General features: G+C 45.1%; 37 protein-coding genes (2 of these 37 only partly in view). 24 read left to right on the top strand and 13 right to left on the bottom strand.

Annotation, left to right across the window (positions count from 1 at the left end):
- Nucleotides 1-238, bottom strand: partial view of a hypothetical protein gene (locus BGP76_RS10260; protein ID WP_119844594.1) — the beginning only. 587 nt of this gene lie to the left of the window's left edge; only the first 238 of its 825 coding nucleotides appear in the window; its start codon is at nt 236-238; the stop codon falls past the left edge of the window.
- Nucleotides 239-323: 85 nt separating this feature from the next.
- Between BGP76_RS10260 and BGP76_RS10255 the strand changes: the two genes are divergently transcribed.
- A complete protein-coding gene (locus BGP76_RS10255; RefSeq protein WP_073124582.1) occupies nt 324-524 on the top strand; it encodes a hypothetical protein in 201 nt (66 codons plus the stop codon).
- A gap of 4 nt (nt 525-528) precedes the next feature.
- Here BGP76_RS10255 and BGP76_RS10250 read toward each other — a convergent pair whose 3' ends face one another.
- Entirely contained in the window at nt 529-936 is a 408-nt protein-coding gene (locus BGP76_RS10250; protein ID WP_158584225.1) for a gamma-glutamylcyclotransferase, read from the bottom strand.
- A 110-nt stretch (nt 937-1,046) separates the two neighbouring features.
- Here BGP76_RS10250 and BGP76_RS10245 point away from each other — a divergent pair, with 110 nt between their 5' ends.
- The 3 genes from BGP76_RS10245 to BGP76_RS10235 all read left to right on the top strand — a co-directional run bounded on the left by BGP76_RS10245 (nt 1,047) and on the right by BGP76_RS10235 (nt 4,030).
- Nucleotides 1,047-1,598, top strand: coding sequence for a hypothetical protein (locus BGP76_RS10245; RefSeq protein WP_119844592.1), 552 nt, complete (start codon nt 1,047-1,049; stop codon nt 1,596-1,598).
- Between the two features lie 114 nt (nt 1,599-1,712).
- Entirely contained in the window at nt 1,713-3,254 is a 1,542-nt protein-coding gene (locus BGP76_RS10240) for an SDR family NAD(P)-dependent oxidoreductase (protein WP_073124577.1), read from the top strand.
- The gene (locus BGP76_RS10235) at nt 3,254-4,030 is read left to right on the top strand and encodes a tRNA pseudouridine(38-40) synthase TruA (protein WP_119844591.1); all 777 of its coding nucleotides are present in this window, start codon (nt 3,254-3,256) and stop codon (nt 4,028-4,030) included. Before BGP76_RS10240 ends, BGP76_RS10235 begins: the two co-directional genes overlap by 1 nt.
- 128 nt (nt 4,031-4,158) lie before the next feature.
- Here BGP76_RS10235 and BGP76_RS10230 read toward each other — a convergent pair whose 3' ends face one another.
- Together BGP76_RS10230 and BGP76_RS10225 are read right to left on the bottom strand one after the other, a co-directional pair.
- Nucleotides 4,159-5,202, bottom strand: coding sequence for a Gfo/Idh/MocA family oxidoreductase (locus BGP76_RS10230; protein WP_119844590.1), 1,044 nt, complete (start codon nt 5,200-5,202; stop codon nt 4,159-4,161).
- A gap of 125 nt (nt 5,203-5,327) precedes the next feature.
- Nucleotides 5,328-9,902 (bottom strand): carbohydrate-binding protein, encoded by a 4,575-nt coding sequence (locus tag BGP76_RS10225; protein ID WP_119844589.1) that lies wholly within the window; start codon nt 9,900-9,902, stop codon nt 5,328-5,330.
- Between the two features lie 1,088 nt (nt 9,903-10,990).
- On the opposite strand from BGP76_RS10225, the gene BGP76_RS10220 reads away from it, so the two are divergent.
- The 14 genes from BGP76_RS10220 to BGP76_RS20535 all read left to right on the top strand — a co-directional run bounded on the left by BGP76_RS10220 (nt 10,991) and on the right by BGP76_RS20535 (nt 39,277).
- Nucleotides 10,991-13,477: a glycoside hydrolase N-terminal domain-containing protein gene (locus BGP76_RS10220; protein ID WP_119844588.1), complete on the top strand. Its 2,487-nt coding sequence runs from the start codon at nt 10,991-10,993 to the stop codon at nt 13,475-13,477.
- Between the two features lie 78 nt (nt 13,478-13,555).
- Entirely contained in the window at nt 13,556-17,587 is a 4,032-nt protein-coding gene (locus tag BGP76_RS10215) for a hybrid sensor histidine kinase/response regulator transcription factor (RefSeq protein WP_158584223.1), read from the top strand.
- 879 nt (nt 17,588-18,466) lie between these two features.
- On the top strand, nt 18,467-21,526 hold the full coding sequence (locus BGP76_RS10210; RefSeq protein ID WP_221407525.1) for a TonB-dependent receptor: 3,060 nt from the start codon (nt 18,467-18,469) through the stop codon (nt 21,524-21,526).
- 11 nt (nt 21,527-21,537) lie between these two features.
- Nucleotides 21,538-23,133: a RagB/SusD family nutrient uptake outer membrane protein gene (locus BGP76_RS10205; RefSeq protein WP_119844586.1), complete on the top strand. Its 1,596-nt coding sequence runs from the start codon at nt 21,538-21,540 to the stop codon at nt 23,131-23,133.
- Nucleotides 23,134-23,159: 26 nt separating this feature from the next.
- On the top strand, nt 23,160-25,106 hold the full coding sequence (locus BGP76_RS10200; protein WP_099599077.1) for a hypothetical protein: 1,947 nt from the start codon (nt 23,160-23,162) through the stop codon (nt 25,104-25,106).
- Nucleotides 25,107-25,221: 115 nt separating this feature from the next.
- Nucleotides 25,222-26,754: a cellulase family glycosylhydrolase gene (locus BGP76_RS10195; RefSeq protein WP_119844972.1), complete on the top strand. Its 1,533-nt coding sequence runs from the start codon at nt 25,222-25,224 to the stop codon at nt 26,752-26,754.
- Nucleotides 26,755-26,888: 134 nt separating this feature from the next.
- The gene (gene galB / locus BGP76_RS10190) at nt 26,889-29,300 is read left to right on the top strand and encodes a beta-galactosidase GalB (protein ID WP_221409874.1); all 2,412 of its coding nucleotides are present in this window, start codon (nt 26,889-26,891) and stop codon (nt 29,298-29,300) included.
- A gap of 34 nt (nt 29,301-29,334) precedes the next feature.
- Complete coding sequence (locus tag BGP76_RS10185; RefSeq protein ID WP_221409873.1) at nt 29,335-32,184, top strand: TIM-barrel domain-containing protein; 2,850 nt, start codon at nt 29,335-29,337, stop codon at nt 32,182-32,184.
- Between the two features lie 188 nt (nt 32,185-32,372).
- Entirely contained in the window at nt 32,373-34,550 is a 2,178-nt protein-coding gene (locus tag BGP76_RS10180; RefSeq protein WP_119844584.1) for a glycoside hydrolase family 3 C-terminal domain-containing protein, read from the top strand.
- Nucleotides 34,551-34,626: 76 nt separating this feature from the next.
- Complete coding sequence (locus tag BGP76_RS10175; protein ID WP_221409872.1) at nt 34,627-36,576, top strand: glycoside hydrolase family 97 protein; 1,950 nt, start codon at nt 34,627-34,629, stop codon at nt 36,574-36,576.
- Between the two features lie 296 nt (nt 36,577-36,872).
- Complete coding sequence (locus BGP76_RS10170; protein ID WP_099599074.1) at nt 36,873-37,562, top strand: response regulator transcription factor; 690 nt, start codon at nt 36,873-36,875, stop codon at nt 37,560-37,562.
- Nucleotides 37,559-38,917 carry a HAMP domain-containing sensor histidine kinase gene (locus tag BGP76_RS10165; RefSeq protein WP_119844583.1) on the top strand — a complete coding sequence of 453 codons (1,359 nt, stop codon included), beginning with the start codon at nt 37,559-37,561 and terminating at the stop codon, nt 38,915-38,917. Before BGP76_RS10170 ends, BGP76_RS10165 begins: the two co-directional genes overlap by 4 nt.
- A gap of 75 nt (nt 38,918-38,992) precedes the next feature.
- Nucleotides 38,993-39,130 carry a hypothetical protein gene (locus tag BGP76_RS20325; RefSeq protein ID WP_158584221.1) on the top strand — a complete coding sequence of 46 codons (138 nt, stop codon included), beginning with the start codon at nt 38,993-38,995 and terminating at the stop codon, nt 39,128-39,130.
- A 12-nt stretch (nt 39,131-39,142) separates the two neighbouring features.
- Nucleotides 39,143-39,277, top strand: coding sequence for a hypothetical protein (locus BGP76_RS20535; protein ID WP_255416112.1), 135 nt, complete (start codon nt 39,143-39,145; stop codon nt 39,275-39,277).
- An 81-nt stretch (nt 39,278-39,358) separates the two neighbouring features.
- Here BGP76_RS20535 and BGP76_RS20530 read toward each other — a convergent pair whose 3' ends face one another.
- From BGP76_RS20530 to BGP76_RS10150, 4 genes are all read right to left on the bottom strand, one after another.
- Nucleotides 39,359-39,481, bottom strand: coding sequence for a hypothetical protein (locus tag BGP76_RS20530; protein WP_255416111.1), 123 nt, complete (start codon nt 39,479-39,481; stop codon nt 39,359-39,361).
- Nucleotides 39,482-39,686: 205 nt separating this feature from the next.
- The gene (locus tag BGP76_RS10160) at nt 39,687-42,185 is read right to left on the bottom strand and encodes a S8 family peptidase (RefSeq protein ID WP_119844582.1); all 2,499 of its coding nucleotides are present in this window, start codon (nt 42,183-42,185) and stop codon (nt 39,687-39,689) included.
- Nucleotides 42,186-42,191: 6 nt separating this feature from the next.
- Entirely contained in the window at nt 42,192-43,169 is a 978-nt protein-coding gene (locus BGP76_RS10155; protein WP_119844581.1) for an AAA family ATPase, read from the bottom strand.
- A gap of 826 nt (nt 43,170-43,995) precedes the next feature.
- Nucleotides 43,996-44,535 (bottom strand): hypothetical protein, encoded by a 540-nt coding sequence (locus tag BGP76_RS10150; protein ID WP_073124547.1) that lies wholly within the window; start codon nt 44,533-44,535, stop codon nt 43,996-43,998.
- Between the two features lie 140 nt (nt 44,536-44,675).
- Here BGP76_RS10150 and BGP76_RS10145 point away from each other — a divergent pair, with 140 nt between their 5' ends.
- Nucleotides 44,676-45,179, top strand: coding sequence for a DUF4494 domain-containing protein (locus BGP76_RS10145; protein WP_073124545.1), 504 nt, complete (start codon nt 44,676-44,678; stop codon nt 45,177-45,179).
- Nucleotides 45,180-45,254: 75 nt separating this feature from the next.
- Here the strand turns inward: BGP76_RS10145 and BGP76_RS10140 are convergent, their stop codons facing one another.
- Genes BGP76_RS10140 through BGP76_RS10125 form a run of 4 tightly spaced genes read right to left on the bottom strand, consistent with a single transcriptional unit; the run spans nt 45,255 to nt 49,218 of the window.
- Entirely contained in the window at nt 45,255-46,178 is a 924-nt protein-coding gene (locus BGP76_RS10140; RefSeq protein WP_119844580.1) for a rhomboid family intramembrane serine protease, read from the bottom strand.
- 14 nt (nt 46,179-46,192) lie between these two features.
- A complete protein-coding gene (locus BGP76_RS10135; protein WP_119844579.1) occupies nt 46,193-46,984 on the bottom strand; it encodes a rhomboid family intramembrane serine protease in 792 nt (263 codons plus the stop codon).
- Complete coding sequence (gene mutL / locus BGP76_RS10130) at nt 46,985-48,859, bottom strand: DNA mismatch repair endonuclease MutL (protein WP_119844578.1); 1,875 nt, start codon at nt 48,857-48,859, stop codon at nt 46,985-46,987.
- On the bottom strand, nt 48,859-49,218 hold the full coding sequence (locus BGP76_RS10125; protein WP_119844577.1) for a hypothetical protein: 360 nt from the start codon (nt 49,216-49,218) through the stop codon (nt 48,859-48,861). The genes mutL and BGP76_RS10125 overlap by 1 nt, the downstream gene beginning before the upstream one ends.
- A gap of 174 nt (nt 49,219-49,392) precedes the next feature.
- On the opposite strand from BGP76_RS10125, the gene BGP76_RS10120 reads away from it, so the two are divergent.
- From BGP76_RS10120 to BGP76_RS10100, 5 genes are all read left to right on the top strand, one after another.
- Entirely contained in the window at nt 49,393-52,092 is a 2,700-nt protein-coding gene (locus BGP76_RS10120; protein ID WP_158584219.1) for a serine hydrolase, read from the top strand.
- A gap of 71 nt (nt 52,093-52,163) precedes the next feature.
- Nucleotides 52,164-53,309 (top strand): N-acetyl-alpha-D-glucosaminyl L-malate synthase BshA, encoded by a 1,146-nt coding sequence (bshA, locus tag BGP76_RS10115; RefSeq protein ID WP_119844575.1) that lies wholly within the window; start codon nt 52,164-52,166, stop codon nt 53,307-53,309.
- A gap of 81 nt (nt 53,310-53,390) precedes the next feature.
- Nucleotides 53,391-53,996, top strand: a complete 606-nt coding sequence (locus tag BGP76_RS10110; RefSeq protein ID WP_073124533.1) for a sterol desaturase family protein — start codon at nt 53,391-53,393, stop codon at nt 53,994-53,996.
- 328 nt (nt 53,997-54,324) lie between these two features.
- Nucleotides 54,325-55,428 (top strand): VWA domain-containing protein, encoded by a 1,104-nt coding sequence (locus BGP76_RS10105; RefSeq protein WP_073124531.1) that lies wholly within the window; start codon nt 54,325-54,327, stop codon nt 55,426-55,428.
- The gene (locus BGP76_RS10100) at nt 55,422-56,936 is read left to right on the top strand and encodes a magnesium chelatase (protein ID WP_119844574.1); all 1,515 of its coding nucleotides are present in this window, start codon (nt 55,422-55,424) and stop codon (nt 56,934-56,936) included. Before BGP76_RS10105 ends, BGP76_RS10100 begins: the two co-directional genes overlap by 7 nt.
- A gap of 141 nt (nt 56,937-57,077) precedes the next feature.
- On the opposite strand, the gene sucD is transcribed toward BGP76_RS10100, so the two are convergent.
- Nucleotides 57,078-57,671, bottom strand: partial view of a succinate--CoA ligase subunit alpha gene (gene sucD, locus BGP76_RS10095; RefSeq protein WP_073124527.1) — the 3' portion only. The gene runs 279 nt beyond the window's last position; only the last 594 of its 873 coding nucleotides appear in the window; its start codon lies off the right edge, out of view; its stop codon occupies nt 57,078-57,080.

Here is a 57,671-nt window from a genome sequence, read left to right as displayed (position 1 = left end):
CGATGGTGGATAGTTCTGACAGGCCATATTGGTTTCTATAGGTGCCGAAGACAGATAGGTTTTTGACTTCAGCTAGAGCACCTATGTTATTGAAGAGTGCCCATTCGTCAGTGATCGTGACACTAGCACCTGCTAGCGAAGTAGAACGTGCACCTATAGAGTAGTCCCCATTTTGAGCCAGAGTAGACACAGATAGGCATAGCAAGAGTAGCAGGATGAGGGGTTGGTTGGTTTTCATCAATATCTAATTTAGACTATATTCTCTTCTATTTCAAGGCTTAAAGTTTAGATATTTCACAATCTTTGCCGAGAATTACGAGTATATGAGCATAGCACTGAGTAACCTACGTACCCACAAATCTTACGTCTTGACTAATTATGGAGAGAAATTTGAGTTCTCGGTACAGGAGATTATGCCGTATGATGAATTTTTGCTCAAGGATGTCAATACCCTCGAAACTTACTACATGTCAGAGCTTATAGGTAGAGGGAAAGGGAAGGATTTTAGTATCTGGGAGCGGTAGGTTTTTAACCTGAGAATCTGCCACTAACGATCCACTCCTCTTCTAATACGGGTCGTAGATAGATATATGCCCAACAGTCTATCAATCCATGTGTTGTATAGATTGGAATTGAAACCCGTTCATAGTCGTTTTCTTGTGTAGGAGGGTGAGTTATCCCCTCATATTCATCCAGAGATCGTAGCACGTGAGCAATTTGGTTGGTTAGTTCATAGACTTGCCCATACACTTTATGTGATTGATCTATGGAGCGCTTAAGTCCTGGGTAAAAGTCTATTTTATAAATTTTTCCTTGAGCATAGCCTTCTGACACAAAACGTGAATTGCTTCGGAGTAGTGTGGCATAGGGGTTGTCATAAGTTTGCATCAATGTGCCGTAGACGAATAGGTAACAGGGGGAGCTAGGCTGAGTCATAGCGGTAAGCATTATAGTCTAGTATCAAAATTAATCAGGATTTTCGGATTTGATTAATTTGATTATTTTAGCTGTTTAGGAGTAGAAAAACCAATCAAAAAATAGAAACAATGGAGGTACGAGGATCGGTCTTGATTAGTATAGACGAATTCATGAAAAGTGAACATGTGAGTCAATACGATGCATGGAAAAAAAACCTTTCAAAGAATACGCTGCAACTACTGGATAAAGTAGGTCCGCAAAAGTGGTGTCCAGTGGAGGATGGGGTGATAGATCCAACGGTGCAGCTGTGCAAACTGTGTTATGATGATCCTAAAAAAGGAGCGTGGGAATCTGGACGATATAGCGCTAAAGTCTCACTTTCGGGTGTGTATAAAATATTTGTACTGGTGAGTACGCCTGCTTTTATGCTTAAGCGATCGAGTCGCGTGATGACGACTTTTTATAATCCCACTAACATTGAAGTGAAGAATACCACGGACAAATCTATGCTGTTGCACTTGACCGAACTGCCTGTCAACAACGAACTGCTTGAATACCGCATAGGTGGATGGATGGAAAAGGCACTGGAGATCTGTGGTTGTAAAAATCTACAATTTAATATCACGAGCTCATTGTCCAAAGGAGACAAATTCACGGCCTACGATATCAGTTGGGATTGATCGCAATTGCTCTTGTTGAAAATATAGACTTGAGAGGGAAGTTAGTTTTGTAGATACATTACATTTTATTTATCCCTGAACTCCCACTAGTTTTGCGCTCGGAAAAATAAAACTATGGCTGAGTCAGACAAGGAAATAGATAAGGAAGAGCTGGAGCGTTCGATCAAGATGCTCGAGACATTGAGTGAGCGAGGAGAGCTACTGGATGCCTTGCCAGAGGCGTTGCGCGTAGATTTGCTCAAAGCTGCAGGCAAACTGTCCCGCCCTGATCGCAACGAATATCGTCTGAGAAAGAAACAAGCCAAGAAAGAAAAGCGCAAGCAGGTCGTAACCAACGACCGAAAAGCCAGGGCTCTATCAGGCATTCGCTCTGCACGGGAGACGCCAGTGTTTGAGGCGCCCAAACAACTGCTCTTGCAGAATATCCCTGCGACAGATGATCGGGTCTTGTCCTCTCCGCGCAATTGCTACGTCTGCAAGAAGGAATATACCAAGCTCCACCATTTCTATGATGCGATGTGTGAGGAGTGTGGGGATCTCAACTACATGAAGCGCTTCCAACGTGCCGATATGACAGGGCAGGTGGTGCTGATCACGGGATCACGTCTGAAAATCGGTTACCATATCTGTTTGATGATGTTGCGTTCTGGCGCTACGGTGATCGCGACGACTCGCTTTCCTGTGGATTCGGCCAACCGATTTGCTAGGGAAGAGGACTACCACGACTGGAAGGAGAGGCTGCATATCCACGGGCTGGACTTGCGTCATATTCCTAGTGTAGAATTGTTCGCGAGCTACGTCGAGCAGAATTTTGACCGATTGGATGTCATCATCAACAATGCCGCGCAGACGGTACGACGACCGCCAGGGTTCTATAGCCATATGATGGAGAAGGAATTGCTGCCCTACGAACAACAGTCTAAAGAAGCCCAAGTGCTACTCAAAGATCATCATGCCTGCGTGCGGGATTTGACGGATTATGGCAAGGCGTTGGAAAACAACGATGGTGCCATGCCAGTGACTTGGCATGGACAGGAGCCCGGTGTAGGGATCCGTGCCTCAGCAAAGTTGTCACAGATACCGTACCGTTTTGACAATTCGCTCGAAGCAGCAGAGATATTCCCAGAAGGGGAACTGGATGCTGACCTCCAACAGGTCGATCTTCGCAAGACCAATAGCTGGCGCTTGCGACTAGGAGAGGTACAGACCGCCGAGATGCTCGAAGTACAGCTCGTCAATTCGGTAGCGCCTTTCGTACTGATCAATAACCTCATTGGCCTGATGCGCAAAGACTACACTGGACAAAAGCACATCATCAATGTCTCGGCGATGGAGGGTAAGTTTCATCGATTCAAGAAAGAAGATAGACACCCGCATACCAACATGGCCAAGGCAGCACTCAACATGATGACACATACGTCGGCGAGTGATTTTGCGAAAGATGGTATCTATATGAATGCTGTGGATACGGGTTGGGTGACCGATGAGGATCCTGTCGAGCTGGCGAAGAAGAAAGAAGAACTGCATGACTTTCAACCACCGCTAGATATCGTCGATGGTGCAGCACGTGTGGTGGATCCCTTGCTCGACGGTATCAACTCTGGCAAGCACTGGTGTGGCAAGTTTCTCAAGGATTATTTTCCGATTGACTGGTGATGCAGGGCCAACGCTATTACTACTTGATCGAACTCCAATATCTGGGGTTTCGCTACCATGGCTTCCAAAAGCAACCCAACGTCAAAACGGTGCAGTTGGTGCTAGAGAGGACGCTCAACTATGTCCTTGGACACAAAGATCACAAAGTCCTACCCTCTGGACGTACCGACGCGATGGTGTCTGCCAACCAGGCCTATATAGAGCTGTTCGTCAAGGAACAACTCGACGAGCAAGTATTTCTCAAAGACTTCAATCATAATCTGCCGTCTGATGTACGCGCGATGAGTATCGAACAGGTCGATGCGAAGTTCAATGTGATCCTCAATCCGAAAATCAAGGAGTACCTGTACTTGTTTTCCTTTGGAGAAAAGAACCACCCTTTTGCCGCGCCTTATATCTGTCACATCAATGATCACCTAGATATTGAGCAGATGAAAAAGGGGGCACAGTTGTTTCAGGGACGTCACAACTTCCAAAACTATGTCTACAAACCCTCTGAGATGACCGTGCTAGAGCGAGAGGTGGTGCAGTGCGAATTAGTCAACAACGACATCTATACCGCGAGTTTCTTTCCAAAGCAGAGCTATATGCTGCGTGTATGTGGGCCTGGGTTTATGCGTCATCAGGTGCGGCTGATGGCGGGCGCACTGATCAATCTGGGACGAGGTGTCCATACAATGGAGGAGTTGGAATTATCATTGACACAAAAAAGAGAAGAACCCTTTACATTCATTGCACCAGCTTCTGGTCTGATATTGAATTCAATCAAGTTCTAATCGAAGGGCGAAAGCCTGTCTGTTCGGTAGACAGGCTCCTGAATTGCGTGATTCAGGTTAAAGACTTGTTATTTCATGTCCGTCCAAAAGAGAATGCCTGCGATAGGTTTTGTGACAGAACGAAGTAATCACAAGTTGACCCTGATTCCTTTTTCATTGCTTTGGATGGCAGCTTCTATAATACGCAAGACGTCTAGTGCCTGCTCAGGTTTTACGATCAAAGGCTCTGTGCCATGGATGGCTGCTGCGATATTGTCATAATATGCGCTGTAGTTGCCAGGCAGTGACTCGATTCTGCCAGAGAAGTGAAGGTCATTGATGTCTGTATTGAGTTTGCCCCACTGCTTTTTGGGTTCGATTCCCCACGCTGGATCATTTGGTGATTTACCAGCTTTGAGATCATCTTCCTGTACGTCCATCCCCCATTTGAGGAATGATCCGAGTGTTCCATGGAGCGTATATCTAGGGCCTTCCTCACGCACGAGGTAGCTGGCTTTGAGTGTAACGGAGAGTCCGTCGTATTTCAGGTTGAGCGTGTAGTAGTCGTCTGCTTTGCCATTGCTGCGTTGGATGCCAATTTCCGCAAAGACACTTTGGGGTGTCCCGAACAAATCATAAGCCTGATCTGCCATGTGTGCACCGAGGTTGTAGAGGATTTCAGCTCCTGTGAGGGATTCTTCCTTCCACGTGTCAGATTTGAGGAAATTTCGGTAGCGGTCAAAGTGTGATTCGAAGCTGACGAGTCGTCCGAGCATTTCGTTTTGTACTACTTTTTTTACCGTGAGGTAGTCACTATCCCATCGCCTGTTTTGGAATACGCTAAGGATGCGTTTTTTCACTTTGGAAAGTGAAATAAGTTCTTCTGCTTCATGACTGTGTATGGTGAAAGGCTTTTCTACCACGACGTGTTTGCCAGCCAATAGGGCTTGTTTGCAAAAGTCAAAGTGTGTGGTGTCAGGCGTATTGACGATCACGAGTTCGATTGCAGGATCAGCGAGTAGTGCTTCGTAGCTTGTGACAATGTTGATGTCGGGATAGATGTCTTTGGAGCCTTTAGGGCTTCTTTCTACTATGGTGTGTAGATCAAAAGATGTGTTGGCTTGTAGGAGTGGGGCGTGAAATATGAGACCTGACATGCCAAAAGAAGCGATACCTGTTTTGATTTTTTCCATGGGCGTAAAGGTATAAAAAAGCTGTCTCAGTCAAATATCTCACTACAGGTGTAAGATGTCTTGCCGAGACAGCTTGAGTTTTGTGGAGCTCAAAAATCAGTTAAGGCTTTTTGAACTCATCTAATTTAGTTTTTCACTATCATTTTTGCGTACGTGCTGCGGCTAGTTTGTACTTGCATTACATAGCTACCTTGTGCTAGGTGGCTGATATTTAGTACGGAACTAGCGGACTGAGCTGCCATGTTGATTACTTCCATGCCCATTAGGTTGACGATACGGATTCTTTCGTCTCCACGAAAGTCTGGAATGTTGACCGTGATTTGGTGCGAAGCAGGGTTAGGGTAGACTTGTAGGTCGAACTCCTCCCCGAGATCAGTTGACAATGCTCTGGCACTGCTGTTGCATGAAACCGCTGTAGGGTTGACTCCAGTGATTTCTACATAGTCGATATTAACCAGTCCATTAGATCCGGTGGCTTCTAACCTAAGTGCTCCCACACCCGCGTTGACAGTCGTGCTCACTGATATAGTCTGCCAGGTAGTCCAACTACCTGTCGATGTGAAATTAATGTTGCTCACCACTGTAGAACCATTCACGGATAGTTGTGCAGGACGATCAGAGGTACTAGCATATCTGAAGACAAAGGTATAGGTGCTGGTTGATCCAAAGTCTACGTTCCAGTCTATGCCCTTGCCTGTAACATTGTCTGTATTGGCAAAGCCGGCACCTGTAAACCCTCCATTGTTGGAGTCTACGCTGCCTTGCACCTCACAAAAACCAGTACCACCTTCTTGTATCGTGATGGTTGTATTGGTTCCGATTTGAGAGAAGTTGGCTGTGATATGTTTGTCTCCATCCATCACTACAGTCGCTGTAGTGCCTGTATAGCCACCACTCCAGTTGTCAAATTGCCACCCGCTAGCAGGAGTGGCAGTCATAGAGACTGATGTACCCGCAGTGAATGTGCCGTTGGCTGGACTCACTGATCCTTGTCCATTGATGGCAGTAGTCAAAGTGTAAACGGGGTCTTCTGTGATACTTCCCAGCTCTATAGCGCCGATATCTAAAGTCCCATTGCCTGATACTCCAGGAGCAGAACAACCCGCATCTACCAATGAACTAGATGATTTCAAATTTAAAAAGCCATTGCCTGTAGGGTTTGCATATGATCCTGGAGATAATGTCTCGAAATCACTACTAGAGACTGATATTGTCCAGTTGGTATCTGTGTCGTCAAATGCATTGCAGCCTGTAGGTGCATCTCCGACGATTCGATCCGTATGGTTTCCGTCTAATGAGATACAGTTTCGGAAAGTGTGCGATGCATTGTCTCTCGTATGATAGTTGTAGTCTCCATTGTCATAAGATGTCAAATTGTAAAACTTGATATTTCCTATGTTTCCGTTATCGGTGAAGCCATGCTTGCCATTGCTATAGGCGATACATCTTCTTAGTTCGTGGTTGACTTGATGCGCTGACGAACCTAGCTTGAAACCGTTTTTATCTCCACCTCCGGAGGTATTTCCATCTGTCAGGGTACCGTTGTTGTGAGCGATACAGTCTTCGAACAAAATCACCCCGATAGGGCCAGTTTCTGATTTGGTATATAAATCCCAACCATCATCGATGTTGTGATGAGAGACACATCTACGGAAGATATTGCCAGTTCCTGAGGTTAATTTAGCTGCAAACCCGTCTGCATCTTCGCTATCACTGTCCGCATTGTCAAAGGCTTCACAATCAACGATCAGATTATTAGAAGGCCATTCGCTGATTTGATCAGCATTGGTATTGTATCTGCTGAGTTGCAGACCTGTGTCATGATTTTTTCTAAAGACACAATGCTCTATGGTGTTGTTGTTGCCAGATAGTAACATGCCATTGTCTCCTGCTTTTTCTATCGTCACACCTTTCCAGTGCCAGTAGTCACCATCTTGGACAATGCCTCGGTTAGAGGATACTTCTATGTCATCGAAGCTTAGTACAGGTACTTCGTTTTGATAGGCAAAGACATGAATGTTGTTGCCAGCAGTACCGTTTTTCTGAATCACAATGGATGAAGCGGTCATCACGTGCGTTCCTCCTCTGAGATAGATATATCCCCCTGCCGATACAGATGCGATGGCTTTTTGGAGGGTTTTGAATGGACTGGAGATAGTTCCTGTGTTGGAGTCATTTCCGTTGGTCGCTACATAGTAACCGTCACCAGTCTCTTCACTCTCTTCTGTAAAGGTTGCCGTGATGTTTTTGTCACTATTGACAGTGACTGATAGCGGGTTGCTATTGCCTGATCCATCACCACTCCATCCGCTGAAGTAGTAGCCATTACTTGCTGATGCAGTCAAGGAAATGTTCGTTCCGTCTGCGAAAGTGCCATCGCCAGAAACTGTACCTTGTCCAACTACTGACGTGCTGACTGTGTATGTGATATTAGAGGTGATAGGCGTAAAAGTAGCCGTGATCGACTTGTCAGCATTCATTGTGACGGTAGCTGTAGTGCCTGTATAGCCACCACTCCAACTATCAAACTCCCACCCACTATCTGGTGTAGCAGTTAGTGCTACGGTACTTCCTGCTTCGAAATTTCCATTGGCTGGACTGACTGATCCTTGGCCATTGATGGTAGTGGTCAAGCTGTAGTATGTCGTGCCACCACCTGCATAGACTAGGCTCATGTAGTAAAGGTTGGCTGTATTGTCTTTGGTGAGGGTGTGGCTGCCACTAGCGAGTGTTACAGTTAAGACACCAGAAGATACACTTTGGCTCGTACCGTCTATCTTGAAATCTCCATTGAAAGTGTCGTTGAATACGAGTGTCAAGGTAGCTTCTTCTGTAGTCGTAAATGATATAGAAGTGCTAGACTCTATTTTTAAACACTGCGTCAGTGTCAATCCTCCATAGTTTACAGTTCCTTTAGAATCCGAAAGATTGCCCGAGATGCTATAAAATGAACTACTCGTGCCAGAAGTGGTGAAGTTATGGTCATAGTCTCCTGGATCAACGGGGTCAGTTGGTTCTTCTGGATCAGTTGGATCTTCAGGGTCTTCTGGATCCTCTGGGTCGATGATAGGTCCACCATTTTCCCCTTGAATTCCTTGAAGGTTAGTGTTGTAGCCTGATAGTGCTGATTTGAGCGCTGTATTCACCGCATAAGACGTGTCATCTACTGAGTTGTCAAAAGTAAAGTTAAAGTCTCCACCATTCATACGTCCTGCATATTGCATAACGGTAGTTTTGGCTGCCTCAGGTGTTTGGGCAGTATAGGTGTACATGATAGAAGTCGTGTTGAAGTTGTTGTGGGTGTTGCCACCTTCTGATGACTGTACCGAACTTGGCATGTCATCTGTGATATTATTCACGACATACGCATCAAAATCAACGGTCGAGTTTGGATAGTTGGGATCTCCGTAAGGAACAAAGCGTTTGTGTCCTACCATATAATTGTTAGCTGCTTTGATACTACCGCCATCCTCACTGGAGAAAGTAGCCATGTCTCCTGCGTCATTTTGACCAGCATCCTCATCAAAGATGTCAGAGCCTTGCATAGAGGTTAGGATTGGATACTTACAGTTCCTAAAATAGTTGCCTTCTACGACGACCGAAGAACCTTTGGTTGACCCAACCCCATATTTGGAGTTTCCGTCATAGTAGTTGTTGTAGACATGTACGCTGTGATTTCTAATTCGTGGGTGGCGGCTGTCAGAGTGGTCATACCAGTTGTGATGGTAGGAGAGGTATTCAGGGTCTTCTGTGCCGTTACCTAATAGGTTTGATTTTCCAGTGTCCCAAAAGTGGTTGTAAGAAAAGGTTACATATCCAGATCTCTTACTGTCTAGTGCACCGTCACCTTTGGCCTGATCTGAGTCTCCGCCAGCGTCACCATAGAAGAAGTCTACGTGATGCACCCAAACGTAGAAGTTGTTTTGCTGTAGACCAATATTGTCACCTTCACCGCTATTGCAGTTCATGGTGCCAATGTTTCGAAGCTCGATGTTATTGGCATTTTTGAGTCGAATACCCCAGCCATCTGCTGTAGCATCGTCACCTATTCCTTCTAGGGTTATGTAACCAGCATCGTTGTTTTTGTTTTCAATAACGATGTCTCCGTTGAGCATGTAGTCAAAGTCGGTAATTTGCCCTACCATTCGTATGATCAATGGTCTGTTGTCTTTGCCTTTCTTGAAACCTTCTAGGATGGTTTGTAACCCTACACAAGGGTTGCTAGTGGCACCTTCGACATCCAAGGAAATGGTGTTTTTGGTCTCCTCGGTGATGTACAAAATCACAGCACCGCTTTTGGGAGTCCCGTCAGCCTTGTAGGCTCCTGGTACTCTGCCGTTGTGAAATGCAAAACCCGTTCGGTCGTGCGCTAGTACTGAGAACGAACTGGATACTGCTCCTGACCCTTCTGATCCCGAAACAACAGGTGTTACTTTGATTGTGTAAGATCCCGCTTTGAGACCAGGAATGTCAGCACGCATATAACTACCATAGCTACGAATCAGCTGGTCGTCGATCTTTTGGTTGGTCACACCTCCACCGCTGTAGTAGACGTTGTAGCTTTCTGCACTGGATACAGGTAGCCACTTGACAGTAGCTGTTTCTAGCCATCCTTCAGCGCTCTGCAGCGTGATGGATTGGGCATAAGTGATGTAGGACAATAGCAGTGCTATTATCATTACAGGTAATCCTTTTTTCATAATAGTATTTAGTTTAATAGTAATAAATGAGGACAGTCAATCCTCTTGTCTTTCATAGTCTTTGAGAGGTATCGGTATGGACATAGTGATCCTGCCATCGTACCTGTCATGGTGATGTATTTCCAGTTGAACCTTATTGATTTTAGAAGCTAATGAAGGCTCTTTTGGTATTGATGCGTAGCATCGGTGTTTTGTTTTTTATCGCTTTAGCTAGCGCGGATGTAGGTGTTGAGTTCGCCTATTGCGCTTGATAGAGGATGTCCTCGGGGTTAATACATGTGGGTTCATATAAGATATATGTTTGGTTTCTTCTACTAATAGTTGTTAGCATGACAGTTAGCGGTTTGTAGGGTTCCTTTTGAACCTTCTTCCGTTAATTATTGAAACCGAATGCACTTCTACTTCTCTTTGCTACCTCACTAGGCACACAGTGTTATTGTTAGAAGTGAGTTGAAAAATTATCTTAACGATTGGTCATGTTTAGGTAGGTGTCTATGCACCACCTGTCCTATAAGAAATTAGTCTCTTCACTTGTCATGCTATGAAAACCAAGGTAGAATTTCCTACCAAATTAGACATATCAATAATCGCCATTTACTATGCAATTATTGATAATCAGTAGGTTATATGAGTGTTTGAGCCTGTTTTTGATTTTGTCCTGTTTTATATTCTTAAAATTATATCTAAAAAACAGATGTCTTACGTAATGGGAGAGAGAGCGAGAAGCAGTAGAATTTTATATTGACTAAATAATTTTTATCTGAATAATGCTTTCTCTCGGAGAAGAAAAAGGCCGGCAATTTATATTGTCGGCCCCAATAGTAATTAGTCAACTTAATCAATCATTTCTTTAATATGATGAGCGATCATTGACAGAGATCTGCTTAGTTCTCGAGTATGCAGTTTTAGAAAAGTATATCTGTTGTTTTGAAACTGCCATTAAATCTAATAAATCCTGTGATAAAAACATTTATTACCTAAGCAGTATTCATTTATTATCCATCAAAAATTGAGACATCTTGTAAATTGCGAATTGAATATGCATGTTTGGTTGCATTGGAATATGGTAAAGGACTTGATTAGTTAGAATGAAAATTACGAATTTATTGCTGTTGGCGGTGTTAGCTATTTTTTGTGCTTTTTCGTGTGAGGAGGATACAAAACTGACCGACAAACTCTCACACGTACTACATTATTCCAAGCCTGCGGACAAATGGACAGATGCGTTGCCTATAGGTAACGGTAGTTTTGGCGCCATGATCTATGGAAGCCCATGGAGTGATACGATCAAACTGAACCACGACACCTTTTGGCGTGGTGGCCCCTCAGATTGGAACAATCCCGAAGCGAAGCAATATTTCCCTCAAGTCAAACAAGCCCTCAAGCAAGGAGAGCATGACCTTGCGGATAGTCTAATACGCTACATGCAGGGCAAAGAAACTGAGCCTTACCAGCCTTTAGCTGATTTGGTGATTCACTATGCTAAAGACAAGGTCACAGGCTATCAACGATCCTTAGATATTCAGAATGCGCTGTATAGCCAAGCCTATATGAAGGACGGGAGTTTGATGACCAGTAGAGCGATTGCTAGTTTTCCGCATGATGTCATCGCGTATGAGTTGAAAAGCGAAAAGGAGGGGGGTATATCCTTTGAGGCTGTATTGTCTAGCATAGTATTGAATAGGGTATTTGTGGAGGATGAAATCCTAAAAATTCGCTGCAAGGCTTGGAATGATAGCTCATGGGATAGAGAAGGGATGGAAGCCGAGGTATGGCTGAAAGTGATACATAAAGGCGGTGTATTGAGTTTTACAGATCATTCGGTACAGCTGGAAGGTGCGGATGAAGCCTTGCTGCTTCTTAGTTGTGGTACGAGTTTCAATGGTCGTTTTAAGTCGCCGGGATATGATGGAGTCGATCCAGCGCAGTTGGCCAAGGAGGACATGGATGGTGCGTCGGTTTTCAGTTTTGATGAATTGAATGCTGTACATGTCGCGGACTATCGTCGCATCTATGACCGTGTTCAGCTAGATATTGCCCAGTCGGACTCGCTCAGTGTTCAGGACACTGATGAGCGTATAGATGCTTTTGCACAGTCGCAAGACCAAACCATGGTCGAGCTTTTGTTTAATTATGGTAGGTACTTGCTGTTGTCTTCTTCTCGTGAAGGTGGGCAGCCAGCGCATCTACAGGGGATTTGGTCAAAGTATATCTATCCACCTTGGCGTTCCAATTATACCATTAATATCAATACGGAGATGAATTACTGGCCAGCGGAGGTCACTAATATGACTGAGACCACAGCGCCATTGCTGTCATTTATTCATGATCTTGCAAAAAATGGAGAGAAGACCGCCGAACAAAACTATGGTCTAGATGGCTGGGTGGCGCATCACAACTCTGACCTGTGGGCACACACAGGGCCAGTAGCAGGTGATCCGATGTGGGCCAATTGGACGATGGGAGGTGCTTGGCTCATGTCTCATGTATTTGAGCATTATTACTATACAGGAGACAAGGCTTTTTTGAAATCTTACCTGCAAGAGATCAAAGGGGTAGCACAGTTTGTGATGGGGATGCTCGAACGAAACGGTGGGGGCTATCTAGAGCCTGCGATGGGTACTTCGCCAGAAAATCAATTTTACAGCACAACTGGCAAAGAAGTCAGCTTGACCAATGGCACTGCTATGGATATTACACTGACTCGTGAAATACTCGTGCGGTGTAGAGAAAGTCTAAAACTATTAGATCCTACGAATTCATTCATTAAGAAATTGGACAATACGATTGCGCAGTTGCGTCCGCTGAAGATAGGAAGCGATGGTACACTATTAGAATGGGACAAACCCTATCAGGAGAAAGATCCACATCACAGGCATGTATCGCACCTCTATGGTCTACACCCAGGCAATCAAATTAATCGCTGGGATACACCAGAGCTTTTTGAGGCATGTAAGCAATCTCTGATCAAGCGTGGAGATGAAGCGACGGGTTGGTCGATGGGATGGAAAATCAACCTATGGGCTAGACTGCTGGACGGAGATCATGCGCTCAAAATAATGAACAATCTCATCAAAACGGCTGATGTCGCAGGGGAGAAATGGGACAGGCCAGGCCTGTATGGCAACCTGTTCGATGCGCACCCACCGTTTCAGATAGATGGCAATTTTGGTTTTACGGCTGGGGTAGCCGAGATGCTGATGCAGTCGCACACAGGTGCTATTCATGTATTGCCTGCCTTGCCTGCTGCTTGGCCACAGGGCAGTGTCAGCGGACTAAAAGCCCGTGGAGGGTTTGAAGTGGGTTTGGTTTGGTCTGAAGGAAAGATCGAATCAGGAAAGATAAAGGCAAATCTAACAGGAGATTGTCAACTGCGCAGCGAATGGCCTTTGACCATGGAGGGAGCGAAGCGTGTCAAGACAGCCAATGACAACCCTTTGATGGTGACCATCAATCCCGCCAAACCTATTTTTATAGATGATTCTGATCTCAACGTAGTAGATGAAAAGAACTACTATGTGTACGAATGGCAGGCCGAAGCAGGAGAGGTCTATGCTTTTAGTGCCTCCGAATAATGATGAGTAACCTATATTGCGTATTCTTCAAAAGATGGATATTTTGACCCAGTCTAATAGATGAAGTACGCAGAGCAGATGATGAGAATTATAACTTTCTTGGTAATATGGTTAGTTTCTATGACTGCTGTAGCACAGTGGGAACAGGAACTTTCGTTCGAGCAGGTTAGTACGGAGCAAGGGTTGTCTTATAGTCAGGTCAACTGTGTGCTAGAAGACCGTTATGGTTTTATGTGGATTGGGACTGTATCTGGACTCAATCGCTATGATGGCTATCGCTTTGAAAATTTTTATCACAATCAGGAAGATCCTTATTCCCTCCCTAGCAATGCCATCATCTGGCTAGCCAATGGGCCTGATAGTACGGTATGGATCAGCTGTGGGGAAGGGTTGGCTATATATGATCCTGTCACTGACCATTTTGTCGATACCAGACCATGGTTGGATCGACTGGGTGTGGAAAGTGTGGATATATCTAAAGTTCACCATACACTAGGTCAAATTTGGTTTCTGCTTAACGGCAGGAGTTTGGTTCGCTATACTGAGGCTGATGATCAACTGGTGGAGCTGTCTGCATCGCCCTCTAGCTTGATCGAGTTGACGTCAGACAGTATCTCCGACATTAACTCTGACCAGAATGGTAATCTCTGGGTGATGTACAGTAGCGGCCGCATCGATGTGATAGATACTGAGATAGATAAAGTGACTCGAAAATTTGATTTGAGTAAACATACGCTCAGTAATGATTTCTCTCATTTTTTTATAGATAGAGATGATGATTTGTGGATTTATTCTGCAGGAGGAGCATTGGGGCTTTTGTATTTCAATACCACCGATGGGAAGCTAATAGAACTGAACGAGAAGATTCTTAGTAGCAATATCGTGCGCCAGGTTGTTCAAGATGAAAAGGGGTATATATGGATAGGGACGGATCATGGAGGAATCACTCTGGTCAATAAGTCCGACTGGACAACCAAGCGGTATAAGTATCAGGCTAACAATCCTGCAAGTTTAGGAAATAACAGTATCACGACGCTATATAGGAGTAGTCAAGGGATAATCTGGATAGGGAAAAGCCGAAAAGGGCTAAGTTACTTTAACGAAAATGCTGGAAAGTTTATACACTTTAAATACCCAAGCGATGACCTAGCCTACAATGATATACTGAGTCTAGCAGAAGATCAATCTGGTGATATTTGGTTAGGAACCAATGGTCAGGGGTTGATGGTTTTTGATCCCGAAACCAAAAAAATAGAACCCGCCAATGTCCTACGTTCGGATCAGTCGGCTAAACTGCCAGATGTGATAGTGAGTCTATACTATGGTAGTGATGAGTCGCTGTGGATTGGGACTTTTACCAAAGGACTGTACCGATACAAAAATGGGCGTTTGACTAACTATCGAGTTCAGAGCGGCAATGGGATATCCGATGATAATGTATGGAGTATATATGAGGGGTCTACTGGAGAATTGTGGCTAGGGACTTTGCTCAGTGGTATGGATCGTATGGATCCTACTACAGAAGAGTTCAAGAACTATAACATAGCGTCTGGGCTACCTGTCAACTACATAACCAGCATCACGGAAGACAAACAAAATCGTTTATGGATAGCTTCTGGACTGGGATTGAGTGTGTTGGATAAAGAAAACGAAGTATTCAAGAACTATGCATTATCCGATACAGTAGCTCACGCTATCAGTAGCAACTCCGTCGTATGCCTGCTCTATGATAGCCGCGGCGAGATATGGGTGGGTACACTAAATGGGCTGAATAGATACCTCCCTGAGGAGGATGGTTTTGAAGTCTACACGACAGAAGATGGTTTAGCTTCTGATATTATCATGTCGATTGTCGAAGATGACGAAGGAGGGCTCTGGGTAGGGACAGATCATGGTATTTCTAAAATTGAGCGAAGTAGCGATGGCATTGATGTGCAAAGCTATAGCGAGTCAGATGGGCTGCAAGGAAACTACTACAACGAAAGGGCAGCGATCAAGACGCAGGAGGGAATGTTGGCTTTTGGAGGACAAAATGGACTTAATGTTTTCGATCCCAAAAAGATCATCATCAATGACCGAGCACCTTTATTGGTTTTTACTGGATTTTCTCTCAATAGTCAGTTGATCAAACCAACGCGTTTAGTAGAGGGAGATACACTTTTGTCCAAGAACTTGAATGAATTGGATCAAATCGATTTGAACTACGACCAAAACTCATTTGGTTTTGAGTTTGCAGCGCTAACATTTGACCAAGCGGGGGGTAATAACTATGAATATAAACTTGAGGGATTTGATGAAGAGTGGATGAGGGTGTCTGCGGATATTCGACGGGCTAACTATACCAATATCAATCCAGGAATCTATACTTTCAAAGTACGAGCATCCAATAGTCACAACGTATGGAGTGAGGACGATCTCGGTATGAAAGTGGTGATTCATCCACCGTTTTGGCGGACAGGATGGGCGTATGGAGTTTATATTTTGGTCTTGGTTGTCCTGCTGTATTTTACACGACGTGTGATTGTGGAGCGAGAGAGAGAAAAGGCTAAACTAGAGAACGAACGTCTCGATGCGCAGCGTTTGCATGAACTCGATCTGATGAAACTCAAGTTTTTTACGAACATCAGTCACGAATTTCGTACACCCATATCGCTGGTATTGACTCCTATCGAACGGATGATCAAGAACCCTACCAACATACGGGAGGCGGATTTTCATGTGATCCAGCGCAATGCCAAGCGTCTCTTGACGCTGGTCAATCAGTTGTTGGACTTTAGGAAAATGGAGGCCAATCAGCACACCTTACATTATTCCTCTGGGGATTTGGTCAAGTTTGTGCAGGATGTCATCGATTCGTTTTCGGACCTATCCAAAGAAAACGAAATTCACTTGAGTTTTGAAAGTGATCTATCACAGTTCTATTGCTCTTTCGACAAGGACAAGATGGACAAGATTCTGTTCAACCTCTTGTCCAATGCCTTCAAATTCACGCTAGAGGGGGGCAAGATAGTCGTGGCATTGGAGCAAAATGACAAAGGACATATCCTGGTGTCTGTGGCGGATACGGGGATTGGGATTCCGCTAGACAAGCAGGAAGCGGTGTTTGAGCGCTTCATCCAGAGTGAAATCAAGCCCAATATGATCAACAGTGGCACAGGGATAGGTCTATCGATCACCAAGGAATTCGTGGAGTTGCATGGAGGGACGATCAGTGTCGAGAGCGAAAAGGATCACGGGAGTACTTTCTTCGTGGAGTTTCCATTCAAGCAATTGGATCAGGCACGGATAGAATCAGAGGAGGAAGAGAATCAACCAAGAGAAAAAACGAAGCATGTAGAAGAGGAGTTTGAGGACAAGAAGAAACCACATGTTTTTTTGGTAGAGGACAATGCCGACTTTAGATTTTACATCAAAGACAACTTGAAGCAGCACTTCAATGTTTCTGAGTCGTTCAACGGCAAAGAGGCCTGGAAGTCCATCGTGACCCAGCACCCAGATATGGTCATCTCGGATGTGATGATGCCTGTGATGAATGGTCTTGACCTGTGCAAGAAGATCAAGAATGACCCACGTACTGCCAATATTCCGGTTATTCTCCTGACGGCCCAAACATCAGAAGAGCATAAGATCCAAGGTTTGGAAGCCGGTGCGATAGAATGTATCTCTAAGCCAGTCAATTTTGAGATATTGGTGAGTACGATTAGTAGTGCACTCAAATTTCAGAAGCGGGTCAATGAATCGAGTCAAAGGCTCACGGCCGAGCCGGACAAAATCGAAGTGGTGTCGCGCGATGAAAAACTGGTCAAGGATGCGCTAGAACTTGTAGAGAAAAACATGTCCAATTCTGAGTTTGGCGTGGAAGAACTAAGCCACGAACTGGGTTTCAGTCGAGGATACTTGTATCAGAAGATGCTCAAGATCACAGGTGAGACTCCTATGGATTTTATCCGAAACATCCGTATCAAGCGGGCCGCCGAACTCCTGAGCAAAAGCCAAATGACGGTATCTGAGGTTGCCTATGCCGTAGGGTACAACAACCCGAAGCTATTTAGCCGATACTTCAAGTCTGTCTATAAGAAGTACCCTTCGCAGTACACTGCCGAGGATTAACATATAGTCGCATGAGAAAGCTAGCGCTGTGATAATGTGACTACTGCGGCAAAGAGATGTCTTGCAAAGCATTCTAGGTATTGGATGGATTTTGATAAGTGCACTAAGACAAAATGTCACCTTTTTCTGAGTTTGTTCGATCGATCGGTCGAGGACCAGTTGTGTGAGGCTGGGATTGCATTGAGTCATGCTAGGGTTTTGTCGAAAACGCCGTTTGTGGCGAATGGAGTGGGTTTTTGAAGGCTCTTTTCAAACACGTGTGTTCAGCGCTTGAAACACCTGTGTTTGGCGCGTCAAACACAGGTGTTTGGATGGTCAATCACCTGTGTTTCAAGAGCCGTTCACCTGATGTCTTTTTACTCCCCACTTTTGGTGTTCAATTTTGACTCGTAGAACAAAAAAACACGAGACTTTTTGCTCTCCCAACTGTTGCAAAACTGTCATATTGTCCGAAGTAGTACTCTACTGGTTTCTGATCTTGTTTTCCGTCAAATCCCCCTTTAAGAGGGATATAGTGCGATGAATTATCCATTCACTCACTCTTCATCTGACTATATCTCTGTACCTGAGGAGACTATAGGGGTAGTATTTGTTTACCTCTTAGTGAACATTCGTTACCCTATCGGTGAAATAAATCGATGCAAACTGCGCTATAACAGGCTTTTATAAGGGGGATGACATTTTTGACCCTAGACGGATGCAAAGCATATCCTATCTCGAAATGATGATCCACTAATATTGAAAAACCAATTTATGAAAGTGAATCGGTCAACATGATTTTCAATAAATAAAAGAAAGACTATGCTAAAAAATTACAAGCTTAAAGCAATTTGTTTGTGCCTTTTTGCGGTGATGTTTTTGGGTTCGAGCGCTAGCTTGATGGCTCAGAGTCAAATCGTGAAAGGGGTAGTTAGTTCCGGATCGGATGGAGAGCCATTACCGGGAGTGACAGTGCTTCTCAAAGGCACTTCTACAGGTACCGTGACTGACCTGGATGGTAACTATAGTGTCAATGTGGGCGGAACGACAGATCCAGTGTTGGTATATTCCTTTATCGGTTTTGTCAAGAAAGAGACGGTTGTAGGGGGGCGTTCGGTATTGGATGTTTCATTAGACGAGGATGTGACGGCTCTAGACGAGGTAGTAGTTGTCGGATATGGTGTCCAGCAAAAGAAACTGGTCACTGGAGCGACTGGACAAGTCAAAGGAGATAAACTAACCAACCTGAGTAGTACCGATGCATTGAATGCCATGCAAGGTCAAGTGGCAGGGGTCAATATCGCTGCGACATCTGGACAGCCAGGAGAATCCATGAAAGTAACCATCCGTGGGGTGGGTACGATTGGCAATTCTGGCCCGCTCTACATCGTAGATGGGATACAAACGGGAGACATCTCTTACCTCAACAACTCTGACATAGCCAGTATCGATGTGTTGAAGGATGCTGCATCTGCCGCGATCTATGGTTCGCAAGCAGCCAATGGGGTAGTACTGATTACCACCAAAACGGGTAAGGCTGGAAAAGCACAGTGGACTTTCGATAGCTACTATGGCATCCAAGAGCCAGCCAATCAAATCCGCATGCTCAACAGCCAAGAATATGCAACCATCATGAACGAGGCAGCCATCAACTCTGGCAAGGTGCCTTATTTTAGTTCTGATTCGATTGCCAACATGGGCAGCGGTACCGACTGGATCGATGAGATGATCTATAACAATGCCATCACGCAAAACTATGCCTTGGGTGTATCGGGAGGAAATGAGACCTCTACGTATTCTATGTCTGGTGCGTACACAGGACAAGAGGGGATCATCGGCGGACCGGACGTGTCTAGTTATGAGCGGTTCTCTTTTAGAGTCAATAGTGATCACAAGTTCTTCAAGGATATTGTGACGGTGGGACAGCACTTGACTTTCTCATACATGAAAAAGAACGGTATCTCGGTGGGCAACCAGTACAACAACTCCATGAGAGCAGCCTACAATACGAGCCCATTCTTGCCGATGTATGATGACAATGGCGATTACCTCAACAACTCGACGAGTTCGATGTATCAGGGACAAGCGTGGGACCCATGGTTTCCTGGAGAGAGCAACCCGTACGCATCGATGATGCTCAATAACCAAAATGACAACAACAACCAAAAGATGCTCGGAGACTTTTATGTCGAGATTGAGCCTATCGAGGGGTTGAAATTGAGAAGTAGATTTGGATACGACTACTACGCTTCTGAAGATAGGTCATATAGTCCAGAGTACGAACTATCTATCTATGCGCAGCGAACGTATGACGCAGCTTCTCAGAGTATGAGCAAAGGATTGGCCTTGACATGGGACAATACCCTTTCTTATGATTTTGAAGTAGGTGAACATGCCGTAACCGTCATGGGAGGTACCTATGCATGGATCAACAACGGGACTTGGATGAATGTGTCCAACTCTGGGCTGACGATTTCGGATTTGGATCATGCCTATATAGACAACACGACGAATACCGATTTGACGAGATTGTCGTATGGCGGTGCGCCAAACGATGAAGACAAACTACAGTCTTATTTTGGTAGGTTATCCTATGCATACAAGGACAAGTATCTTTTGAACGCCACGTTCAGAGCGGATGGTTCTTCCAAGTTTGCCAAAGACAACCGATGGGGGTATTTCCCTTCTGTGTCGGCAGGCTGGGTACTGTCAGAGGAGAGTTTTTGGACTCCAGTGGAAAACATGGTGAGCTTCATGAAATTGAGAGCGAGCTGGGGACAGGTAGGTAACCAGAATATCGATGCTTTCCAGTTCTTGGCTCCTGTGGATATCGGGCAAGCCAACTACTACTTTGGATCAGCTGATTTTGATGCAGCGGGCAACAGCGTAGGGGCTTATCCATCTAGACTATCCAATACCAATTTGAAATGGGAAGTGTCAGAGCAAATGGATTTTGGGTTTGATGCTTATTTATTGGACACTAGACTGGAAGTCAACTTGGACTGGTACAAGAAGACGACCAAGGATTGGTTGCTCGTCAAACCAGTATATGCGACAGCAGGTGCTGACGCACCTTTCTTCAACGGTGGTAATGTGACCAACCAAGGTCTCGAATTGGCTTTGACATGGAGTGATCAGATCGGAGAGGTCAATTATTTTATCTCTGCCAATGGAGCTAAAAACAAGAACGAAGTGTCTGAGGTCCCTACCGATGACGGGATCGTACATGGTTTGACCAATATGCTCTATGACAATGCAACAGAATTTTACAGAAGAGCAGAGAGTGGATACCCTATAGGATACTTCTGGGGCTATGAAACGGATGGTGTTTTCCAAAACGAAGGTGATGTGACTGCTCATACCAACAGTGAAGGTCAAATCATCCAGCCCAATGCAAAGCCAGGCGATTTGATCTACAAAGACCTCAACGATGACGGCAAAATTGATGACGCTGACAAAGACATGGTGGGCGATCCAAATCCGGATTTTACCTATAGCTTGTCTTTGGGTTTTGATTACAAAGGCTTTGACTTCTCTGTATTGGCGTATGGAGTAGCAGGCAATCAAATCGTACAATCTTACCGCAACCATGCGAATGGCTACTCCAACTATACCAAAGCGATCTTGGATAGATGGCATGGAGAAGGGACGTCTAATTCGACTCCACGTGTGACCGAGTCCAATGTCAACTACCAGTTCTCAGATGTTTTCGTCCAAAATGGGGATTTCCTTCGACTCAACAACATCACTTTAGGTTATGACTTTGCAAAACTCATCGACAACCCTGCCATAGGCAAACTGAGATTGTACGCCTCAGTATTGAATGCCTACACTTTCACAGCTTATGACGGCATGGATCCAGAAGTTGGGTATGGATTGGAAAACGGTTCGTCCGGTGTGGATTTAGGGTATTACCCAAGACCGAGAACATACTTGTTGGGCTTGAACTTTAACTTTTAATCTGAAAGAACATGAAGAAACTATATATATATATCATGGCCCTCGGGATCGCAGCGACAGCTTCTAGTTGTTCGGATAGCTTTCTCGATACAGAGCCGATTACGACGATTACGGACGCCAATTTTTATAAAACTGTCGAAGATGCCGATTTGGCTTTGGTGGGATGCTACGATGGCGTGCAGCAGATCTATGCCAATGGCGTGGCGTTTCCGGTAGCCTCAGAGGTGATGTCGGACAACTGCTTCGGAGCGACTGGCAACAACGACGCTCTCGGGTATCAAGTGATGGATGAGTTGGATCTAAGCAGATCTCCAGGAGAGGTCAACTTGCTAGATGCGACATGGGCAGCCTACTACAAGGCTATCTACAGAGTCAATGTCCTTTTGCAGAAAATGGATCAAATCGACTGGACAGGTCAAGAGGACTACAGAAATGTAGTGGAGGCGCAAGCCAGATTCTTGAGAGCCTACTCATACTTTGATATGGTGAGACTATGGGAGCGCGTACCGTTGGTGACAGAGCCGACAGACGAAAACGTGCCACAGTCAGAGCCTGATGCAATCTATGCGCAGATCACAGAAGACTTGCTCTACGCAGCAGAGTTTGGTAGTGAGACCGTAGAGGCAGGTAGAATCAACAAGTGGGTAGCCAAGGCTTACCTCGCACGTGTCTACATGTTTTATACAGGGTACTATGGTGCTGCTGACCTAGTAGGTCAAGCGACCAAAGCAGAAGTGCTGCAGGGATTAGAGGATGTCATCAGCGAAGGAGCTTATGAGCTCGTGGCGGATTACAAGAATCTATGGCCAGCTGCTTCGTCTACGATCAATACCGCGGGCGATGGCTTGGAGACAACCTACGCAGGCAAGGACAATTCGGAGACCATATTTGCTATCAAGTACAACATCACTTCTGACTATGACGGCAATGTAGACGGCAACCAGTGGCTCGTGATGCTCGGTTTGAGAAGCCAGTCTTTTAGCCCTTATGGCAAAGGATGGGGAGCTTGTACGGTGTTGCCAAGTTTGTACAGTGCCTATGAAGCAGGGGATACTCGTAGAGAAGCTTCGATCATTGGGATCAACGAAGAAGCGTTGGATTTTGATAATTCAGATCAGCGTGAGTACACCGGCTATACCAACAAGAAGTACACGCCACTCGCCAACCCTGATGGGCAGGATGTGTCTGAGGCCAATGGATCGACCAATTTCCAGATAGGTCAGTACCAAGATTTTGTGGTGATGAGATATGCAGATGTCCTATTGATGGCAGCAGAACTTGGTTCTGGGAGTGCACAGAGCTATTTCGACCAAGTGAGAACTCGATCAGGTTTGGCAAGTAGGCCTGCAACAGTGACCAATATTTTGGAAGAGAGAAGGCTAGAGTTTGCTTTTGAAGGGATTCGGTATTGGGATTTGCTCAGACAAGGTGTCGATGCAGCGGCTAGTAAGCTTGCTTTCAGCGGAACGGTAGAAAACGGAGGAGTAGCTACTCCCAAAACGATAGCAGCTACCAACGTGCAGACCACTAGAGGTCTACTCATGATTCCACAAAATCAGATTACCAGATCAGCAGGTGTCTTGACACAAAATGAGGGTTGGAAATAATTGGAAGTACTAAACACATGAAGATTATGAAAAAAATTATAAATCAATATTTATTCGTCCTCTTGGCTGTTGGTGCGCTGTTGAGTTCTTGCCTCCAAGAAGACTATGTACTGGATGAGATCATGCCAGTAGAGGATCTACAGTTTTCGATCACTCAGAATCCTGAGGATCCGAACATGGTGATCCTGACCAGTGAGACACCTAATGTGACGCCCCTATGGACGACTCCTTCTGGACGGTCTACACGCGTGCAGGACACAGTGAAGATCGCTTTTGCAGGAGTTTATAAGTTCGTCTATGGTGTACAAAGTGGTGGCGGATATGTCGCTGCAGATACGGTAGAGTTAGAATTGACTACCAATAACTTCGACTATATCAAAGACCCGCTTTGGGTGACTTTGTCTGGTGGTGTGGGCAATTCCAAGACCTGGTATTTGGATTTGGATGCCGAAGGAGTTTCCAAAGGATTCTTGGGGCCACTCTATTTCTACGGTACAGAAAACGGCTGGCTCTTGGAGAACGATGGCTGCTACGGAGCAGACTGTTGGAACTGGAACCCAGATTATCCGGGCAACTCTTGGTTGATGACAGCTGCTGATTTTGGGAGCATGACATTTGATTTGATCAATGGACCAAATTTGACGGTAGACCACAAAACTCTGGGGCGACAAGAAGCGGGAACATACTTGCTCAATACGGAAAACAAGACGATGAGTACTTCAGACGCATTCATCTTGCATGATTCGGGTCGTGATGGACAGGTAGTCAATTGGGGAGACATTACGGTTTTTTCTTTGACAGAAGACAAGATGCAGCTGGGTGTCTTGAGAGATGAAGCCTTGTCTGGTGAAGGGCCAGCAATGTTGGTGTACAATTTCGTGACCAAGGACTATTATGACAACTGGGTGCCAGAAGATCAACCAGATCCAGAGCCAACTTTGCCTGACGGTTGGGCAGATGATGTATCTGCCATTGTAAAAACAGAGATGAAATGGGTACTGTCTGCAGAGACACCTTTCAATTGGGCTGGATTAGATGGTGTCATGCTCAACTCGTGGAATTCTCCGTCGGATTATCCTGATTGGGCTGGTTTTGACGGATCACAGGCAGCAGGTTATGCTGACTTTTCATTGACCATGAACTCCAGCGACAACTCGATAGTCTACGTCGCACCAGATGGGTCAGAATCTACAGGGACATATACCTTGGACGAAAAGGGCATCTACACCTTCGATGGTGTGGCACCATCTTTTGATATTGTGTCTGGTGGGGTCAAGTTTGAAACTACGGCCGACAATCAATTGCGTATCATGTCTTTGGTCAAAGAAGACGATCAATTGGTTGCCATGTGGGTGGGAGCTTTGAACCCAGACAAACCAGAGTACCAGACCTATTTGCTTGAGTTGCAACTCGAAGAAGTTGATAGAGCGACTCAAATAAAGGATATTTTGACAGCACAATCATGGAAAATTGATTCAGACAGGACCTATGATGTGGCTACTTCTTGGGGAGCTGAGCAGGGGCCTATCATGTTTTCTGATTTTGCGACATGGGCTTGGAATCCACTTCCAAGCGAGCACTACTCGGCAGGTGAAGCATCGGTAGATTATGGTTCGATGACTTTCAATACTGACGGGACTGTGTCTGTGGTTCAAAGGAAGCGGGTCTATACGTTTGAGGATCCGGATGATGGGACCACGGTGCGAGGGGGCTTGCCCGAAGACGGTGATGTCTTGTCGTCTGATACCGAGGAGACCCTGTCAGGTACCTGGGTCTTGAATGCGGATGACAACAAGCTGACGTTGAGTATTCCGATGCTTCATCCATGGACTTGTGATTACGCAGTAGCTGATTGGGGTGCGACCAGTATCTATCGTGTCCAAAATGGTGTATTGATGCTACAAGTAATCCGTGACGCAGCGCTATCGGGCGAAAGTGCCGACACGATGACCTATGTTTTCGTACCCGAATAAATCAAAAACGAATACCCTATGGAAACCGTGACATTTGTCATGGTTTCCATTCTTAATTATTTCTCATTTTACAAGTCGAAAGATGGATTGTATGCTGATTATTGACAAAACTAAAATGCTTACCTACCTGTTATTATTCACTTTGTTTTTTTCTGGCACTGCGTGCAAAGAAGATTCTGCTGGCGAGGATATCGATGAGCCAGATGAGGTTACCTTGAGCATTGACCAAGACAGCTATGATTTTTCAGCTGACGGAGGGTCAGACAAGATCCTGATTACCAGCAATGCCAAATGGAAGCTGACCTACGAATCGGATGCTTTTTGCAAACCCACCATTCAATCTGCCATTGGTGACGCAGACGTCACCATCAATGCCACCGCCAATGAGACCACCGCAGCGCGCAGCATGGTCATGACCTTGACCAGCGAGGGAACGGAGGATGTTGCCATCAGCATCAGCCAAGCAGCAGGCGAAGGAGAGCCCGTAGATCCAATAGAACCGGAAGGTCCAGACTACGTCGATCCTGACAACACAGACATGCGCGACCTTACCTCCATCCAACTGTCACAGCTCATGGGCATCGGATGGAATCTTGGTAATTCTATGGAAGCCATCAATGCAGGCTCAACACCACCTACTGGAAGCGAAACTACCTGGGGAAATCCCGTAGTGACCAAGGAACTAATCGATGCAGTGAAAGCAGCTGGCTTCAATACCATCCGTGTACCGGTGTCCTGGTCGCACATGCTTTCAGATCAATCAACCTACAAAATCAAAACCGAGTGGCTACAGCGAGTAGAAGAAGTAGCCAACTATGCACTGGACAATGAAATGTATGTCGTGATCAATGTCCACTGGGACGGTGGATGGATGGACCATCCTTTTTATTCGGAGCAAGATGCTATCAACGAGAAGCTCGCAGCTTTCTGGAAGCAAATTGCCGTTTACTTCCGAGATTATGATGACCATTTATTGTTTGCCGGTAGTAATGAGGTTCGCAACGAAGCGAATTACAACGCTCCAACAGCAGAAGAGGCAGAGGTACAGAATTCCTTTAATCAGACATTTTTGACTACTGTGAGAGCCACAGGAGGACGCAATACTTATCGCCACCTGATTGTTCAAGGCTTCAATACCAACATTGATCACACGGTCAATGAACTAACTATCCCAACCGATGAGACAGAAGATCGCATGATGGTAGAAGTGCATTACTATGACCCTTACAACTTTTCTCTAGACGAAAATGCCGCGAGTGGCAAACCACTATGGGGCGAGCCCTACAAAGACCAAACAGGTTATGTGGATACTTGGGGACAGGAAGACTGGGTAGAGGAGCAGTTTGGTAAGATGAAAACCAACTTCGTAGACAAAGGCTACCCTGTGCTACTAGGAGAATACGGTGCACTGTGGAGGGATGTGTCAGGTATCTCTGACCCGAACTATCCGAGTCAGTCTGAGCACGATGAGTCAAGGAAGTATTATCTCAACTACGTGACTAAAGCCGCTTTGGACAATGGGATTATCCCAGTCTATTGGGACAATGGACATACCGGAAACAACGGTTTTGCCTTATTCAACAGAAGTAGCACCGAAGTGTCCAACCAAAGTGCATTGGATGGCATCATCAGCGCAGGAGAGGAGTAAAGATTTTAACTAAAGCACCCAACCCAAATCAACTAACCCTCCAAGGGTTTCAAACCCTTGGAGGGTTGTTCTAGAAAATCATGATAAGAAAAAGGTACACACATTTCATAATAGTAGTTTTGATAGGCTTCCTGATGGCATCTTGCCACCAGGCCAAGTCTCCCAGAACTATCCTGTCTTTCAACGAAGACTGGAGTTTCTCACTGGCTGACAGTACGCTAGATGCGAGCAACACGTCCTATGACGATGCAGACTGGAGAGTTCTCGATGTTCCACACGATTGGAGCATCGAAGGGGAGTTTTCCGAAGATCATCCAGCGACTGCTGGTGGGGGAGCTTTGCCCGGAGGGATCGGTTGGTACCGCAAGAGCTTCCAACTCGATGTTTCCCAAAAGGGAAAACAGGTATACGTGCAGTTCGACGGGATCTACATGGACAGTGAGGTGTGGATCAATGGCACTTACCTCGGCAAGCGCCCCTTTGGCTACATATCCTTCGAGTACGACCTGACACCTTATTTGAACTTTGGTTCGAAAGAAAATGTCCTAGCCGTCAAAGTCAACAATGCCAATCAGCCCAACTCTAGATGGTATTCGGGAAGTGGAATATATAGAAACACACGTTTGGTGATCACCGATGCGATCCATGTCACACAGTGGGGGACGTATGTGACTACTCCAGAAGTGACGCGTGAGTCTGCTACGGTGAGCTTGGAGACTACTGTGCTCAACCCAGGTACTCAACCGGCTGATGCGGAAGTGTACACTCTCATCAAGAATGAAAAGAATCAAGTAGTCGCCAATACCATGTCGTCTACCAAGTTGGTAGCGGGTAAGAATACCGTAGCACACAGTGTGACGATCAAGTCCCCAGAGCTGTGGAGCATAGACTCTCCCCATCTATACACGGTCGTGACCGAAATCAGAACAGGAGGGGAGCTCACGGATCACTACGAGACCCCTATGGGTGTGCGTACTTTTACTTTTGATCAGACGAACGGTTTCATTCTCAACGGCGAGTCAGTCAAAATCAAAGGTGTATGCATGCACCACGATTTGGGGAGCTTGGGTTCTGCCATCAACACGCGAGCGTTGGAGCGTCAGCTGGAGATTTTGCGGGGCATGGGCGTCAACGCCATCCGAACCTCGCACAACCCACCTGCACCAGAACTGCTCGACCTTTGCGACCAGATGGGTTTCTTGGTGATGGACGAGTCATTTGATATGTGGAGCTTGAAAAAGTCACCTTATGACTATGCACAGTACTGGGACGAATGGCACAAAAGAGATTTGGAGGATTTCATCCAAAGAGATAGAAACCATCCCAGTATCATCATGTGGAGTACAGGCAATGAGATATTGGAGCAATGGGGAGATCAAGGGCCGATCATTGCCAAAGAGCTATACGATATCGTCAAAGCACTCGATGCGACCAGACCCATTACTGTGGGGATGAACCCACCGGTCAACATGACCAATGCAGGGGTCACGACACAGTTTGAAGTGAACTACAATTCCATTTCAAAATCAGATGGGATCGATGTGATAGGCTACAACTATGCGCACCAAACATACCCTCACCATCAAGCTAATTTTCCTGACAAGCCATTCATCGCTACAGAAACGACATCAGGGCTGATGACGAGAGGATATTATGACACACAGTCCGATACAGTCAAAAGATGGCCGATTCGTTGGGACATTCCATTCGATCAGGGCAATCCGGGCAATACCGTATCCGCGTATGACCAGGTCAGTGCTCCCTGGGGATCTACGCATGAGGAAACTTGGAAAGTGATCAAAAATGACCCGTCGTTGTCTGGGATGTTTATCTGGACGGGTTTTGACTACATCGGCGAACCGACCCCATACACATGGCCTTCGCGCAGTTCATATTTTGGAGTGATTGATTTGGCGGGATTCCCCAAAGATGTTTACTACATGTACCAGAGCGAATGGACCGATCAGGATGTCCTGCATGTTTACCCGCACTGGAACTGGGCCGGTCGTGACTCGGTGGATGTGTGGGCGTACTACAACCATGCAGATGAGGTAGAGCTTTTCTTGGACGGAAAATCACTCGGTACAAAATCAAAAGAGGGCGAAGACCTCCATGTGATGTGGAGAGTAGCTTATGCGCCAGGGCAATTGAAGGCAGTTTCTAGAAAAGGTGGTCATGAGGTTTTGACTCAAGTCATTGAAACAACCAATGAGGCAAGTCAAATCGCGCTCACCGCTGATCGACAGACTATCACTGCGGATGGCAAGGATTTGAGTTTCATCATGGTAGAGGTGCAAGACGACCAAGGCCGTACAGTGCCTGTGGCTACTGACCTCATCCAGTTTGCGGTCGCAGGCCAAGGCAAGATCGTCGGCGTGGACAATGGTGATCCGACGAGTCACTTGTCGATGAAAGGAAACAAAATGCGCGCCATGGCAGGAAAATGCTTGGTGATCGTCCAGTCGGGCAAGAGCGCAGGACAGATCACACTCACGGCCTCTGGTGAGGGATTGACGACTAGTTCACTAGTCATAGAAACGAAATAAGGAATAACAATAAGGGTAAATAAAGACTCGTGACATGAGTGAAAAAGGAAAAATGATGAAGAATATTTTGGTTTGGGGAGCACTGATCTGCGCGATATACGCTTGCGGAGAGACTTCCAAAAGCTATGAGCAAGTAGAAAACGGCGTAGTGGTATATCCTACAACGGGAAGTGCCAAAGGTCTCAAAGTGACTTTCGTGACCGACGATATCGTCAAGGTAGAAGCATCGGCCACTACGGCATTTGATACCACGACGAGTTTGGTCGCTGTGCCAGAGCAGGTGTCTGTACCGATTGACATCAAAGAAGCGGATGGCACGTTGACGCTAGCGACTGACGAACTCATCGTGACCATCAATCAAGCTACGGGGCAAGTGTCTTATGCAGATGCAGAGGGCAACCCGATCATGTCCGAACAGAACGAAGGCAGAGCTTTCGAAGCGATCACTGTCGAAGGCAAAGCGGGTTATACCATGAGTCAGAAGTTTGACTCACCGGAGGACGAGGGGATCTATGGTCTCGGACAGCACCAAGCCGACGAGATGAACTACAAAGGCAAGAATGAAGAGCTGTTTCAGTACAACACCAAGGTGTCGATTCCATTCGTGATGTCCACGGAGAACTACGGTATCCTGTGGGACAACTACTCATTGACGAGATATGGTGATGAAAGACCATACACGAACATCGATCAGTTCAAACTTTACGACAAGACAGGCAAAGAAGGTGGCTTGACGGCTACCTACTATGACGACCAAAATTCAGAACACGTATTCGTCGAAAGGGTAGAAGATATCATCGATTACGAGAACCTCACTACGGTAGAGAACTTCCCAAAGGACTTTCCTTTCGCGAATGCGAAAATCGTATGGGAAGGCCAAATCGAGGGAAGCGAAAGCGGTTTGTTTAGGTTCCTGTGCTACTACGCGGGATACACCAAATTATGGATCAACGGTGAGCTGCAGTTCGAGAAGTGGAGAACCGCTTGGAACCCATCGGTTGCCAAGTTCAGTGCAGACCTCAAAAAAGGAGAGAAGAACGACATCAAACTGGAGTGGATTCCAGACGGAGGCGTATCATACATCGGGTTGAAAGCATTGTCTCCTGTAGACGAAGCGGTACAAAAGCAGATTGCATTCAGCTCAGAGATGGGACAGAACATTCGCTACTATTTCATGGCGGGTGACAACATGGATGACGTGATCAGCAAGTACCGCACCGTGACCGGCAAAGCGCAAGTGATGCCGAAGTGGTCGATGGGTTTCTGGCAAAGTAGAGAAAGATACAAGACGCAGGACGAATTGCTTGGTGCACTGGGCGAGTTCAGAAAACGTCACATTCCGATAGACAACATCGTGCTGGACTGGTCATACTGGCCTAAGACAGAGTGGGGTAGCCATGATTTTGATCTAGAGAGATTCCCAGACATCACTGGGATGATCGATAAGATTCACGAGCAAAATGCCAGAGTGATGATCTCTGTATGGCCTAAATTCTACCACAACACCGAGCACTACAAGCAGTTCGATGCGCAAGGCTGGATGTACAAACGTGCGGTGGAAGACAGCGTAAAAGACTGGATTTATCCGGGATACATTGGGTCGTTCTACGACGCATATTCGTCAGGAGCACGCAAGATGTTTTGGGATCAAATCCATGACAAGCTCTACACCAAAGGCTTTGATGCTTGGTGGATGGATGCATCCGAGCCAGATATCTTGTCCAATGCAAGCATCAAATACAGAAAGGAATTGTCAACCCCTACAGCGCTAGGGCCATCGACGGAGTATTTCAACGCCTACGCACTACAAAATGCCAAAGGTATCTACGAGGGGCAACGTTCGGTCAACAACGACGAAAGGGTATTCATATTGACTCGTTCGGGATTTGCGGGTATCCAGAGATTCGGAGCAGTGACATGGAGTGGAGACATCGGTACACGATGGGAAGACATGAAGGCGCAGATCTCAGCAGGGATCAATTTTGCCATGTCGGGTTTGCCATATTGGACGATGGACGTGGGTGGATTCTGCGTGGAGAAACGCTACGAGAGAGCCACCGAAGGGAGCGAAGACATGAAAGAATGGAGAGAGCTCAACACGCGTTGGTTCCAGTTCGGTGCATTCGTGCCGTTGTTTAGAGTACACGGTCAGTACCCGTTCAGAGAGGTGTACAACCTCGCACCTGAGACACATCCAGCCTACAAATCGATGCTGTACTACAACAAGCTGCGATACAAAATGATGCCGTATATCTACTCGCTGGCGGGTTGGACGTACACCAAGGACTACACGATCATGAGAGGCTTGGCGATGGATTTCTCGGCGGACAAGAAGGTCTATGAAATTGGGGATCAGTTCATGTTTGGCCCCTCACTGATGGCCTGTCCAGTCTATGTCTATGGCGCGAGAGACAGAGAAGTCTATTTGCCAAAATCAGCGGGATGGTACGATGCTTACTCAGGGGAGTATTACACAGGTGGACAGACAATCACGGCACAAGCGGAGTACGAAAGAATGCCGCTTTTCGCGAAAGCGGGATCGATCGTGACTTTCGGTCCTGAGATCGAGTACACGACACAGAAGCCAGCCGACCCGATCACGGTCGTGGTGTATGCCGGAGCGGATGCTTCGTTTGATCTATACGAGGATGAAGGAACGAACTACAACTACGAGTCGGGCAAGTTCACTTCCATCAACTTGAAATGGTCTGAGTCTGCGAAGACCTTGACGATCGGTGAGCGCGAGGGCAGTTTTGACGGCATGCTGGAGAACAGGACTTTCCGTGTCAAAGTGATCAGCAAAGACAACAAAGGAAACATCGACGACTTGTCAGGATACGAGGAAGTGAAGTATTCGGGACAGCCTGTATCGGTGAAAGGATAAAAGAGGAGGGTAGAAGGCCCTCACTAAACCTGGCAGGTTTCGACCATTGAGTCAAATGAAGTTCTAAGTGCCTTGTTGCTGTAGAATGGCATAAACCTGTCGGGGTTTGAACTTGGTGAGATGCGAAAAGTGCCCTATGATGAAAATGACAACCCAATCAACCTATTTAAGTCATAAAGAAAAGTAACATGAAATTTGTTTTGTATTCATTGGTAATGGTTTTCTCATGCCTCTCCGCGCTTGGACAAAGCACGGAGACGGCACGGGAATCCCAAATTGACAGCCTCATCGCCTTGATGACGCTGGAGGAGAAGGTCGCGATGTGTCATGCACAGTCCAAATTCAGTTCGCCTGGAGTACCTAGACTCGGTATCCCCGAGATCTGGATGTCGGATGGGCCACACGGTGTGCGTGCCGAGATCAACTGGGACAACTGGGGCTATGCCGGCTGGACCAACGATTCGATCACTGCATTTCCGGCGCTGACGGCTCTGGCTTCTACCTTCAACCCGGAGCTATCTGCGGCCTATGGAGTGGCTGTGGGTGAGGAGGCGCGTTACCGCAAAAAGGACATACTCCTCGGCCCTGGTGTCAACATCTACCGTACGCCGCTCAACGGGCGAAACTTCGAATACATGGGCGAGGATCCTTATTTGGCCTCCCAAATGGTAGTGCCTTATATCCAAGGCGTACAACAAAATGGAGTAGCAGCCTGCGTCAAACACTATGCGCTCAACAACCAAGAACTATGGAGAGGACACATCAACGTCCATGTGAGCGACAGAGCGCTACACGAGATCTACCTGCCAGCCTTCAAAGCAGCAGTGGTAGAGGGCGAAGCTTGGTCGATCATGGGGGCATACAATCAGTTCAGAGGGCAGCACTGCTGTCACAACGAGCTGTTGCTCAACGATATTTTGAAGACAGACTGGGGCTTTGATGGTGTAGTAGTTACCGACTGGGGTGGTGCACATGACACCAAACAGGCTGCCGAGTACGGTCTCGATATTGAGATGGGAACTTGGACTAACGGCCTGACAGCTTCCAAGGCGCTAGCCTATGACAATTACTTCCTGGCGAGCCCGTTTTTGAACCAGATCAAAGCAGGTGATTTGTCAGAGGATTTGGTGGATGACAAGGTGCGTAGAATCCTACGTCTGATGTATCGCACCAGCATGGATGCGACCAAACCACTGGGCCGTGTCAACAATGCCGCGCATCACGCTGTGGCAAGACAAGTAGCGACCGAGGGGATCGTTTTGCTGAAAAATGAAGGAGACTTCTTCCCAATTGACCCCAATCAGAAACTGAAGATTGCCGTGATCGGTGAAAATGCCACTCGTCAGATGACGCTGGGTGGAGGCTCTTCGGAGCTGAAGGCGCAGTTTGAGATATCGCCTTTGCAGGGATTGCGTGAGCGCTATAGGGAGGCGGAGATCGTACACAGCATGGGGTATGCTTCGGGTGCGCCGGCTTATGGTCGTGCGTTGCCTTCTCCGTATGATGCGGACTCATTGAAAGCAGCTGCGCTAGCAGTGGCTAAGGATGCAGATGTCGTGTTGTTCTTTGGTGGGCTCAACAAGAACCACTACCAGGATTGTGAGGGCGGTGACCGTTTGCAGTATGGCTTGCCTTTCGGGCAGGACGAATTGCTCCACGAGTTGGCTGCTGTCAATGCCAACCTCGGGTTGGTCCTCATCAGTGGCAATGCAGTCGCCATGCCTTGGCTGCCAAAAGTGAAAGGCGTGATGCAAGGTTGGTACCTTGGCAGTATGGCTGGATATGCACTGGCTGACGTGATCAGTGGGGATGTCAATCCGTCGGGTAAGATGCCTTTTTCGATCCCGAAGGAGCTGAAAGACAACGCTGCGCATAGCTTTGGAGAGATGTCATACCCTGGTGACAGCATCGATCAGTATTACAAGGAGGATATTCTTGTGGGCTACAGATGGCACGATACCAAGAAGGTCACGCCGCAGTATGCTTTTGGGTACGGGTTGTCTTATACGGATTTCGCTGTGTCAGCGATCACGACGGACCGGACAAAGTATAGTTTGACGGACGAAATCACGGTGTCTTATGCTGTCGCGAATACCGGCAAAACTGCAGGTGCAGAAGTGGTACAAGTCTATGTCGGAAAACCTAAATCCAAAGTTAATCGAGCCAAGAAGGAATTGAAAGGCTTTGATAAAATCACAGTAGAAGCAGGGCAGTCTGCAACAGGCTCGCTGACGATACCTGTGTCCGATTTGGCTTACTACGACGAGAAGAGCTCAGATTGGAAAGTAGAATCAGGTAGTTATGTGCTTTACATTGGGAATGCTTCGGATCAAATCCAAAGGGAAATAAAAGTACAGATTAAGTAAAGTGTAGTTCGTACACTTTACTTAATCTCACTATATTTATTGCTTGAAATTCTAAAACAAACAAAAGACTACAAGCATGTTTAAAAGAAAGATGATTGCATGGATGGCGATGATAGGATTGTTCTATTCTTGTCAGCCCTCTGTAGATACTACCTCCAACCAAGTCAGCAGCCCAGATGGCACGTTGGTACTGACGGTGGCACTATCCGAAACAGGGAATGCTAGCTACTCAGTAACCAAAGATGGCACTGCCGTCCTAGAGACATCTCAACTGGGTGTACGCAGACAGGACGGGGAATTTACTGCAGGACTGAAATTGACCGCTACATCGGAGAGCAAATCGATCAAGGATAGTTATACGCTCAAAGTAGGGAAGAGACGAGACAACCAGTATCTTGCCAACCAAAAGGTTTTCACTTTCGCGAATGCACAGGATCAAATCATGGAAGTGATCTTTCAACTCTCAGATGATGGAGTGGCTTTTCGTTACCATTTTTTGGGAGAGGCTGGAGAGCAGAAGTTCATCACGGACGAACTGACGACTTTCAATTTGCCAAACGATGCCCGTGCATGGTTGCAACCATGCGCAGATGCCAAGACGGGCTGGGCACAGTGCAATCCGTCTTATGAGGAAAATTACTTGATGGATATATCAGTGAATCAAGCCAGTCCTACCAAAGCAGGCTGGGTGTACCCTGCGTTGTTCAAGACAGGAGACAACTGGGTGATCATCTCCGAAGCAGGGCTGGACAAAAACTACTGTGCGACGAGACTCGAACCAAAATCTCCAGAAGGGGAGTACAAGGTAGGTTTTCCACAAGATGCAGAGCAGATATTTGATGGGGAGTTGTATCCTGAGTCGACTTTGCCATGGTATAGCCCGTGGAGAGTATTGGCGATTGGTTCGCTCAAGACCGTGACCGAGTCTACGCTGGGAACTGATGTCGCGACTCCTGCGATTGCAGGGGATTTCTCATGGGTAGAGCCAGGACGTGCCTCTTGGAGCTGGGTACTACTCAAGGACGATATGACCAACTACCCCGTATCCAAGCAGTTCATAGACTATGCCTCAGACATGGGCTGGGAGTACTGCCTCATCGATGCGCTCTGGGATACGCAGATCGGCTATGAAAAGATCCAAGAGCTGGTGGACTATGCAGCGACCAAAGACGTAGGCTTATTGCTGTGGTACAACTCAGCAGGCAATTGGAATGAGACTTTTCAGACCCCAAAGGATATGATGCTGACTCCTGAGTCTAGAATGGCAGAGTTTAAGCGTATCAAAGAGATGGGTATCAAAGGAGTGAAGATTGACTTCTTCGGTGGAGACGGTCAGTCGGTGATTGAGTATTATCACGAGATATTGACGGATGCTGCAGAGGCGGGAATCATGGTCAACTTTCACGGCTGTACTTTGCCTCGTGGCTGGCAGAGAACTTATCCTAACCTCGTCTCTATGGAGTCGATCAAAGGGATGGAGTTTATCACTTTCGATCAAAAGGATGCAGATGTAGCAGTGCCACATTGTGCGATGTTGCCGTTCACTCGAAACGTATTCGATCCGATGGATTTCACGCCCGTGGCATTCTCGGAGATACCGAACATCAAACGTTTGTCCTCCAATGGTTTCGAATTGGCTTTATCGGTACTATTCGTGTCGGGTGTGCAGCACTATGCAGAGACGGCAGAGGGTATGCAGGCCGTTCCAGAGTTTGTGCGTGAGGCAATGCGCGCCGTACCTGTCAAATGGGATGAGACCGTATTTGTCGATGGATTCCCTGGCAAGCAGGTCGTGATGGCCCGCCGCAGTGGCAAGAACTGGTTCATCGCTGGCATCAATGGGGAAACCGAAGAAAAGGCGTTGACTTTGGATCTTTCTTTTGTCAAAGGACTCCAAGGAACCATGATCAATGACGGAATGACCAACAGAGACTTGGTGCAAGATCAAATCACTGTTGCTGAAGACGGCCAGTTGCCAATTATTTTGAAACCCAACGGTGGTTTCTTGATTCAGCTTTCAGAGTAATCATTCTTCTCGTGAAGGGGGAAATAATAATAAATCTCAAATGAAGTTTGTTATAAACTTGGGCGTGATGCTGCTCCTCGCGAGCAGCATCAGTGCTTAAAAAAGGCTTGCCAGAGTCTTAGAAAGAGGTGCTGCCTCTAATAACATCCGCCCAAACAAGCGTGACGGGTAAAGTAAGCGGATGCTATTTTATTCGTGATGATAGGGTCCAGCGCTTCTCTCATTACATTCTAATTCCAAAAAGTGTCAGGGTAAAGGAATATTGTGGAATTTTACTCGAATTTACTTTTTGTCAGATGAAAATATTGCTTGTTGAGGATGAGGTGCAGGTGGTTTCATTTCTGAAAATGGGACTCGAAGAACATGGTCACAGTGTTTCGGTAGCTTTGGATGGACAGTCGGGGTTCGAGATGCTCGTGGGGCATGAGTATGATTTGGTGCTGTTGGATATCATGCTGCCAGGCATCAATGGCATGGATTTTTTGCGTCAAGCACGTGAAAAGAAGATGCAAACACCCATCATCATGTTGACTGCCCTAGGCACTACCGAAAACGTCATATCTGGACTGGAAACAGGAGCGGATGATTACTTGGTCAAGCCCTTCAAGTTCGAAGAACTGATCGCGAGGATGACTGCCGTGACACGACGTAGTGCTACCCGAGAGAAGGTAGTCGATGATCACATCTTGAGTTTTGCGGATATAGTGGTCGATGATCACCTCAAATCAGTCAAGCGCAACGGAGAAAAGATCAATTTGACCCATACAGAATATCGGTTGCTGTGTTGTTTGATTCGCAACAAAAACAGGGTGTTGACTCGGGAGCAACTGCTCAATCAGGTTTGGGGGATTGACTTTGAGTTGACGACCAATGTCGTGGATGTCTATGTCAATTACCTGAGAAAGAAGATTGAGAAGGAAGCGAAAGACCGCATCATTCATACTGTGGTGGGGATAGGTTATGTGCTCAAAATAGAGGACATATGATACGCCTGCGTGTAGCGATATTGTTTTCCTTTTTGACGGGGCTTGCCTTACTTTTCTTTATGTCCTTGGTGTATTTCACCTCTAAGGACAACATGGAAGATAATTTTTTTGATGACCTGATGGACAAAGCGAATCTCGAAGGGGAAGTGCTTTTGGAAAAGGATGAGTTGGCAGCAGAGATATACCAAGAGATCATTCTGAGTCATTCGGTCAAACTCACCGAGGAGCGGCTCTATGTTATCCCTGTGTCCGATACTTTGGGATCGATAGCTGAGGGCGTACTGGAGCGAGAGGTGTTGCGTGAGACGCTTCGTCACGGCGAGTACCGCTACTACAAAGACACGCAGCAGTGGGTGAGCTTGTTTTATACGGACAATCAGGGGGACTTTATTATTCTACTCACGGCGGTAGATGACGAGAGCGAAGAGGAACTGAGTGATCTAGTCAGCAGCATGTTGTCCGGGTTGGTTTTGACGATGATCGTTCAGTTTTTGGTGGGGTGGTTTTTTGCCAAGAACATTACCTTTCCTATCGTAACGCTAGCGGCTCAACTCAAGGAAATCAATGCCAGCAAGTTGTCCAGTCGTGTAGTGGTCAGTGAGAGAAACGATGAAGTTCGTCAGCTGGAAGTGACGCTCAACGAGATGTTAGACAGGTTAGAAAAGGGGTTTGACCTCCAGAAGAAATTTTTGGCGAATGCCTCTCACGAATTGAAAACGCCTCTCACCATCATTAGTGGGCAGTCGGATGTCGCGCTACAGCGCACCCGGACGGTCGAAGAGTATCAGGGGTTTCTCCAAGTGGTGATGACCGAAACGGATAAACTAGCACAGATCATAGCGGACCTGATCCAACTCACAGAGGTGAGTACAGGAGGGAGCAAGTACTTTGAGAAGACAAGTTTTAGGGTCGAGGATGTCATATTGGAGCTGCAGGCTTTTATGTTTCGCTACCTCGGGCAGGACCGCATCAAGGTAAACTACGAAAGCGAGGAGGAGTCATACCAACTCGTAGGGAACAAAAACTGGTTGATTATCGCCTTTTCTAACATCGCTAAAAACGCCTTGAAATTTTCGGATAACCAAGCGGTCTTGCTTCATATCGGGTTTGATGCCAGGGACCATACGGTATCTATCGCCTTTGAGGATAGGGGGATAGGCATTCCGAAGGAGGATTTGCCCATGATTGCTGACCCGTTTTTTAGAGCCATGAATGTCGGTGCGATTCCAGGCTCTGGGATAGGACTGTCTATCGTCAATGAAATCGTCAAGCTACACGAAGGACAGATGCATATCACCTCCGAGTTGGGGGTCGGGACGACGGTCAGGGTCGTGTTCCCTCTCGCAGAAGGCTAACTTCTAATCGATTTCTAATCCATCTCTCAGTGCTTTATCAGACCCATGTGGCTTCTTCGTGTCAAGAAATTCTACATGATGATCAACAAGCATTTTTTCAACCAGAACAGAGCCAACAGCCCATTCACTACGGAGGATTGGATGTTGGCTTTGTTGGTATTGATAGAGTCTGTGGTGATAGCCTGTGGGATTATTTCTTTGGTTTACCTATAAAACAATACAATCATGAAGGCACAATACAAAACATACACGAAGAGAAGCATGGCTTATTCTATTCTCACAGATATGGTAAAAGCAGTCAAGGAGGTCTTCTCCAAAAAGAAAAAAATCAAGAAGAAGAACAGCAAGAAGTTCTATTAGGATTGTATAGTCTGGGGTAGGGGGCTGTCTGGTTTGATACACCTCAAACCAAATAGATCCTACTCAATCACAAGACATCCGCTACGCCTTGGAGGCAATATCTGTGGGGTGGTCGCGTCCAAGTATCGGAGTGATGAAACTAGACTCGTCCTCGTCACAGACGAGGATGGCATGGCTCACTTGAGCAGCTGTAGATATGATCATGTGAGCGGAATGTCACATGACAAATGCTCACTACCTTCATCTCTTGCTTGAGCGCATCTGTGATGCGTTCTTCATCTTCTAGAACATTTCGGTCGCAATGGAATTGCGACCGATCGGGTGGTGTGAGAGGCACACTGGCGGTCATTTTGACCGTTAGCCGTCTACTCATTGTGTTTTCGTTTTTCAATCAATGTGATAACCATACCTACAGTTCTATTGGTATTAGTGTTCTAATAGGAGTATAAATATCTACATCAACTTCAGGAGCTTCAATTGTAACAATTAGGCTATATCTAATTGTAGAATCATATTTTTCAAGTTTCTTTCTCATTCTATACCAACCAGAAACTGGGTAAACTGCGATACAGTTTCTTGTTGCAAGATCTGCTCCTGAACTAATCCAAAAATCACGGTGGATAGATCCTTTATTACGGTATTGCTCTTTAATTATCCAATCTTCACCTGAAAAACCAACTTCTCCCTCTTCACGAGTGTTTTTATTTACTCTTTTTTGGAACGTTTCGGTGTCTTCTCCAGGTTTGATTACATTAAATCGCAATCCATGTGATTGGTAACTGAACTTATTACTATACTTTCTACTACCTGGGTTTGGTTCAATAAAATAGGATAGTGTAATATTTAATTTCACATCTGTTTCACCTAGAGTTTCTTGAAGTATTTCAGTTGGCCATGGAAGCTCAAATAAATGAATATCATTAAACTTAATATTTCCATCCTTTCTATATGGGGTAATCTCCTTTTCTGCAATTAGGGTAAGAGAATTTTGAGCACTGTACAAGGCTTTTTTTAAGTTTGGAACACCATACCCGAAAGACCTTAGTAAATTTCTTTTTTCTTGCTTATTAAATGATTCTACACTTTTTATATTTTCCCCTCCTAACATGGCTTGTGTCCAATCAGCAGAATGTATCATTAATGCTCTAATTGATTCTGGCCATAAGTCTGGATATTCAGTTTTCAATTGCGCTGCAAAACGAGAAGCCAAAGCAGTAGCAGCACTTGTATCACTAAAGGTCTGTAATAATGTAGTACGATAATCCTTGTGAGTAGTCAAGAGTTGCAATGAATGAGGTGCAACAATATCACCTCTTTGATTAATCAAATTTCCACCTTCCATTACTAAATCAGGCTTAATAGCCCAATCATTTTCCCAAATTACGGAAGTAGAATTAGAAGGAGACATTCCTCCCTTTTCAGCTAATAGTTCTGAGTCTGGAAATTCTTCGAAATCAAAAGTGTCCATTTCTGTGTAAGCACCAACAGTAATAGCATTAAATGCTTGAGCAGGGTCATGAACCGATTCATAAAAATTTTTATTCAGAAAGTCATTGGGATTTTCTAGAAAAACATTTCCTCCAGAAATAAAGAATAGTTGTTTTTCTAGGTTTTCACCTTCATTTCCGAATGTTATTTTGTCAATAGCAGAAGACCAAGAAGAAGGTCTACCATAGAATGCTTGATCTTTGTCAGTAACTGCCATGCAGTAAATTCTAGGGCGAAAGGGAGCTGTAACAATAGGTGAGTTTACTGCCTCAATTGTTACTGCTCCATAGAATTCAGGATCATGTGGATCTGGTTTATTGATAAACTTAACAGATTCTAATTGATGATAAACTTGAATATTGTTTGTTGAAGACATTGCTGTGGTAAGGTCTCCGTATAATGCTAGTCCAGCCATTCCAGTTCCATGACCACCAATTATACCACTTCCGCTATCATGAACACCCCAATCATCTCGCTTATAGCTGAATAAGTTATTTTCAGATATAAAATCTTTTAGTAACGGATGTTGTCTTTGTACTCCCGCATCCAAAATGCAAATAGCTAAACTGTCTTCATTTGTTTGATTCTCGATTCGGCTTTGTAATTCATTAAATGCATCTTCCTTTTCTGAGATATTAAAAGTGGTAAAGAAATCAGCAGTTTCTTTAGGCTTTCTTAGCTCTGCTAGATTATCTAATAAATAGATTGACTCTGAAAGTTGACGTGGAGAAGCTTTTATTAATTTTATGTAGTGTTCAGGAAAAACTAATTCGCTATCAGCAATTTCTGCATTTACTAAGCCTAATTGAAAAATAATTTTCCCATACTCCGATGTATGGTCTATGCCTGATTTCTTTCTAAACCAAACTTCCCACCAAACAACTTCATCTTCATTTGGAAACGGGTTTTCATTAGGTTCTGTCCAAAAGGCTTTTAATGTTGCAATTTGGATAGATTCAAGGTTACTGATTAATCTGTTATGTTTTGGAGTTTCAGTTTCTGAAGAAATGTAATCATTGACTCTACTAAGAAAGTGACTAATCCCTCCTTCAGTGAGCATTACATTAATTCTAAACCTTACCTTTCCATCAATTATTTCTTCTTTTATATTTAAGAGTTCGTACTTCGAAGTTTTTGCATCACTATGAAAACTATCAAATGCAGGTTTAAAGTCAAATTCAGAGATGAATTCAACATAAATAGCATCATCTCTAACTATTCCATTTGGAAGTTCAATATCCTTTAATGCATCAAATTCTAGTTTAATGTTATTTAAATGTTCCCGAATTTTACTTCCGTGAATACCTCTTTCTCTAACTCTAATTGGAGGTGGTTTACCACCGCCTCTTGGGCTTACAAATTCGTCTGTTTGAGAATAACCTTCAATTTTTATATGTCGAAGTGAGTTTTGGTCAGCCATTTAAAATTATTGTTTTCGCTTTTCGAGTGAAGTCATAAGGGATGACACGGGAACTTTACTTTCACCCATAATTATCATTTCCTTTATGGCCTCTTCACAAGCTCTAACAATGTCTGAGTAGCTTAGCCCAGTTGCTTCTTTTGCAATTTTATCAAGAGAAATTCTTTTCGAGAGTGAGAATCCAGATAGATTCTTTTTTAGAACTTTTTTAATCTCTTCAATTTCTGGTAATGGATAGCGGATAATATCATCAAATCTTCTAAATAGTGCTTTGTCTAGTGATTCAGGTAAATTAGTTGCTGCGATTACAATACTATTAGATTGATCTTTTTCGATATTGATTAGAAAACTATTTAGAACTCTCTTTATTTCACCTACATCTTGTCCTTGATCTCTTTGTGCGCCAATAGAATCAAATTCATCAAACAAATAAACTCCTCTATGATCTTCCATTGCATCAAAAATCATTCTCAACTTTGCAATGGATTCTCCCATGAATTTGGACATAAGGCCGTCCAGTCGAATTATAAAAACAGTAAGACCCAATTCTCCTGCTAAAGCTTGAGCTGTCATTGTTTTACCGCAACCAGGTATTCCTGTCAACAATAATTTCCTTTTTGGGGTCAGATTATGTTGTCGTAAAAGTTCTATTTTTCTTTGTTCTTCAACAACACGATCTAAAGATTCTCTAACTTGTTTATCCAACACCATATCATTGAGCTTGATCTTAGGTTGAAATACCTCAATAAGTTCATTTAATTCTCTTTTTGGTTTAGATATTGAAATAGTTTTAGCACCATCTAAAAATGAATTTGAACGCCCCTTTTTCGCACGTTCAATTAAATTTTTAAGCTCTTGTGCAAAAGTAGTATGTCCCTTTCTTGCTTCAGAAGCAGCAATTTGCATAGCAGTAGCAAAGAATCGAGATTCATCTCCATCCCCAAAAGATTTGATTAAACTTTTTATTTGTTCTGCTGCTGCCATAGGGCAAATTTACTTAATCATGTATTGAAAAGCTATTTTTATTCAAAAGCACAATGAAACACAACATTTGTGTAAATGTGCACTTTATATCCGCTATGTCTTGTATTACTGTTCTTTATTTTTCTACGTAGTGACAGCTCTCAATAGAGTAGCTCACAGGATAGAGATGGCTGCACACTTCGAAGATAGTGATAGTCTAGTGACCAAACAACAATCCTAGGTTGAGACCTACTTGCTCCAAAAATCTACAGAAGGGCTATTCGGATTCTGAGTAATGCCTCAGGAGAAGGGTTCAAAGCTTATAGCAAGCTTCCCTTGATCGTGTACTTATTTCTCGAAAATGCTGCGGGAAGCCGACTGCTGATCGACTTGGTAAAGCCAAACTAGTATTTCCTGTCGGTATTTCCCAAGGCTATAGGCAAATCCCTTCGAATATCACAAAACGCTATGAGGTGGGTGCTATATTTTGGGTTGGGAGGGGGGTGAGACCTGACCTCTCCAACCTAAGCTTAGTTCGGCTCCCATGTTGCCTTACCTCAGGGCCGAGGTAAGCTTAGTTTCACCCTGTAGTAAGCTTAGGTTGGGGCTCTGGTAAGCTTACCTTCAGGCCTAGGTAAGCTTAGCTTTTGTTCAAAGGTCATAAAAGCCCAACAATAGTGGGTTTTACCTGGTTTTCAAATATTGAATCTTGGGTAGCCATACCATCCAAACAAACACCCGACCAAGAATTTCCCACCTTCCAACAGGACAAGAATAGTAGTTGGCGTTTTCAAACTAGTGGGAAATTACAATGGGGTCATGGGGTAGTTTGCCGAGGGATACTTGATTATTTCAGTGAGGGAGCGAGAGCATTGATGACTTCTTGCATTTTCTTGTCTGAGTAATTGCCAGAGGTGAAGTGTATGATTTTGCCTTCTGGGTCTAAAATGTAGAAGTAGGGGATTTTCGAATCATTAAAATCCAATTTGGTTTTGTATTCGATCAGTGTACCCTCATAGAAGAGGACGTGAGGCTGGATCAGCGGATCGACAGACGCTTGCGTTTTTTTCATCACTTTCTTGTAGGCGGGTCGTTTCGCTCCAGTAAACATCGGGATGAAATAGGTGTTGATGTCGTAGTGAAAGGCAAATGGGCTTGTCGATTTTTGGATAAAGTTGGTGTAGATAGGCGAAAACCATTTGCCGAGATCTTCTTCTGCTTTTTTGGAGTAGGCGATACACAGCAGGGTGTATTTGCCCATGGTATGATCGGGTATTTCTATGAGCTGGTGCGTGAGCGACTCGGTAGACATCTCTGGGAAGGGATCTCCCACTTGGGCATAGGTATTGAGGCTGATCGTTAGGAGTACTAATGTTATGAATCTCATAGATATGATTTTATATTTTTTCTAAAAGTAAAAATATAAAATACTTTAAGGATCGGACTTGTATTATTAGAATTTAGTCAGGCTAAGTTCTACTTTTGGGCTGAAGTAAATGGATTTTTAACAGTACAAAAGTATATAAAATGAGAATTTGGTATTCGTGTAAAGTAAAGTACGGTAAGGTCGATGAAGAGGGTGTGATGAAACAGACCACAGAGGCTTTTTTGGTGGATGCGTTGACTTATACAGAGGCAGAGTCCCGTATCTACGAGGCAATGGAGAGAGATGTGAGCGGTGAGTTTTCTGTCAATAGCATTACGAAGACCAATATCGGAGAACTGCTGCATCTAGAAGATGCGGACTATTGGTACAAAGCCAAAGTATCCTACTCGACAGTGGATGGTGATAGTGACAAGGAGGTCAAAGTCAACACCTACTTTTTGGTCAATGCGGAGGATCTCAAACAGGCATTTGAGCGAGTGAGCGAAAGCTTAAACACTATGCTGGTACCTTTCGAAATCCCATCGATCGCGAAGACGAATATCGTCGAGGTGTATCCATATGACGCAGATGAAGAAGCGATCCCGGATAACCTGACACCAGTGTCCGAACTGGAAGAGGAAGAGGTCGAGGAAGAAGTGGAATAGAACGGAGTTTTATCCTGATATGAAAACGCCCTAGTTGATCTAATCAACTAGGGCGTTTTTGTTTCTTCCTGCTTCTTAGCTCTTTTTGCTGGCATTGAACAGTTTTTGTTTCTCTTCTTTGGAGAGGCTTTCATAGCCAGACTGTGAGATTTTGTCTAGGATAGCGTCGATTTCTGCCTGATCGGCGATGTTGTGTCCTGTACTGGATGTCGCAGATGACGAACTACGACTGCTGCTTTGGCTCTTGGTTTTCTTATGGGTGACTTTGATCTTAGGCTGTCGAACAAATAGACTTTTGAAAAAGCGCATAATGCTGCCGATCCAAATCCCCCAGTCAGTACCCGACTGCAGTTGTTTGATGTATAAGAAGCCGATCAGTGCCCCACCTAGGTGGGCGATATTGCCGCCAGCATTGCTACCCACTGCGCCCAAGAATGAGATGACGATGTAGAACCCTGCGATGTATTTGATCTTCACAGGGCCGATGAACATCAGGTGGAACGTGTAGTTGGGCAGCAGTGTCGCTGCGGCCACTGTGATCGCATAGACTGCTGCGGATGCTCCGACCATTCCGTTGAAGTTGGACCTCTCTATATAGTATGGGATCAGGTTGTACACCATCAGGTAGATGAGACCGCCCGCCAGCGCGCCGAGTACATATAGGTTGATCAGTTTTTGATTGCCGATATACTCTACGATCAACCGACCAAACCAGTACAGCACCAGCATGTTGAAGAGAATGTGAAAGATGCTCGATAGGCTATGCGCAAAGGCATAGGTGAGTAGCGTCCAAGGTCTCGTCAAAAACGTTGCAAATGCAGGAGGGATGGTGAATTGGTCTATGATAAAGTTGGAGACCGTATCTATCCCAGCGATCTTCCCGAAGATATTGAGTACGGCGAGTACTATAAATACCGAAATGTTAATAATGATGATCTGCGGAAGGGCATTGTTAGGTCTCTTCCATGCATTCTTAAAATCATCCATCAAATTGTCCATAGCGTTACTTTACTTTAATAAAAATCTCGGCCATTCCTAGCCCAGTATTTCAACAATATAAATGCGATCAACATCCCACTGAGGTGGGCAAGGTGGGCGACATTGTCTCCTCCGGTACGATTGATCTCCGAATATAGTTCATACGCTCCATAGAAAAACACCAAATATTTGGCTTTGATAGGGATCGGAGGAAACAGCAACATGAGTTCAGTATTAGGGAACAGCATCCCGAATGCCATGAGTATCCCAAAGACTGCACCCGACGCACCGACCATGGGGATGTTAGACATCTCATTGTAGATCTGGTTGACGATGCTCACTGCCTGGCTGGCGAAGGAGAGGTTTTCAGGGTTGTCGTAGTAAGTATCCGCAAAATCTCCGAGCTTGACCATGTCATAGCCATCTGCATAGTTATGAATATAGATGTAAAACTCCTCTGGGTTTGGATGATCGACGAACTGTTCGGTGTCTGTGCTAAAACGGCCCTTTTCTACCGTATCAGCTACGCCATAGAGGAGACCCGCTCCGATACCCGTGATGAGATAGAATAACAAGAACTTTTTGGCACCCCAGACGCGCTCCAGCATAGGGCCAAAAATCAGCACGGCGAACATGTTGCCAAACAAGTGCATGAAACTGGCGTGCAACCACATGTAGGTTACATACTGGAAGATGAAGAACCCATCTGAGAAGATGTAATGGACACCAAATAAGTGAGACAGGTTGAAATTAAGAAAAGAACCGATCAGAAATACCCCGATATTGATAATCAGGATGTTCTTCACCATAGGAGTTAGATTAAACATCTATTTGTACTTAAAAAATTCTACAATTTTTTCGAGCCCCAAGATAACAAAAGTCGGTGTACCATTGGGGGTATAGTTAGGCTGGCTGCAGGCAAACAAACGGTCTATGAGGGTTTTGAGTTCTAATGTCTCTTTGGAAATTTTGGTTCGACTCGCAGATCGTTTGGCCATGGCACGGGCGATACTCTCCTGGGTGTTGAGTGAGAGTTCGGATTTGTTGTACTTGAACTGCTCGATCAGTCCTTCGAACAGTTCCTTTTCGTTGATGTGCTGTACATCAGCGGGGACACCATTGATGGCGATGCTTTTGTCTCCGAATACTTCAAATTCAAAACCCAATGCCATGATTTCTTTTTCTAACTCCATCACGAGCGAAAAGTCAGCAGGGCTCAAATCTAGACTTACCGGAAAGAGACTTTTTTGCGTCATCCCTGTTTTGTTTTCTAGCGTCCCGAGATAGTTTTCGTAGAGGATGCGCTCATGTGCTAGGGTAGCATCCAGTATCATGACGCCTGACTTGACTTGCTTCATGACGTACTTTTCATGCATCAGTACAGGGTCAGATGTCCCTGAGGTCGGCGCATCATGGCTGGATGATAGAGTGGAAGCGATCTCCATCTGTACCTTTTCGCGAGGTTCGTCGGGGATGCTCTGGTCAAAGCCTGCCATTTCCTCTTGTCGGATTTCGGCAGGAGATAGAGAAGATTCGTTGATGGCACTCTCATAGAGGCTCTCCCATCTGACGGACTTTCCTTGTTTCTGATCCAAAGACTTGAAATTGCCATAGCCTGAATCTTTGCGTGTGGCACCCGATTCGAATCTTTGGGTGTGTACGGCGAAGTTTTCGAAGTTGACATCCGTCTCAAAGTCCAAAGAGGGCGTGACATTGTGTGCGCCTAGTGCCTGCTTGACGGCTGATTTGATGATGCCGTAGACGCTGCGCTCATCCTCGAATTTGATTTCGGTCTTGGTTGGGTGTACGTTGATATCGATGCGGGCTGGATCCATTTCGATGAAGAGAGTATAGAACGGATGCTGATCATCTTTGATTAAGCCTTCGTAGGCACCTTGCACCGCGTGGTTGAGGTAACTGCTCTTGATGAATCGGTTGTTGACGAAGAAGAATTGTTCGCCACGTGTCTTCTTGGCGTGTTCCGGTTTGCCGATATACCCCGTTACTTTAAACCACTCGGTCTCCTCTTGGCAGGTGATGAGCTGGGTTTGATAGTTTTTCCCAAAGAGGTGCACGATGCGCTGGCTAAGTTTCCCTGCGGGAGCATTGTAGACCTCTTTGTCGTTTTGGATCAAAGAAAAACCAATCTGTGGGTTGGCTAGTGATATCCGCTGAAACTCGTCAATGATGTGTCGCATCTCGACAGAGTTACTTTTGAGGAAGTTTCGTCTGGCGGGTACATTGTAGAACAGGTTTTTGACCGATAGTGTCGTGCCTTGGTTCATCGAGTCAGGGCCTTGGCTCTTGACTTCAGACGCTTCTATGATGATAGAGCTGCCTAGTTCTGCATCAGTTGTTTTGGTTTTGAGTTCTACGCGTGCGACTGCCGCGATAGAGGCTAAGGCTTCTCCCCTAAATCCCATGGTTAGGATATTGAATAGATCCTCTGATTTTCGGATTTTGGAAGTCGCATGTCGTTCGAAACTCATGCGAGCATCTGTTTCGCTCATGCCTTTGCCATCGTCGATGACTTGGATCAGGTTTTTGCCTGCGTCTGAGACGATGAGTTGTATTTTGGTACTGCCTGCATCCACGCTGTTTTCGAGTAGTTCTTTGACTACAGAGGCAGGGCGTTGGACGACTTCTCCAGCCGCTATTTGGTTGGCGATCGCATCAGGTAATAAGTGGATGATATCAGGCATTAATCTCTAGGCGCTTTTCGTTTTCTAAGGCGAAAATAGAAATATAATGGGGAGAGTAGTAGGAAAACATAGAATACATCATTGCCAAAAAACAACCAGCCAACCACGAGTGCAAATATGGCCATCGCCAGTCCGAGTTGGACGATAGAGGTCTGACCAGACCGACGTTCTCGCTTGCCGAAAGCGGCCGATATACTTGATTGATACTCGATAGATGAGTCCTCTTCTTCTTGTCGGTTGAGTCGCTCACGTGCCGCTTTCATCTTGCCTTCTATTTCTTCCTTGATCGGGTCATAATATCTAGGCTCGATGTGAAATCGACTGTATCTGGAGGTTTTGATGAATGACGGTATTTTCATAGTGAATTGAGGTATTCGTCGTTAAAAATATGTGGCATTGTTTATGTTATTCTCTAATTTATGATAGATTGTTATTTAAACAAAAATTCAATTTGTTGTCCACAACCCACCTCTCTTAGGTTCTTGCGCTTACCAGAGCAAAGTTACTTAGAATATAATTTATTACGTCGATACATGAAGCAGGTTGGTCTGATCGTTTTTCTTTTTTTAGGTCTCAGTACATGGGGATACGCCGCAGAGGTAGGGACATCTGCGGACAGGGATTCCTTGTATGTGACGTGGAACAAGACCAAATCAGCACTGCCAGTAGTCTATATGAACCTACCAAGGTTCGAGGATGCGCATGATCGCTCTGTGGTCATGAACCTGGCCCTGAACTATGGAATAGGTGCTATCTACATCAGTGACGGTGATAGGGCGCAAGTCAAAAAATGGATACAGGTTTTGGAAAGAGAGGCAGTGGTCGCTCCACTCGTAGCGGCCAAAGCGAGTGGTGTATTCGAACTTCCCTTTGATGGACTGGGAGAGATGCCTGAGGATGAAATCGTATCTTGTTTGACAGACCTTGATTTGGTTCGTCAGCTGGCAGAGGCTAATGCTGCCACGCTCCAAGACATGGGGGTAGATGTATTGCACTATGATCAATTGCCAGTCTATTTTGATGATTTGGATGTACAAAAGACATTGTTGTATTGGTCTGTTTTGAAGGATAGTGGAGTGAGTTTGTCGTTTGGCAATGGCACGAGAGCTTTTGTTTCCAAGTACCAGGAACAGATAAATTGGGAAAATGTACTTTGGTTAGAGTCTGGTGCCGTGGCAGATCATGCCTTGACCAAGAAAAAGCCGAACAGAGCGTTTAGGAAGCAAACGAAGTTTGAGGGGCTGGTCATCGAGTCGCTAGACCGAAAAAGCCTGGAGGATCATAAAAAGAACCAATGGAATAGAGGAGTCGATGTGCTCTGGTCGACCGTGAACAATGGTAGCCCATACCTAGTCGAGCAATTGTTGCACAGTGAGGTGGCGAAGAAGAGTTATTTTAAAACTGCGGTTAAAAAGTACTACCAGCATTGGCATTCCATTCAATCAAAACCCAATACGATATACCCCACTACAGAACGGTTCTCTGATCGCATGATCTATGCTTTTAAATCCAAGGCTATCACCCTGATCAAAGACGAAGTAGACTACTTCCCGATACAGAACCTTATGGGGTATCCAGTTTATTCTTTCTCATCCAATGAACACCAGTCAGTGATGGGGCACACGATGGATTTGTATAAGTCAGGCCAGCACTATTCGTTAGATGAGTTGTCGGCGTATTGTCCAGATAGTGCGGAGGTTAATATCCCTCTGCATAGTCATGTGATTGTAGACTTGTCGAGTGTTTTTCGGGTTAGTGAGATTCAGTATTATGTATCGCTGATAGAGTCACTAGCGGACACTTACCAGATTGGAGTGATCTATCAGGGCCATTGGTCAAATCTGCGGTATCTCATGGGGTTAGAAACCTTGCTGTGGACGCCTGAACATGACAGTCAAAGCATGGAGCTCATGGTGCAGGTGGCTTTTGGTGCTGTGGATGTTTCGGGAACTTTGCCTGCTTATTTGGGTAGCACATCAGAAAGGATGGGGGTATCTAAAAAGTCTTTGGGCAGGTTGCAGTACATGGATCCGGTACTGTTGGGGATTGACGTGAGAAAGCTCGATCAAATCGATAGTATTGTAGCGGAAGGAATCAAAGATCAGATGTTTCCAGGGTGTCAAATCATGATGGTCAAAGATGGTGCTGTTGTTTATCAAAAGTCTTTTGGTTATTTGACGTATGACAGCTTGGTGCCAGTAGCATGGGATCATATCTACGATATAGCCTCGATCACCAAGACGGCAGCTACTGTGCCGATGATCATGCAAGAGGTGGCACAGGGGCATTTGGATTTAAATGGTCGGTTGGGGGATTTCTCTACGAGGTTTAGCGAAACGGATAAGTCCGATTTGATCGTCTCGGATATGCTGACGCATCAATCAGGCTTACGTTCTTATCTACCGTTTTGGAAGAATTCCGAATTCTTGATCGACAGTGCTGCGTTCTATTACAAAAAGGAGATCAAAAGAAAGAAATATGAATACATGTCGGTTAATTGGGAGGATTCTATCTCTACATGGATCGGTAGCTCGACCTACAATAGCCTGAAAAATCCAGACAACACGTACCGCTATCTATATAGTGATCTGGGTTTCATGATAATGAAAGATGCCGTGGAGGAGCGAGAGAAAATGGGGTTCGATAGATTGGTGGATAGCCTATTCTATAACCCGCTCTCTATGGACCACACTTCTTACAATCCTTTGCGCCATTTTTCGGCAGATCAAATCGCACCGACCGAACAGGATGATTCGTTTCGTCATGACCTACTGAGAGGTCAAGTACATGATCGCAATGCTGCCTTGCTTGGAGGTGTGAGTGGTCATGCGGGCTTGTTCTCCAATAGCAATGACCTAGCGAAGTACATGCAAATGATGATGCAAGGAGGTTACTATGGAGGTAAACAGTATTTTGATCCAGCTTTGGTACAATTATTTACAGAAAAAACGGATCCTAAATATAGTAGAGCCTTAGGGTGGGATAAGCCACGTCAGGCAGTAGGAAACACCTCTAAATATGCCTCTGAACGATCATTTGGGCACTCAGGGTTTACAGGTACATTGGTTTGGGCTGATCCTGAAAACGACCTAGTCTATGTGTTTTTGTCCAACCGTGTCTATCCCGACCCTAATAATTACAAACTCATCAAGAGTAATACACGTACTAAGATTCACGATTTGATGTATGAGTCGATATTATCAGGACAGAAGGTTGTGAATCATCAGATGTAGAAGCATTTTTGGTGCTTAATATCGCAGACCGTGGAGGACGATACATCACGTACGGGACAAAATATAAATTTATGAAAATTGGAATAGTCTGTTACCCAACCTACGGTGGATCGGGTGTGGTAGCAACTGAATTAGGGAAGGCGCTGGCGCAAGAAGGTCATAAGGTTCATTTTATCACTTATTCACAGCCCACTCGATTAGATTTCTTCAATGAGAATCTGTTCTATCACGAAGTAGATATTAAACCTTATCCCTTGTTTCAATACCCGCCATACGAGATTGCATTAGCAAGCAAGATGGTGGATGTAGCCAAGCACGAAAAGCTTGATTTATTTCATGTACATTATGCAGTGCCACACGCTTCGGCGGCCTTTATGGCACGAGAGATTTTAAAAACGGAAGGGTACGATATTCCGTTTATTACCACTTTGCATGGTACAGATATTACCATCGTGGGCAAGGATGCATCTTTGGCTCCAGTAGTAACTTTCTCTATCAACCAGTCCAATGGTATCACTTCGGTCTCCGATGACTTAAGGCGGGATACATTGGAGCATTTCAACATCCAGAAGGATATCAAAGTGATACCTAACTTTATAGACCTCAAACGATTTAAAAAACAGAAGAAGGATCATTTCAAAAAAGCGATCTGCCAGAATGATGAAAAGCTCATCGTACACACGTCCAACTTTAGAAAGGTTAAACGTGTCGAAGATGTAATTAAGGTTTTTTGCAAAATTCGTGAAAAGATACCTGCTAAGTTGCTATTGGTGGGAGATGGTCCTGAGCGTACTCATATTGAGGCATTGGCACGAGATACGGTGTGTCAGGGTGATGATGTGCGTTTTCTGGGTAAGCTAGAGGCAGTAGAAGAAGTGCTGAGTGTCAGTGACTTGTTTCTGATGACCTCCGAGAAGGAGAGCTTTGGACTCGCAGCGTTAGAGGCGATGGCGTGTGAGGTGCCTCTGGTCAGTACAGATGCTGGAGGGTTGCCCGAACTCAACAAAGATGGCGATTCTGGGTATATCTGTAAAGTTGGAGATGTAGATGCCATGGCCGTAGCGGCACTAAAAATCTTAGACGATGCGAACCTTCCCGGTTTTAAGCAAAGAGCCTTGGCTAGAGCCAAAGTTTTTGATCTTAAAAACATACTTCCGATGTATGAAGAGTTTTATATTCAGACAGTTAAAGATTATAAGCAGGCTGTAGTATCTTAATTTGAGCGAAAAGGAAAAACTAGTTTGGATTAATTTCGTATTTGCTCATATATTTGATCAACACAACAATAATTCACCGAAATGCCTAAAACTTCTGGGAGTGGAAGGATTTTTAAAAATCCTGTTCTTGAGAAACTAACCCGAACACACATCGCAGCGCCTCTTGTCGCGTTTTCTGCAGTTTCTACTTATTTGCTTTATCAAGCAGTGGTCGCCAAAGGAATAGGGGGACTACAGGTATTGGTTTGGTTTTTGGGAGGCTTATTGCTCTATAGTCTGGTAGAGTATATCATGCATCGATTCGTATTTCACATGCCTGAGACGACCCCCGCTCGTAAGAAATTTGTCTATACAGCACATGGCGTGCATCATGATTTTCCAAGAGACAAAGATAGGCTAGCTATGCCTGTTCCTGTGAGCCTAGCACTCTCAGCGATATTGTTTTTTGTATTTCGTTTTGCAATGGGCGATTTCGTTTATGCCTTTTTGCCAGGGATATTGATGGGGTATGCTTCTTATCTCTGGGTGCATTATATGGTTCATGCTTTTCAGCCCCCTAAGAATGCCTTTAAAATCTGGTGGGTGCATCATGGGATACATCACTACAAGCAGCCACATAGAGCATTTGGTGTGAGTACACCGCTTTGGGATATTATTTTTGGTACTATGCCAGAACAACAGAAATAAAAAAATCTACGCCAAAGAAAAGCCCGCATATATCTGATACATGCGGGCTTTTCTTTAATTAGTTACTTATTCGTGTTTCTTTTTAGATCATCTATGTTGTCGGTTTTCTTCTTGGGTTTGCCCGCTTTCGGCTCTAAAAGTATCTTGAAAGTGTGATCTCGTACGAACATGATCAGGTCATGAACTAGTGAAGCAAATATGGGGCGTCTTCCGGCCATCTTGTTGGGATTGAAAAGGAAAGTTTAAGTTTTTTTAAATTAATCAATAAATGCTAAAACCCTAAACAATAATATTAGTTTTATTGAAAGGGTCAGTTTAACTCACATATATGCAAGGATACCGTTTTACGGATTTTATACCGCCAGATAAGGAAAACCAAAGCACTTTTGATAGCTTGTGGAATATCTTTAGAGAGTTATTACTCATTACTTCGGGAGATCCAAATGAAGCTCTGAGCTGGTTGACTAACTTAGATAAGCAATACAACGTCTCGACGGAGAATTATGGGATTGGTGATTTTATCCAAGAACTAAAGGACAAAGGCTATCTAGATGATAAGCCTGGGGAAGGTAAATTGAAAATTACTGCCAAAACGGAGAGTGACTTTCGAAAGAGTGCATTGGAAGAAATCTTTGGGAAACTCCGTAAATCAGGACAGGGAAGTCATCAGGCTTTCGTCAATGGTCAGGGAGATGAAAAAGGCGTAGATATGCGCGAGTTTCAATTCGGGGATTCGCCTGACAATATAGCGATGACGGATAGCATTCGAAATGCACAGATTAACCATGGTTTTTCGGACTTTACGCTTACAGAAGATGATTTGGAAGTGGTGGATAACGAATACAAAACTCAGACATCTACCGTCCTCATGATTGACATCAGTCACTCTATGATTCTCTATGGAGAGGATAGAATCACGCCTGCCAAGAAAGTTGCGATGGCCTTGTCCGAGTTGATCCTCAAAAAATACAAGAAGGATACACTAGATGTGATTGTGTTCGGTAACGATGCTTGGCGAATTGATATCAAGGATTTGCCATACCTCAGCGTAGGGCCTTATCATACCAATACCGTAGCGGGTCTCGAACTAGCGATGGATATTTTGCGAAAGCGTAAAAATCAAAACAAGCAAATCTTCATGATTACAGATGGTAAGCCCACCTGTATGAAAGTTGGGATTAAATACTACAAAAACAGTTTTGGGTTGGATCCCAAGATTATCAATAAAACCTTGAATTTAGCGGCGAGCTGTCGCAAATTAAATATACCTGTCACTACATTTATGATTGCGTCCGACCCATATCTCAAAGAGTTTGTGAGGGACTTTACTGCTGCAAATAATGGCAATGCCTATTACAGTGATTTGCAGGGATTGGGACATATAGTGTTTGAAGACTTTAAGAAAAATAGAAGGAAGAACTACAGATGGTAAAAGCATACGAAAAACTTGATCAAGATTCGAAATTGGCAATCAAGACCTTAGGGGAGTTAAAGAAGAGTGGTTATGAGGCGAGATCGATCAAAGACGAGTTGAGAGAGAACCTGATACAATCGATCAAGGATCAAGTCAATGTGTTTGAGGGGATTTTGGGGTATGATGACACGGTCATTCCTGATGTGGAGCGAGCGATTCTTTCCAAGCATAATATCAACCTGCTAGGACTCAGAGGGCAAGCCAAAACACGTATGGCTCGTCTGATGGTGAACTTGCTCGATGAGTATGTGCCAGTGGTAGAGGGGAGCGAACTCAATGATGATCCTTTGCGTCCATTGTCCAGTTTTGCCCACCAGTTGATCGAGGAAAAAGGAGATGGTACACCTGTGTCATGGTTGCACCGAGATGAGCGTTTCACAGAGAAGCTCGCTACGCCAGATGTGTCTATTGCGGATTTGATAGGCGACGTAGATCCTATCAAAGCAGCGGCACTCAAGTTGCCCTACTCGGACGAACGTGTGATACACTATGGTCTGGTGCCTAGGTCGCATCGCTGTATTTTCGTGATCAACGAATTGCCTGATTTGCAACCGCGAATACAGGTAGCATTATTTAATATTCTACAAGAAGGAGATATTCAGATAAGAGGCTTTAAGCTAAGGCTTCCTTTAGAAATTCAATTTGTATTCACAGCTAACCCTGAGGACTACACCAATAGAGGGAGTATCGTGACACCGCTCAAAGACCGATTAGGGAGTCAGATCATCACGCATTATCCTAAATCCATACATACTGGTTTGAAAATCACAGAACAAGAAGCCAAATCTGCTAACCTAGAACATGTACAGGTCAATGAGATTGCGAAACTGCTCATAGAGCAAATAGCAGTAGAGGCGCGAACGAGCGAATATGTAGATGTCAACAGTGGCGTGTCAGCACGATTAACGATATCGTCTTACGAAAACTTGGTCTCTAGTATAGAGCGACGTTTGCTTCGCAACAATGAGAAAGAAGGGAGTGTGCGGATTACCGATTTTATTGGTGTGATCCCATCGATCACGGGCAAGATAGAACTGGTTTATGAGGGTGAACAAGAAGGTCCAGGTATCGTAGCGCACAACTTGATCGGCAAAGCCATCCGTACGTTGTTTACCGACTATTTTGAAGATCCAGATGAGGTACGTAAGAGTAGAGAGAAGGTCGATCCGTACAAGAAGATTGCAGAGTGGTTCGGTGAGGAGAATGTGATCGATGTACTGAATGACTACTCTGAAAAAAACTACCGAAAGGAACTGGATAAAGTGCCAGGTCTCGGTGATTTGGTTAAAAAACAGATCAAAGGACTCAAGGATGAGTCTCTTCGTTATTTCTTAATGGAATTTGTGCTGTTCGCGCTGGTTGAGTACAGTTACCTGAGCAAGCATACTTTGGACAATGGGATGCGAATAGATGACCTGATTGGAAGTATGTTTTCCGGGTTTGAGGAAGACGAGGAGAATATGTAGGTTCTGCTGAAAAATGCTTGTTTTCGGTTCCGAAACACCTTTTTGTCACTTTGCCTCCAGTCTCCAAATAACAATTACATAGATACAAAAAAGCCTCTGATTCGAATCAGAGGCTTTTTTGTATCGTTGAGTTACCAGAGATTAACCAATAGCTTTTGCCATAGTCTCTCCGATATCTGCTGGGGAGTTCACTACGTGAAGACCACATTCTGCCATGATTTTCATCTTAGCTTCTGCAGTATCGTCGGCTCCACCGATGATGGCACCTGCGTGTCCCATTCTTTTTCCTTTTGGTGCAGTTTGTCCTGCGATGAATCCAACTACTGGCTTTGGATTACCTTGTGCTTTGATCCATTGTGCAGCTTCTGCTTCGTAGTTACCACCGATCTCACCGATCATGACGATACCGTCAGTCTCTGGGTCGTTCATTAGCATTTCTACAGCTTGTTTGGTAGAGGTTCCGATGATCGGATCACCACCGATACCGATAGCGGTAGAGATGCCGAGTCCTGCTTTTACGACCTGATCAGCCGCTTCGTAGGTCAAAGTCCCTGACTTAGACACGATACCGATTCTACCTGTTTTGAATACGAAACCAGGCATGATACCTACTTTAGCTTCTCCTGGTGTGATGACACCTGGGCAGTTAGGTCCGATCAAAGTCAAGTCTTTTCCTGAGATGTATTCTTTGGCAGTGATCATGTCTTTCACTGGGATACCCTCTGTGATGGTGAT

It is taken from the genome of Reichenbachiella sp. MSK19-1 (assembly GCF_003590315.1).
GTDB classification, from domain to species: domain Bacteria; phylum Bacteroidota; class Bacteroidia; order Cytophagales; family Cyclobacteriaceae; genus Reichenbachiella; species Reichenbachiella agariperforans.
Note: the sequence above shows the minus strand (reverse complement) of the source record. Positions and strands in the feature narration are given on the sequence as shown.

Excerpts from the sequence above, each read along its gene's own strand:
- BGP76_RS10180 (WP_119844584.1), top strand. The coding sequence starts at position 32,373 with ATGAAATTTGTTTTGTATTCATTGGTAATGGTTTTCTCATGCCTCTCC.
- BGP76_RS10145 (WP_073124545.1), top strand. The coding sequence starts at position 44,676 with ATGAGAATTTGGTATTCGTGTAAAGTAAAGTACGGTAAGGTCGATGAA.
- BGP76_RS10165 (WP_119844583.1), top strand. The coding sequence starts at position 37,559 with ATGATACGCCTGCGTGTAGCGATATTGTTTTCCTTTTTGACGGGGCTT.
- galB (WP_221409874.1), top strand. The coding sequence starts at position 26,889 with ATGGCATCTTGCCACCAGGCCAAGTCTCCCAGAACTATCCTGTCTTTC.
- bshA (WP_119844575.1), top strand. The coding sequence starts at position 52,164 with ATGAAAATTGGAATAGTCTGTTACCCAACCTACGGTGGATCGGGTGTG.
- BGP76_RS10235 (WP_119844591.1), top strand. The coding sequence starts at position 3,254 with ATGCAGGGCCAACGCTATTACTACTTGATCGAACTCCAATATCTGGGG.
- BGP76_RS10185 (WP_221409873.1), top strand. The coding sequence starts at position 29,335 with ATGAGTGAAAAAGGAAAAATGATGAAGAATATTTTGGTTTGGGGAGCA.
- BGP76_RS10210 (WP_221407525.1), top strand. The coding sequence starts at position 18,467 with ATGGCTCAGAGTCAAATCGTGAAAGGGGTAGTTAGTTCCGGATCGGAT.
- BGP76_RS10160 (WP_119844582.1), bottom strand. The coding sequence starts at position 42,185 with ATGGCTGACCAAAACTCACTTCGACATATAAAAATTGAAGGTTATTCT.
- BGP76_RS10195 (WP_119844972.1), top strand. The coding sequence starts at position 25,222 with ATGCTTACCTACCTGTTATTATTCACTTTGTTTTTTTCTGGCACTGCG.
- BGP76_RS10215 (WP_158584223.1), top strand. The coding sequence starts at position 13,556 with ATGATGAGAATTATAACTTTCTTGGTAATATGGTTAGTTTCTATGACT.
- BGP76_RS10245 (WP_119844592.1), top strand. The coding sequence starts at position 1,047 with ATGGAGGTACGAGGATCGGTCTTGATTAGTATAGACGAATTCATGAAA.
- BGP76_RS10135 (WP_119844579.1), bottom strand. The coding sequence starts at position 46,984 with ATGTTTAATCTAACTCCTATGGTGAAGAACATCCTGATTATCAATATC.
- BGP76_RS10250 (WP_158584225.1), bottom strand. The coding sequence starts at position 936 with ATGACTCAGCCTAGCTCCCCCTGTTACCTATTCGTCTACGGCACATTG.
- BGP76_RS10170 (WP_099599074.1), top strand. The coding sequence starts at position 36,873 with ATGAAAATATTGCTTGTTGAGGATGAGGTGCAGGTGGTTTCATTTCTG.
- BGP76_RS10240 (WP_073124577.1), top strand. The coding sequence starts at position 1,713 with ATGGCTGAGTCAGACAAGGAAATAGATAAGGAAGAGCTGGAGCGTTCG.
- BGP76_RS10125 (WP_119844577.1), bottom strand. The coding sequence starts at position 49,218 with ATGAAAATACCGTCATTCATCAAAACCTCCAGATACAGTCGATTTCAC.
- BGP76_RS10220 (WP_119844588.1), top strand. The coding sequence starts at position 10,991 with ATGAAAATTACGAATTTATTGCTGTTGGCGGTGTTAGCTATTTTTTGT.
- BGP76_RS10150 (WP_073124547.1), bottom strand. The coding sequence starts at position 44,535 with ATGAGATTCATAACATTAGTACTCCTAACGATCAGCCTCAATACCTAT.
- BGP76_RS10175 (WP_221409872.1), top strand. The coding sequence starts at position 34,627 with ATGTTTAAAAGAAAGATGATTGCATGGATGGCGATGATAGGATTGTTC.
- BGP76_RS10105 (WP_073124531.1), top strand. The coding sequence starts at position 54,325 with ATGCAAGGATACCGTTTTACGGATTTTATACCGCCAGATAAGGAAAAC.
- BGP76_RS10110 (WP_073124533.1), top strand. The coding sequence starts at position 53,391 with ATGCCTAAAACTTCTGGGAGTGGAAGGATTTTTAAAAATCCTGTTCTT.
- BGP76_RS10120 (WP_158584219.1), top strand. The coding sequence starts at position 49,393 with ATGAAGCAGGTTGGTCTGATCGTTTTTCTTTTTTTAGGTCTCAGTACA.
- BGP76_RS10255 (WP_073124582.1), top strand. The coding sequence starts at position 324 with ATGAGCATAGCACTGAGTAACCTACGTACCCACAAATCTTACGTCTTG.
- BGP76_RS20530 (WP_255416111.1), bottom strand. The coding sequence starts at position 39,481 with ATGATCATATCTACAGCTGCTCAAGTGAGCCATGCCATCCTCGTCTGT.
- BGP76_RS10200 (WP_099599077.1), top strand. The coding sequence starts at position 23,160 with ATGAAAAAAATTATAAATCAATATTTATTCGTCCTCTTGGCTGTTGGT.
- BGP76_RS10100 (WP_119844574.1), top strand. The coding sequence starts at position 55,422 with ATGGTAAAAGCATACGAAAAACTTGATCAAGATTCGAAATTGGCAATC.
- BGP76_RS20535 (WP_255416112.1), top strand. The coding sequence starts at position 39,143 with ATGAAGGCACAATACAAAACATACACGAAGAGAAGCATGGCTTATTCT.
- BGP76_RS10225 (WP_119844589.1), bottom strand. The coding sequence starts at position 9,902 with ATGAAAAAAGGATTACCTGTAATGATAATAGCACTGCTATTGTCCTAC.
- BGP76_RS10230 (WP_119844590.1), bottom strand. The coding sequence starts at position 5,202 with ATGGAAAAAATCAAAACAGGTATCGCTTCTTTTGGCATGTCAGGTCTC.
- BGP76_RS10155 (WP_119844581.1), bottom strand. The coding sequence starts at position 43,169 with ATGGCAGCAGCAGAACAAATAAAAAGTTTAATCAAATCTTTTGGGGAT.
- mutL (WP_119844578.1), bottom strand. The coding sequence starts at position 48,859 with ATGCCTGATATCATCCACTTATTACCTGATGCGATCGCCAACCAAATA.
- BGP76_RS10140 (WP_119844580.1), bottom strand. The coding sequence starts at position 46,178 with ATGGACAATTTGATGGATGATTTTAAGAATGCATGGAAGAGACCTAAC.
- BGP76_RS10205 (WP_119844586.1), top strand. The coding sequence starts at position 21,538 with ATGAAGAAACTATATATATATATCATGGCCCTCGGGATCGCAGCGACA.
- BGP76_RS20325 (WP_158584221.1), top strand. The coding sequence starts at position 38,993 with ATGATGATCAACAAGCATTTTTTCAACCAGAACAGAGCCAACAGCCCA.